Consider the following 54,049-nt stretch of genomic DNA (forward strand, 5'->3'; position numbering starts at 1 on the left):
CCTCCTACCTAATTTCTTTGCTCTCATTACGTTTTGAAGTGGGAGTACTTGACGCTTCGCTTCAGTAAGACAACTTACTGCCCGTTAATACGGGACAAAGTGAAACTTTAATCAGTGGGTTTTAGGGAAATTCCCTTCAGTCAAAAAAACGCTCCATGTCTATCAGCGAATCTCAAGCAGTTGAAATACTTACTTGGACTCACTAATAAGACTGGAGCGAGCTAATGATTTATTTTACAATTATATTCAAAATTTCAAAGTGACTTTAGCGTTCTTCCTCAACAGTAACTTCTTCATAAATGCTGTATTGGTCTTTACCAGCATTTTTCGATTGATATAATGCCTTATCTGCACGCTCAAATAAGCTTCTTTCTGACTCATTTGGATGACTGCAAATGGCACCGCCCATACTGACTGAAAGTACAGACCATGTATCATCAGAAATTGTATCCGCATACTTCAAGTGATGAATTTTCTCCAAAATAGAATGCGCTAATCTTTCCATATATTCATCTTTCGTATCATACAAAACAATTGCGAATTCATCTCCACCAAATCTAACAACAAAGCCATTTTTCCCTACTTCTTGTTTTAAAATTCTGGCTGTTTCAATCAGGATCTTGTCACCTTCAACATGTCCAAATCGATCATTTACTTGTTTGAAATTATCTAAATCTAACAGCAATAAACCAGGTTGATTCGTCTTCCTTTTTCTTAATAAATTGCCCATTTTTCTAATATAGGTAGCACGATTGTAAACATTTGTTAATGGATCGTATGTTGCGAGATGAATCGTTTTGGAAAGGAGTTTGTTGATGACTAATAGCATGATGAAAGAAGTTACTAAGGCAATACCCAGTAACAGTCTAAACTGCTTTGTATTTTTAGTTAGCGCTCTAATTTCAGTGAAATTACCGTATTTTACATATACAACTCTTTTAGAGGATGCTCCCCGAACCGTTTCTGCTTTATATGGTAAAAAACGGTACCTTTCAATATAGCCGTTTTTAAACTTCTTTTCATATTCCGTTGGCTTCATCGTTTCTTTTGCTAGCTCAAAATGCTCTTGAAATATTTCCGATTGATCTTTTACAGTTTTACGAGATTTAGAATCATCAAAGAAAATCCCTCCCGCACTTATCGTTTGTACTTCTAACAAATCAGCATATTTATCAATTAGATAGTCAGCAGTCTTTCCGAAGTTAAAAGTTTGGAATACAGGATCTTCAAGTAAGTCTATACCTACCTCGAACAAATATTTTTTGTCAGGTGTTGCTAAATAACCAAATTTTCGATATCCCCCAGTAGTTGTTGAAATATCTATACCATCAGCATAGTATTCCCCGCTTACTCGACGCTTGTCTAGTAAAGTAGAAAAACGTGTGCAGCATTGAGAAAAATTTAAACCTTTATCTTTTTCAAAAGTTGTATAAATGACGGTATTTGATTGATCGAGTATGTACACATCCATTCCATGCTCGTTTTTTATTTTCTGCAAATCCCACTTTGCTATATGTGGGTTTGCCTCATAATTTGTAATTAGTTTTCGTAGTACTGCTTCCATTTTCTCAGAGAGATTTTTATCAAAATAATAATGTGCATTATCTACTGTTTGCATATCTGTCAGAATGTGATTTTCAATTAATGTTCTATTCATGACTTCTTGTTTTTCGATATCTGCCGTAAGTATTTGCCTATTGAAATAAAAAATTACAGTAACAAGTATTAATGCAAAGGCAATTAAAGATATTAATAATTTAATTCTTAGGTTTTTCATTAACGTGACCTCTACTTATTTTCACCATCATTTTTTCGAAACATTTAGTGATTTTTAGTCCCATAGACTAAATAGCCTTTCACCAAAGTTTACATCAATTATACAGTTACTGGTATAAGTATGTATATAAAAAATACCTCGATACTAATCATCGTTAGCATCGAGGTATTCTTTAATCCCTATTTTGTAAGCAGGCTAGCTCTTCAGCCGTTAATTCTCGATATTCACCTAAATCTAGACTGTCATCTAACTTTAGATTGCCCATTGATAGACGTTTTAAATAGGTTACACGTTTTCCAACAGCCTCAAACATACGCTTCACCTGATGAAACTTGCCTTCTTGGATCGTTAACTCAATTTCTGATTGTTGAGCAGATTTTAATATGATGAGCTCTCCTGGTTTGGTTACATAACCATCATCTAGCTCAACACCTTGAGCAAATTTCTCACAATCTTCCTCAGTCACAATTCCTTCTATTTGTGCATAATAAACCTTCGGCACATGTTTTTTAGGAGACAATAAATTATGTGCTAACGTACCATCATTTGTTATTAGCAATAATCCCTCTGTATCTTTATCTAGGCGACCAACAGGGAAAGGCTGGAAATGCTGATGTAAAGGGTCTAACAAATCAATGACGGTTTCATCTCGTAAATCCTCCGTTGCAGAAATAACACCAGGAGGCTTATTCATCATAAAGTATACAAATTCTGTATAGTTCACACGTTCACCAAATACAGAAACCTCCTGCTTTTCAGGATCAACATGTAATGCTGCATCCTTCGCATATGCACCATCTACTGTCACTGCTTTTTGCTTTAGAAGCTGCTTAACTTCCTTGCGTGACCCGTAACCCATATTCGACAGTAATTTATCTAATCGCATTAGTACCTCCTATTTAAAACCCAGTTTGTTCGTTATTCTTGTCAATCGTTCACCGAGAAGCTTTTGTGCTAAGCCTAGGCGTAAAGACAAAAAGCCATATACTGCTACACCTACTCCAGCACAAATAACAGAATAAACTAATGCTGAGAATTTACCACTTACTGGTCCCATTAATAACTCTAAAAGTGTATGAACGATGAATACACTTGCCGCCATTGCAGCTGTCAAAAGAGAAATGAGCATGACACGACGAATAACCATTTCTGATCTGTAATTCAGTGTTTGTCGTAGCACAAGTATATTAATGATAATTGAAACACTATAGCCAATAGCTGTGGCAAGAAGTGCACCATCTGCCTCCATTAAACGAATTAAAGGAATGTTAATCGCTAGCTTGACTAAAATCCCAGATAATAAGCTGAGGACAATCCACTTTTGGAAATCAATGCCCTGTAAAAGAGCTGCTGTCACTTGGAATAATGCAAACAAAATAGCAATAGGAGCATAATGAGCTAAAATCATAGCCCCCATCTCACTTTCAGAATAGAGCATAAAATATATTTCATTCGATAACAATGATATCCCAACTACCGCTGGCAATGTAATAAAAATCAATATCTGATATGTCTTATCCATTGCATGTCGTAGCGATAAATACTCACCTTGCGTAAAATATTTTGTAATCGTCGGTACTAGCGCCATTGAAAAACCTGTAGCTAGCATTACTGGAATAATAACAACTTTATGTGTTGTAAAGTTTATCATTGATAAATACTTATCCGTCACTTCCGCTAAGCCTATAGATGCCATAGCTCCATTAAACGTGAGCATATCCACTAATTGGAACAACGGATTAGCAACACCTACAAACACCATCGGAATCGAATACGTAATGACTTCTTTATATATGTTAGACATTGGTAACTGTGTAGTTGTAACACTTTGACTGCGCAATAAATCAAATTCAGGTTGATATTTTTTCCAATAATAATAGAGTACTAGCAACCCGCCAATTGCTCCAATAAAGGCAGCAAACACCGCAAAGGAAACTGCTGTTTCTGGTTTCCCATTAAAAACTACCACAACTAAGAATGAACCACCCAATAACACAACAATTCGAACAATTTGCTCTACTAACTGAGAAACTGCTGTAGGTTCCATTTTGTCATAGCCTTGGAAAAATCCACGCCAAAGACTCATAAATGGCACAACAATTAACGCAAAGCTAACCCAGCGAATAACTGAGGCAATTTGCTCTACCGAAAATGCCTGTTCATCACTTTTAATAACAAGACCGGCTATTGGTGTAGCTAATATAAAGAGAACAATAAACGCCGCTAACCCAGTACACATCATAATAAGTATGCCTGATTTCATAAGCTTGCGGCCTGATTGATAATCACCTATTGCATTGTATTTAGATACAAATTTGGATACCGCAATTGGCGCACCCGAGATGGCTATTGCTAGCATAATCGAGTAGGGAATATATGCATATTGATAAAGGGCTACATTCTCCTCACCCACAATCGCATAAAAAGGAAAAATATAAATTAATCCGAGTATCTTCGATAAAAACATTCCCATCGTTAATATCGCAGTACCTTTCATTAAATTGGACATTGTACCCATCCATTCATCGTAAAATCAATATTTTCAATATCGTAACACTTAGAAAAAACTATAAAATATTTGCCGATCAATTATACCTCGGCATAATTGCTTCCGGAATCGGCTATGAGATGTTTCACAACAACTTGCAAACGCTACCAGATAAAAAAGCTTACTTTCACTGTTAAAACTACAGGACTACATTAACAAAATTCAGAAAACAACAAGAAAACATTTCCTGGAAAAATATAATATAAATAAACCAACTGTAATCTTAACATATTTACTAGGTAAAGAGACGCATAAATACATTAAAAAGTTCTAGCACTCCATAAAAAATAGCAGTTATGTCCTCCCCAAGGAAAGTAGAAGGTTCAAAATAATCGGTGGAGATTACGAAAACCCCCACCGATTAAAGCTACTTCTCTATTACATATCTACGAAAAATTGTTTATACCATACTAAGAACACATAGACTGTCCAAATATAACGCCCACGATTTGCTTTCCCTTCATAGTGCTCATCTAGATAGCCTACTAATTGTTTTGTATCAAAGAATTCATTGGCAAAGTCAGTTGTAAACATTTCTTTTACCAATTTATAATACTTTTCTTCACGTAGCCAGTGACGAATTGGCACCGGGAAGCCAAGCTTCGGACGTTTTGCCCATTCTTCAGGTAATTCCTGATGCGCCGCTTGACGAAGAACATATTTCGTATCAATGTCATTTACGCGATATTTTGATGGAATGTTTTTCGCTAATTCCATTACTTCTTTATCTAAAAATGGTACACGTAATTCAATTGAATGAGCCATACTCATTTTATCTGCTTTTAATAAAATATCGCCTGGCATCCAAAGATTTAAATCAAGATACTGCATTTTAGTAACATCATCATCGCCTGGAACTTCATCGTAAATACGTTTTGTAATCGATTTTACAGATGGACCATTTTTATAGTCTGGTTTCAAGACATTTAATGCATCTTCTTCATCCCACACGACCGCTTCCCCAATGAAACGCTCTTCTACTGTTTGACCACCTTTAACAAGGAAGTGCGTATATTGATTTTTAGGTAACGCCTCTGCCATACCACGTAACGCTTTACGAATACCAAATGGAACTTTCTCATATTTTTGCATTTTGCCAGAGTTTTGGTACCATGAGTAGCCACCGAAAATTTCATCCGCACCTTCACCTGAAAGTACTACTGTTACATCCTTCGATGCTAACTCTGAAAGGAAGTATAGCGGTACAGAAGATGGGTTTGATTGCGGCTCGTCCATATGCCACTGAATTTTTGGTAATGCTTCAAAGCACTCATCTGCCGAAATATATTTACGCTCATTTTGAATATCTAATGTATCCGATAAATCTTTTGCTAAATTTGTTTCATTAAACATATCCTCATAATCGGAGAAACCAACAGAGAAGGATTTATCAGGGCGTAATAATGAAGTAATATAACTTGAATCAATACCACCTGATAAGAAAGAACCAACCTTTACATCACTTATTTGATGCGCATCTACTGATTCTTTTACTGTCGTACGAATGTCTTCTACATATTTTTCAATTGGAGCTTCTTTTGCATGGAATTTTTTATCCCAATACTGCACAATTTTCTTTTGTCCATTTTCAATAAGCATATAGTGTGCCGGTTGTAATTTGTACACACCTTTAAAGAACGTTTCGTCCATTGAAGAATATTGGAACGTCAAATAAGGACGTAGCGCATTTTTATTTAACTCTTTAATAAATGATGGATGTGGTAAAAATGATTTAATTTCTGAACCGAAAATAAACGTACCATCTGTTGTGTTTTCTGTATAATACAGTGGCTTAATACCAAAGCCATCACGAGCGATGAATTGTAAATCATTCTTTTTATCCCAAATACAGAATGCGAACATTCCGCGTAACTTTTTGACAAAGTCTACACCATATTCCACATAACCATAAATAATAACTTCACTATCAGAGTGTGTTTTAAAGTTGTGACCTTTTTCAATCAAATCAGCTCGTAGCTCTTGGAAGTTAAAGATCTCTCCATTAAATACGAGAACGATATTACCATCCGCACTGTACAACGGCTGATTTGCCACGTCTGATAAGTCGATAATACTTAATCGACGGAATCCTAACGTTACTTTATCGTCACTGTGAATCCCACCGCTGTCTGGTCCACGGTGAATAATTGTATTCATCATATTTTCGATCGTTTGATGATGATCGATCACATTTGTTCCATTAATATAGCCTATAAATCCGCACATTCTATTTTTCACCTCATAATTTAGTGCATAACCTTTACCATAATAGCATGAAAAGACATTCATTTCATACAGACAATACTGATAAAGTAAAACTTTCATCAGGGAGATTATTCTACACCGAGTATTCGTTCAATCGACGAGTACTTTATCTCACTAAAAACACTTCAATTTTTACATCTTCTGCCCTTCACTGAAAGCTTTGGATGACATTATATTAAAACTTATGTCATGTGTATAAGTTGATTGTAGTGGAGACTGGGCGACTCCTTGGGGATTAGCGTCACAGATGAGACCCTGGAGCGAGCACATAGGGGAACAAAGGCTAAGAGCATCACATCCTGTGATAACGCCTTCGTGACCAACATCGTGTTGGCCCAAGCGGCTCATCGGACGCCCCCAGGAAAGCGCCCGGTCGGAACGGAAATCAACCACACGTTATGGCGAAGAGCCACGTGAAGTAGAAGATAAGAAATTATAAAATACTTTTGTCGTATTTTCAATGTGAAAGAAGCCCCTCTATATAGACTTCATGTATAATAGGAAAGATTCCTAATTTGAAAAGAAAGTGAGTTTTTAAATATATGTACGATGTTATCGTTATCGGTGGTGGCCCATCCGGTTTAATGGCTGCTATCGCTGCTGGAGAACGTAAAAAGAAAGTATTATTACTAGAAAAAGGAACAAAGCTCGGCAAAAAATTGGCCATTTCAGGCGGTGGTCGCTGTAATGTCACAAATCGTTTGTCTGTTGAAGAAATCGTCAAGCACATACCTGGAAATGGTCGTTTTCTTTACAGCCCATTCACGGTTTATAATAACGAAGATATAATTGCATTTTTCGAAGGACTTGGTGTGGCATTAAAAGAGGAGGATCATGGACGTATGTTTCCTGTATCTAACCGCGCGCAAGATGTTGTAGATGCACTTATTCGTCAGCTTCAGAGACTACACGTGGAAGTACGCTTAAACACACCCGTTAATAAGATGCTAATGGATGAGGAAAAAATTCTTGGGGTACGTCTTACAGATGGCACAGAAATTCGTAGTGAGGCCGTAATCGTTGCCGTTGGTGGGAAAGCTGTTCCACAAACAGGCTCAACAGGAGATGGTTATCCATGGGCAGAGCGTGCCGGCCATACCATTACAACGCTTTTCCCTACTGAGGTTCCTGTTCTATCAAAAGAGGATTTTATTCAAGCTCGTGAGCTACAAGGACTTGCGTTACGTGATGTCGCTGTCTCGGTTTTAAACAAAAAGGGCAAGGCGCTCGTAACACATCAAATGGACATGCTCTTTACTCATTTCGGGATAAGCGGTCCTGCCGTTTTACGCTGTAGTCAATTTATCGTGAAAGAATTAATGAAAACAGGTTACGAGCCTGTGACAATGCGTATCCAAACACTTGTTGATTATAATCAGGAAACGTGCCTGCAATATTTAAACAGACTCATTAAAGAAGATCCAAAAAAAGCGGTGAAAAATGTTTGGAAAGGTATTGCGCCCGAACGCTGGCTACTATTTTTATGTGAGCGTGCAGATATCGATGTACAACTGACAGGTACTGAATTATCACAGGAAAAAATCCGCAACTTAGCTAGATTACTCGTCAATTTCACAATGACAGTTAGTGGTACACAATCCCTTGAAAAAGCATTTGTCACTGGTGGTGGCGTCTCTGTTAAAGAGATTGAACCAAAGACAATGGCTTCAAAGAAAAAAGATGGTTTATTTTTCTGTGGAGAAATCCTTGATATTCATGGCTACACAGGTGGCTATAATATTACGTCTGCACTTGTTACAGGACGTATTGCAGGGATGAACGCAGGAATGTAGTTTACTCTGTATCTCGGACTTTTAGCGATTTTTATCACATGAAAAAAAAGATAAAGTATGACTCTTCAGCAAAGCGAGGGGTTGATTTCCGTTCCGACTGAGCGCTTTGTTTTTCCACATTAAAAAAGCGTGTCCTGAAAACGCGGACACGCTTTTTTAGCCTTCTTTTGACATATATACTTCCTCATATGGTTGAATGATGACAAACCCTTCACCAGAAAACGCCATTTGAATGGATTCACCACTACCTCGACCGATAAATGTTCGGAAGCTAATATCTGTTTTAAACTCGGGAGACAAATTACCTGACCATGCTACTGTGGCATGTGGATCAGTATAGACCGTTTCACCAGGCTTCACTAACAAGGTTAACGGTTCGAAATGAGTTGTAATAGCTACCTTCCCTCTTCCTTGTAAGGTTACATTAAACAACCCACCTGACATGACTCCTGCCATTTTACGCATCAAATGAATATCCCAATCAATACTAGGCTCAAATGCGAGTAAATCATTACCGTTTACACAAATACCTTCATCCTTTAGATCGAAGACCGTTATTTTTTTTCCTTGATCGGCTAAATAAAGTCGCCCCTTACCTTTCGCTTTCATAAGTTGTGTACCTTCACCAGTTAATGCCTTTTTAAACATTTTACCTAAGCCATGCTCCAACACACGCTCACGCTCAAACTTAATATCTCCTACGTAAGAAATCATCGCGCCCATCTTCGACCAAACCTCGCCATTTAGGTTGACCTCTAATACACGCTCAGTTTCTAACTCGAAATATTCATTTTCGTTGTCGTCCTGCTGTGTTTTATTAATAAACTCGTTTAAAGAAAATTTCCCCATATCACAATGCCTCCTTATTTATTTTATATACGTTCTAAGTTTTGAAAAGATTCAATCAAATTGATGAAGGGATAAAAATGAACGATTGAATGATCTGTTGAATCTTTTATTCATGTAACCGCAAAAAAATGAAATGGTAACCTATTTATACTTTTATTCTTTATCGTTTCGTTCAAGACGAAAATGCTTCAAAACATTAGTTTGTGGCCACCAACTTGCTAATTAGTTTATAAACCTCGCATTTGCTTTTCGTTACAAAATTTCTCTTTTAGTAGCGAAATCACTTCATTTCCCGTAATGATATTGACAGCAGACACCAACTGTTATACATTAAACAGAGATTAATCAAGTGTTATATAACAACAGCTACAAAAAAAGACCATACAAGCGTCATGTGCGAAATGACACTCATATGGCCATTACCTTCAAGTGCGAATTGAAAGTAAAATTATCGTGTAGCGGAGACGTCTCCAACCTTTTGAGAAGCTTCTTTTAATGCTGTTTGTTTACGTACATCTGCACGTAAAGTTAATGAAATAATTAATGAAGCTGCAATCAACCCTGTAAACACATAGAATACAGGAATATAGCTACCGTAAGAATTTTTAATAGTGCTCACTAAAAGTGGACCAAAAATACCACCTAAAGACCAAGTCGTTAATAAATAACCATGAATAACTCCAAGTTGTTTCGTACCGAATAAATCACTTGCAAATGCAGGTAGATTCGAGAAACCTCCTCCATAGCAACTAACTACTAAGAAAATAAGCGCTTGGAAAATAATAACGTTTGTAGTATGTGGTAAGACGATAAATGTAACTAGCTGTGCGATAAAGAAAATTACAAAGACGTTCGAACGACCAATATAGTCGGACACAGCAGCCCATATTAAACGACCACCACCATTAAATAATCCCATTATTCCTACCATTGCTGCGGCTCCCGCAACTGATAACCCTACAATTTCTTGAGCCATTGGAGATGCAACAGAAATCATCATAATACCTGCTGTTACGTTTACTAAATGCATCGACCAAAGCATCCAGAAATGCTTAGTTTTTACAGCTTCACGTGCTGACATGACAGCTAAATCTTTCTTCACTACTTCTTTACCATTATCTGCAGCAGCCTTCATATTCGCTGGCATATAACCAGGTTTAGGCGGTGCTATATATGAAGCCCCTAAAATCATTAACGTGAAATAACTTGCCCCTAAAATAAAGTACGTTGTAGAAATACCCACAGCCTCCATTAAGTTAGCTGCGACTGGCGCTGTAATAAGTGCTCCTGAACCAAATCCAAGTACAGCCATACCTGTTGCTAATCCGCGGCGATCCGGGAACCATTTTACTAATGTCGATACAGGCGCAATATAACCAATACCCATACCCAATCCACTTAGTAAACCATATGTTAACCAGTACAATGTTACGGAATCCATTGAAATCGCTACACCTGCACCAGCTTGTCCTGCCCCAAATAGAACAGCTGCTATCATAGCAGATTTACGAGGCCCCATTTTTTCTACTAAGTTACCAAATAATGCTGCTGAAAAACCAGCAAGCCCCATCATTATTGTGAAGGCAACTGTTACGTTTGTTTCACTCCATCCCATTTCTGTGACAATCGGTATCTTGTATACACTGTATGCATATGCTCCACCGATTGAAAGGTGAATAGCGATTGCGGATAATGCAATTAACCATCTATTTTTATTCATAATTTCTCTTTTCTCCCCTCTTTTGCTACCTGTGAAAGTTTTATGAACGTCTCTGTAAAACAATTTACCACTTAGAATTATTCAAATGCAAGATGTTTTTTAAAAAATATTATTTCTGCAAAAAGTATTTTATTTTTTACCCCTATAATTTTATAACGAAAACCCTACAGTCTCTAAGCAAATAGATGTTTATTAAACAAAAACCACAACATTTTTTAGCTATTATTATTTTTCTACTCTATTATCCAACTCCACATTAATTATATTAGTATAATTAATTTTGTGCATATCTTCACATGCAATCTATGTATATTCCACTTTTTCTAACGCTTATTATTTCTTCTTGTTTCTTTAATGGGTCATGAACAAATATCCGTTAAGTAGAAATATTAGGGATTAAAGAGAATTACATAACCAAAATAAACAAATATCTTTCACGCAAAAGAAAATTCAAAAATCATGTTAAATGATTCGATTAACTTTTAATGGATATTCAATTAAATAAATACAATACACATTGCGCATACTTCAAAACGAATAATCATTACCTATTCATTTTTATTATTCAAATATATATTTTTTCTTTTAAAAAGAATCCTACACATTCTTTTTAGCTATAGCTAGTTATGCTTTTTAAACTTAAAAGCAACTAAACCAATCAGTTATAACAAAAATATTTGCTATAGTGCACAAGTAAAAATAGCGCTTTTCAACCAAATATTGTTAATGTATGGAAACCCCAATTATGGATTGTTTTTATAAATACCAGCACACTCTTTATTTGATTTGATACCTCAATTATCACCTTGGTTCTCTTTACGGAGATATGCATTCGATTAAAGACAGTCATTTTTAGGCAATGTCATTACATATTCCGATATGAAGTTCTCCATTAATCTAGTCATGTATCAAAAAGAGATGCTCTGGAATAAACCGAGCATCTCTTTCCTTTTTATATAAAATAAATGATAAATACAATTATTAGTGGCACTAATACAATAAATGAACCTATCGTTACATAATGTCTTTTTTCTTTACGCCCATAATAATAGTCAATCACAATAGCACTCATCATGAAGACTACTAAAAATGCACAAATTGCGGCTGTATATAAAAACCAACCATAAATATTATATAAAATTAAAGTCGCCCCTTGTATAAACTTAGCAATATACGTTGTACGTTGATGACCTGTATTGATATATTTTGGCTCCTTTGGAATGCTAAACTTTTTTCGAATAGCTTTTTCGATAAGCCACACTAACAAGAAAGCAATTATAAAAAAAGCAAACATCTCGCCGAAACCAATATCTTTTTTATCTTTTACCATAAAGGCAATAAATGCTGACGCAATGTCGTCATCTTCCACCTTGTAAAAGATATTTGTATGACTATCACTAAAAGCTAACTGCTCATCGTTTCGGAATATTTTTAGCTGCACAACCTGCCCATTGTCAAACTCCACCCATATATCTCGAAATGCATAATAATCATTATCCTTCTTCGAAACAACTGCCTTTTGAAGCGTATTAGCAATCAGCTTTGTTTCCGAATCTTTTTTATAAACCTGTTGTCCTAAGATCCAGCCAGCTCTTCCAGCCTTAAAGGTATCTTCTTCCCAATTATAAGTACTCGTAAACTGTTTAACCTCATGTTGGGCTAGCTCAACAAACGTAGCATGCTTAGATGTATCTACTTGCTTCCACGGACCAATTACAATCAAAAAGAATAACGTCACGACTGTCCCAATGATAATCGCTGGATATTGCCATCTACGAGGTTGTTTATCTTGCTGAACTACATTGTGCAAAATACGCTCCTGCAATTGTTGTGAGAAACGTGGTGCCTCTCCAAGCTCTTTATCCAGTTTATCCTTAAAAGATGTCATCTTCTAGCACCTCCCAATGGCTTTTGTCCAGTTTTTCCTGCAACATTTGTCTAGCTCTACGTAGTCTTGTTTTCACTGTATTTTCTGTACATGCAAGAACCTCTGCTATCTCTCGAACCTTTAATTCTTGATAATAATAAAGAATGATAACTTCTCGATAGATAATTGGAAGCTCCAACAATGCTGCTGTTAAAATTCTCCGCTCATCCTTTTCGAGCAAATTTGTTTCAGGCGATCGTTTACTGACTCCAATGTGCAGTTTTTCAAATAAAATATGACGCTTATTTTTCCAGCTTCGTAAATAGTCATGACTTTTATGTACTGTTATTTTTACTAAATATGTTTTTAGTGAGGATCGTTGTTCAAAGCGCTCCTGCTGCTGATAATAGGCAAAAAATACATCCTGAACGATTTCTTCTGCAATAGCCCAGTCTTTAACATATAGATAAGCTACTCGAAGACAATATTCACCATGCTCATCCATAACCCTTGCTAAATGCTCACTCAAACAAACACCTCCTATTCACACTATAGTCGTATCGAAATCTCAGTTGGTTTCAGTATAAAAGAAAAAAGTGCCCAAATATTGGACACTTTTAACATTATTATTTAACGACGATATTTACAAGCTTGCCTGGGATGACAATTATTTTTACTAAGTTTTTGCCTGCCATATACTCTTGTACTTTGTCATCTGCAAGTGCTACTTTTTCGATTTCTTCTTTCGAAGCATCTTTTGCTACGATGATTTTTGCACGTACTTTACCGGCCACTTGTACTGCGACTTCCACTTCATCATCAACAAGTTTAGACTCATCATATGTTGGCCATTCCTTATATGAAAGTGTTTCATTATGGCCTAATATCTGCCATAACTCTTCAGCAACGTGTGGAACCATTGGAGCTAGCATTTTCACAAAGCCTTCAGCGTATGCTGTTGGAATTACTTCTGCTTTGTAGCAATCATTGATGAACACCATCATTTGCGAAATAGCTGTATTGAAGCGAATACCTTCGTAATCCTCAGTCACTTTTTTCACAGTTTGATGATATGATTTTTCAAGTGTTTTGTCATCGGAAGCTTGAACTTTCGCAGCGATTGTTCCATCTTCATTGACAAATAGACGCCAAATACGATCTAAGAAGCGACGTGCCCCGTCCAAGCCATTTGTTGACCATGCAACAGATGCTTCAAGTGGACCCATGAACATTTCATATAGACGTAAAGTGTCCGCACCATGCGAAGAAATGATTTCATCCGGGTTAACGACATTGCCTTTTGATTTAGACATTTTTTCATTACCTTCACCAAGAATCATTCCTTGGTTAAATAATTTGTGGAATGGCTCTTTCGTGTGTACAACACCTAAATCGTATAATACTTTGTGCCAGAAGCGAGCGTATAGTAAGTGTAATACTGCGTGCTCTGCCCCACCGATATAAATATCAACTGGTAACCAGCGTTTCAGTAATTCAGGGTCCGCAATGGCTTCTTTATTAGTTGGGTCAATATAACGAATGAAGTACCAGCTAGAACCTGCCCACTGTGGCATCGTATTCGTTTCGCGACGGCCTTTTTTGCCAGTCTCAGGATCAACAACATTTACCCATTCAGAAATGTTTGCTAATGGCGATTCACCTGTACCTGAAGGACGAATATTATCTGTTTTTGGTAGCACTAATGGTAATTCTGATTCCGGTACTGGCGTCGTTGTACCATCTTCCCAATGAATCATAGGGATTGGCTCACCCCAGTAACGTTGACGAGAGAATAACCAATCGCGCAGACGGTAAGAGATTTTCTTCTCCCCTACGCCTTTTTCTTCAAGCCATTGAATTGCCTTAGCAATACCATCCTCTTTGTTTAAACCATCAAGGAAGTCAGAGTTAATATGCTTACCATCCCCTGTGAATGCTTCTTTGCTAATGTCTCCACCTTCAAGAACAGGAATAATTTCTAAACCAAATTCTGTTGCGAATTCATAGTCACGTTCATCATGTGCTGGAACCGCCATAATAGCACCTGTACCATATGATACTAGTACATAGTCCGCAACCCAAATCGGCATTTTTTTACCGTTAATCGGATTAATTGCATAGGCACCGGTAAATACACCTGTTTTTTCTTTCGCTAAATCTGTGCGTTCTAAATCAGATTTCAATTTTACTTTATCTAAATAAGTTTCAACAGCTTGTCGTTGTTCAGCAGTTGTAATTTGCTCTACTAATTTATGCTCAGGTGCAATAACACAGTATGTAGCACCAAATAACGTATCAGGACGAGTTGTAAACACTGTGAAGTTTTCATCTGTTCCATCTATACTAAATGTTACTTCTGCACCTTCCGAACGACCAATCCAGTTACGTTGCATATCCTTAATAGACTCTGGCCAATCAACTTCCTCTAAGTCATCGATTAAACGATCAGCATAGGCAGTAATTTTAAGCATCCATTGCTTCATCGGACGACGTTCTACAGGGTGACCACCACGCTCTGACTTTCCATCAATAACTTCTTCATTTGCAAGTACTGTTCCAAGTGCTGGACACCAGTTTACAGCTACTTCATCTACATAAGCTAAACCTTTTTTATAAAGTTGGATAAAGATCCATTGTGTCCATTTATAGTATTCTGGATCCGTTGTGTTAATTTCACGATCCCAGTCATAGCTAAAACCTAACTCATGGATTTGACGCTTAAATGTTGCAATATTTTTCGCTGTAAATTCTGCCGGGTCATTTCCTGTATCAAGTGCATATTGCTCTGCAGGTAAACCGAATGCATCCCAGCCCATAGGATGTAGGACATTATAGCCTTGCATACGCTTGAAGCGTGAAAGGATATCTGTCGCTGTGTAGCCCTCTGGATGTCCTACATGAAGACCAGCACCAGATGGGTATGGGAACATGTCTAACGCATAAAATTTTGGTTTTTCTGTTTCATTTTCAGTTTTAAACGTTTTATGATCAGCCCAATATTGCTGCCACTTTTTTTCGATTTGTTGATGATTAAAACTCATTATTTTTCCTCCTATGAATGTGTCATGCTCTTCAACTTAAGAATTGACAAAATATTTAAAAAATAAAAAAACTCGTCCCTTTCTTTATTAGAAAGGGACGAGAGAATTCGTATCTCCCGCGGTACCACCCACATTAGTGATCACACTCAGCTTTAGCTTCCTTAACGCGGAAGGAACGGCACGAGCTATTTCACTCGGGCAGACTCAGAAGGCGAGTTCAATTTGCTTTCCTACTAGCTCCCACCAACCGCTAGCTCTCTAAAAAGAAACACAAATTTACTATTCCTCATCATTGTCTTACATGTATTGCATTTATTCTAATGGAAAGTACTGAAAAGCACAAGACTTAGTTTACATACTACCCATTTTTGAACAATTAAATACCTATGAAGGTAGCAATATCCGAAATAAGTTGTGTCCATAGGGCTCGCTTCGCATGACCTTTAGATAAATCTCTTAGAATCCAAACAATAGCGGAATAAGAAAAGCGCGCAAAAAGAGCATCACCATAACGTGTGGTTGATTTCCGTTCCAGCTGGGCGCTTTGTTGCTGACGCTTCGCTTTCGCGCAGAGCAGAGCTTCCTAGGGGCGTCAGGCCAACACGATGTTGGTCACGAAGGCGTTATCACAGGATGTGATGCTTTTAGCCTTCGTTCCCCTAATCACTATTCCCCAAGGAGTCACCCACCCTCCACTCCAATCAACTTATATACAAAGCATACGTCTTAACAAATGTCACCCACAACTTTTGATGATGAGCCAGACTTTATCTCTTTCGTATTTTCTTTTATGCGTCTACACAACATCCCGAAATACCAAACGGTCATTATTTTAAACTAAGTGAAAGCTCCGTAAAGATAACTCCTAGCGCATAAGCACCGGCATCCGGATAACCTAGGCTTCTTTCACCAACTGTTCCAGCGCGACCCATTCGAGCAACGATTTCTTTTGTATATTCTGCTCCTTTAACAGCAGCCTCTGCACCTTTCTCAAAAGCTGTTTTAAAATCCACACCAGTTGCGGCGCTTTCTGACCAGGAATTTACACAAGGTACAAGCGCATCTACAAGCGTTTTATCGCCTACCTCTGCCCCTCTTCCGAAAGAGCGCTCACCGACAGACTGTATACCTTTCAGCGTAGCTTGTAACATTTCCGCAAATTCTCTGACTGTTAATTCCATTTTCCCCTCTACTGCTTTACCAGCAGCTCGGAAAGCCCCGCCCCAAATTGGACCAGAAGCTCCTCCGCAATGTTCCATAATTATCATAGAACAAGCATCAAGGAAAGTCCCTATATCTAAATGTTCCTGATTTAGAATCGAGCTCCATCCTCGTTTTAATTCCTTAAATCCTTTAGAAACACTCATTCCGAAATCGCCGTCCCCTGCGTGGGTATCCAATTCGCAGAAAGGCACTTCGTTCTTGATAATAATCTCGCTCATTTTATCTATAAGATAAATCATATTATTTAATGTGATTACCCCATTCTTGATGATAGCGTGTTCTTCCTCTGTTTCCGTCTCAAAGAAAACTTGTTTCTCTTCTACGTAATCATTAATATCTACGTATTCTACACTTTCAACTGGACCATCTACCTTAAATGCAGGTGTATTACATTTTTTCGATAGTAGTGTTTTCAGTTCATCATCTAGTTTCATTACTGTTAGAGAGATTCCTGCCATATCAATACTCGTCATGTAATTGCCGACAAACGTTCTATTGATTCGTATATTTCTTTTGCTAAACTCTCTAGTAACTGCATTATTAAACAGATAAAGTTCTTGAAGAGGTGTACCGCCAAATCCATTTACTAGAACAGCAATTTCTGCATCTTCATCTAGTTCTAAATCTTTCATAAGGTCATTTGTCATACGTAAAGCTAATTCATCTGCAGCCATCATTTTTTCCCGTTTTCTGCCTGGCTCCCCGTGAATACCGACGCCATATTCCATCTCATCTTCACCCAATTTGAAAGTAGGTGATCCACTAGCCGGAACTGTACAGGAAGTTAGTGCTAGACCAATTGTTCGAACATTTGCCGCTGCTTTTTCCGCTACAGCTTTGACCTGCATCAAATCCATACCTTCTTCTGCGGCCGCTCCAGCAATTTTATGTACTAACACAACTCCCGCAACGCCGCGGCGTCCTACTGTATAAAGGCTATCTTCTACTGCAATATCATCATCTACGCGGACGTACTCTACTTGAATGCCATCCTCCGTAGCTAAGTTAGCGCCATTTTTAAAATTCATAATATCTCCGCTGTAATTTTTAATAATGAGCAGTGTACCTTTTTTGCTGGTTGTTGCTTTAATTGCTTGATATACCTGTATTTGTGAAGGAGAGGCAAACACGTCACCGCATACCGCAGCATCCAGCATCCCTTTTCCTACTAAACCCGCATGTGCCGGTTCATGTCCACTACCGCCACCGCTAATTAACGTTACCTTATTTTCATTCATTTCTTTTTTCTTAATTACTTTATATTTTTTTAACAACTCCAGTTCCGGATGAGCCATAACTATCCCATTGCACATTTCCATAACGAGTGTTTCAGGTTGATTCATAATTTTTTTCATCTTTTAATCCTCCCCTGTAAGTTTTGTCACATTCTTCACTGCCTATTCGTATCCATACTTCTATAAGTATTCATAGGAGTTTCCTGCTATGATACATACCCTTCGAAATATATTTGAAAACGCTTTCTATTTACTATGTAAAGTGAAAGCTCTTGTGCCAAAATAATGATTTGTCTAAAGATACTAACTTCATTTATGTATTAAAAGTTGCAGGGATAGTTATCTAACCTGTCAGGCAGTTCAACTCCCACCTAATTTATTCGCTTTCACTGAATTTTGAGGTGGGAGTCTTGTACCTGTCGCTTTGTTTTCTGTATAGCTAAATTACTGCCAGTTATTGCGGGATAAAGTGAAACTTTAATCGGTGGGGTGTTTTCTGCGCCCCACCGATTATTAGTCTTCACCAATCGGGCAATTAGGGGCAGTTATTTTTATTTACTGCCCCTTATTGCGGGATAAAGTGAAACTTTAATCGGTGGGGTGTGTTTCTGCACCCCACCGATTATTAGTCTTCACCAATCGGGCAATTAGGGGCAGTTATTTTTATTTACTGCCCCTTATTGCGGGATAACTCCTGACATTCACGGAAAGCAAAATGCTTACAGCCTATACATTTATTTGTGTCTAAATAACTTAAAGCTTTATTAATCGCTTCTCCTGTATGCACATAGAAATTATCTTCACCAATTTCATCATATAAGCCATTGTGCTGTAGTACCATCTTCAATTCATCTTGTACGCCTGTAACTAAAATAGTGCCACCCTGTTCTTTAAAATTCCGGATGACATTACCAAAATATGACTCACCTGTTGAGTCCATAAAGGGTACTTTACTCATGCGTAGGATCAAAACTTTTTGTTGATGCTGAATGGAGCTTACAATTGACTGCTCAAAAGTTTGGGCTGCTCCAAAGAAAAGTGGGCCTTCAATTGTATAAATACTAATTTGTGGACAGTCTCGTTTTTGATGAACAACATGTGATTGTACCTTTCCACCCTCTTTCGAATGATCCGGTAATACCTTTGTTACTACAAGCTTTTCGCTCATACGCTTTGCAAATAATACGACTGCTAACACGAGCCCAACCTCCACAGCTAATGTTAAGCTTGTAAAAACAGTAAGAAGAAACGTAATGATTAAAACGAGGGTATCTCCTGATTTTAATTTAACGATATGCGCAAAATGCTTTTGCTCACTCATATTCCAAGCCACAACCATTAAAACTGGCGCCATACTTGCTAATGGAATATGTGACGCAAAGGGAGCTAGTAATAATAAAGTGACTAATACAAATACACCATGGATAACACCTGATATCGGTGATACTGCACCTGTTTTAATATTTGTTGCAGTACGTGCAATAGCACCTGTTGCAGGGATCCCTCCAAAGAAAGGAGTGACGATATTAGCAATTCCTTGACCAACAAGTTCTCGATTACTATTATGTTTTGTATTTGTCATTCCATCTGCTACAACCGCAGATAGAAGTGATTCAATTCCACCTAGCATGGCAATCACAAAGGCTGGTCCAATAAGTAGCTGAATTCGCTCAAAAGTGATATCTGGAATTGCAAAATGCGGTAATGTATTTGGAATTTGACCATAGGCTGTTGCTATTGTGGCAACTTGACCAGAAAAAAAGAACGTTGCAATTAGTGTAGAAACAACAATGCCTGCTAATGCCCCTGGAACTTTGGGTAAAACTTTCGGTGTTATTAAAATAACGATAAGACTAATAATCGCGGTTAAAATACTATAAAAGTTTGTCGTACCAATATTCATAACAATTTCTTTTACATTGTCAGTAAAATACTCATGTCTTTTAATATTGGTCAAACCTAGGAAATTGGCAATTTGACCTGTAAAAATAATAACCGCAATTCCTGCTGTAAAACCTATCGTCACGGGACGAGGAATAAATTTTATTAATGAGCCAAGTTTAAACATCCCCATTAAACACAAAATAATCCCGGCCATTAATCCAGCGATAAGTAAGTTTTCATAGCCATACGAAATGACTATCCCTAACAAAATTGGCACAAACGCACCTGTAGGTCCCCCGATTTGAAACTTCGAACCACCAAAAAGAGAAATAAGTATTCCAGCAATAAAAGCTGTATATATTCCATACTCAGGTTTAACACCTGACGCAATGGCAAAGGACATTGCCAGTGGTATTGCTACAATACCGACAATAGTCCCTGAGATTAAATCTTTCTTCAAATGATGAACAGAATATCCTTCATATCGCCCTGTAAACAGCGCCTTCATCTATAAATCTTCCCTTCAAAATAATAAGCAAGGTAAATGTTTCATAAGAACCTAGTTTACAAATTTACATATCCTCTTCATTATTTTCGTTAATAGTCATTTCTTCTAATCTTGTAATTGTATTTATTAAGTGATTGTTGAAAATTTCTTTAGCGACGCCAAGTAACTCTCCAATCATCGGATCACTTAAAGAATAGTAAACTTTTTTCCCCTCTTTCGTTCCATACACAATATTTTTGCCTCGCAATACACTTAATTGCTGAGAAACAGCTGAGCCCTCTTTTTCTAAGCAGCTTTGAATTTCATTGACATTTTTCTTACCATCTACTAGTAATTCCAACATTCTAATTCGTAATGGATGTGCTAAAGCTTTAAAAAAATCTGCCTTAAACTGCTGCAAGCTCTCTTCCACATAAATCCCTCCACGGAACTTCATTTTCATATATTCAAATGTTTGAATATGTATGATTGATTGTACGCTACTATAGGCTAACTTTCAATATCAAACATTAAAAAACGAACAAAAAATGTGTTTCCCACACAGTTTTTGCTCGTTTTGAAAATATTTTTGTTAAATTTATCTATTAATCTGTCACTGTTTTATGCTTTCGTAAAGGATAATCATAGATAAGGCATGGAATAATCGCAAACAATACTATAATTACTAAGATTAATACGAGTACAATCATGCCAAACTGATCCACCATAATACCACCAAATAGAGGTCCAATCATACGACCAGTTGTTGCTGCACTATTAATAATCCCTTGATAAAAGCCCTGACGCCCTTTAGGCGCAAGTTGATTGGCGATAGTAGGTAAAGCAGGCGTATAAAACATTTCACCAAAAGTTAGCACTACCATTGCTACTCCAAACATTTTAAAATCACTTGCAAATGCAATGATGCCAAAGGATATTGCGATAAGGGTAACGCCAAATACTAATTGACGCTTCAATTTATTTTCCCAACGTTTCACTAGCGGCGCAATTAGCGGTTGCCCCAAAACGATAAGTAGGCCATTAATTGTCCAAAGTAAACTGTATTGTTTCAATCCTAATCCTAGATCTTGTGTATAGGAAGAAATAGTCGCACTCCATTGTGAATAAGCTAGCCAGCATAGCACAGAGGATGCACTTATAATTAATAACGCATAAAACGGTGCTTTATTAATTATTCGTTTACTTTCACTCACGACATTTTTCGGTGCAATGCTTCCCTCTTCTAATCGTTTAAACGTAAAAAATGCTATAAAAAAGAACAAAATATACATGGCTAAGTTGACCTTGAAGACGTAGTCAAATTGGTAATCCGCAACAACGCCGGCAAGCGCAGGACCAATTGCCACTCCTACATTTTGAGCTAAATAAATTGCATTAAAGGCTTTGCGTCCGCCCTCAGGCCAAGCAGTTCCAGCTAGCGCAAACATTCCTGGGAATACAATACCCCCACTAAAGCCAAGCACCGTTAAAATCCACACATAATGTGGCCAGCCATGCCAAATCGTTAAAGCTATTAATGAGGCAATCGTCAAAAGAATGCCAATCATTGTTGATTTATAGCCACCTATTCTATCAAATAAATAACCACCTAAGAGATTTCCTATAACGCCGGCAGCAGAGTTCAACATCAACACAAAGCCAGCCATCGCAAGTGACTTCCCTAAATAATCATGCATATATATGGTGGTTAAAGGCCATAAAAATGAGTTGCCCGTCGTGTTCACAAGCATTCCAATAATTAAAAACCAAACACTTTTCGGCATAGAATGACCTCCGTTATTTCGCTACTCTAAATAGTTAGTTTATGTTGAAACATACAAAAGCACAAGAAAAATAATTTTACTCTTTTTACATATGCTTTAGAATATTTTTTGTGTAGTTTTTTTGGTCCTCTTCATAATTTACTCCGGTCGAGATACTTTTCGCTTGCCTTCTCTCATCATTCGCTCAGCACATTCACATATTATTAAATTCTTCCCTCATGACGGAAACACCAGCACGTGATAAAATATAGTGTTAGAGGAGTGAAATAAATGACAGAAACAAACTTTCCTTTTCCTTCAGATGGAAAAAGGTATTATACATGGAATCGCTATTTACGTGAGCAATTTGGTCATAAAGTTTTTAAAGTAGCACTAGACGCAGGCTTTGACTGCCCAAATCGTGATGGTACAGTTGCTTTTGGCGGTTGTACATTCTGTAGTGCAGCAGGTTCAGGTGATTTTGCGGGCAACAAAGTTGATCCTATCGAGGTGCAATTTGCTGAAATACGTGACAAAATGCATCAAAAATGGAAGGATGGCAAATACATGGCTTACTTCCAAGCGTACACAAATACACATGCACCGCTACCAGTATTAAAAGAAAAATTTGAAGCTGCCTTAGCCCAAGAAGGTGTTGTTGGATTATCCATCGCAACGCGCCCAGATTGTCTGCCAGATGATGTAGTTGAATATTTAGCTGAATTAAATGAACGTACCTATTTATGGATTGAATTAGGACTTCAAACTGTGCATGAAAAAACAGCAAATCTTATCAACCGTGCCCACGATTATGCAACATATGTGGAAGGTGTTGAAAAGCTTCGAAAGCATGGTATTCGTGTATGCTCGCACATTATTAATGGTCTTCCTCTTGAAGACAATGACATGATGATGGAAACTGCTCGTGAAGTCGCAAAGCTTGATGTACAAGGTATTAAAATTCATTTACTGCATCTTTTAAAAGGGACACCAATGGTTAAGCAATACGAAAAAGGAATGTTAGAATTTTTAGATCAAGACGTATATACAAAGCTTGTAGCCGATCAACTTGAAATTCTACCACCAGATATGGTTATTCACCGTATCACAGGGGATGGACCAATTGATTTAATGATTGGACCAATGTGGAGTGTAAATAAATGGGAAGTATTAAATGGCATTGATGCTGAGCTCGAACGTCGCGGCAGCTGGCAAGGGAAATTTTATAAAGCCGAGGATTCCAAATGAAGCTACAACGTGTTATACAATATGCCCAGCAGCTAATAAAAGATACCGTTGAAGAGGGCGACACTGTAGTGGATGCCACAGCTGGAAATGGCCACGACACATTGTTTCTAGCACAGCTTGTCGGCGATGAAGGTCAAGTGTACGCCTTTGATGTTCAAAAGAGCGCTGTTGATGCCACTCTCCATCGCCTTTTAGATAATGGCTTAGAGCATCGTGCACTTGTTTTACATAGAGGGCACGAAGAAGTAGTCAACTATGTACACAAGCCAGTAGCTGTTGCAATTTTTAATCTTGGTTATTTACCTGGTAGTAATCACGACATCATTACACAGCCGAATACTACGATACAAGCAATTGATGATTTGCTAAAGATGCTAAAAATCGGTGGTCTTATTGTCCTTGTCATTTATCATGGTCATCCGGGTGGGAAGGAAGAACGAGATGCTGTGATAGAATATGTCAGTCAACTTCCCCAAAAATATGTACATGTATTAAAATACGAGTTTTTAAATCAACAAAATGATCCACCTTTTGTGATTGCTTTAGAAAAAATGAAAGATTATTCGTTATCTAATCCATATCTGCCCGAAATAAGATAAGTATTTCGGGCCTTTTTTTGAGGCTCATCACCATAACGTGGAGTTGATTTCCGTTCCGACTGGGCGCTTTCCTGGGGGCGTCCGATGAGCCGCTTCACTCGCGTTGCTCGCTCCAGGGTCTCGGGCCAACACGATGTTGGTCACGAAGGCGTTATCACAGGATGTGATGGTTTTAGCCTTCGTTCCTCTATTGCTAATCCCCAAGGAGTCGCCCAGTCTCCACTCCAATCAACTTATTCAGAACCACTAAGATTTTATTTTATAAAAAATAAAAAGCTACCTAATAGAATCTTTCATTCTATTAGATAGCTTTCCTCTATTATCTATTTATTTTTACGTTTTTCATTATAATCAACCCAGAAATCTGCACCTTTAATTCCTAGTTTACGAGGATCAAAAACAGGATCTTTTCCTTCTTTTTTCTGTTTCTCATAGTCCTTTAATGCGACTATAGCAGGCTTCATAATAATTAAAATCGCTATAACGTTTATCCAAACCATCAGGCCCAGTCCAACATCCCCCATAGCCCAAGCAAGGTCAGAAGTACGAATAGTACCGTAGAACGCAGAAATTAAAATAGCAAATTTAGCCAACCATATGACGACTTTTTCTGTAGTTCCTGAGAATAAATAAGCGACATTTGTTTCGGCAATGTAGTAGTATGCCATAATTGTCGTAAAAGCAAAGAAGAATAATGCAATTGCTACGAATGGTCCACCAAAACCTGGTAGTGAAGAGTCAACCGCATATTGTGTATATGCTGCACCTTCTTTAATACTTTTCGCAAATGTTATTTGCTCTTCTCCAGCTAATCCGCCTTTATTGAAATCACCAACATAAACATATGAATCAGCGCCGTCTGTAGCTTTTTCATCATGTACATTATACATACCAGTAAATAAAATCATAAATGCTGTAGCTGAACAAATTAATAGAGTATCAATATACACAGAAGCTGCTTGAACGATACCTTGTTTAGCAGGGTGTGATACTTCTGCTGCCGCTGCCGGATGCGCACCTGTACCTTGACCGGCTTCATTTGAATAAATTCCACGTTTAACACCCCATGCAATAGCAGAGCCAATAACACCGCCAAAGATTTCATGCGCACCAAATGCGCTAGAAAAAATTAATGAAAATACAGCTGGTACTTCTTTAATATTCATCGCAATAATGACGATGGCCATCAGAATATAGGCTAATGCCATAAACGGTACAATAATCTGTGCAGCATTGGCAATCCATTTAATACCACCAATAATAATAGTACCTAATAATACAACAATAATAAGTCCTGTAATCCAAGTCTTAACATCGAAAGCGTTTTCAACAGCTGTCGCAATTGCATTCGATTGAACACCCGGCATCAAGATTAACATAGCAGCTAATGCGGCAACAGCAAAAATAACCGCAAACCACTTTTGCCCCATTCCTTTTTCTATGTAAAAAGCTGGACCACCACGATATTCTGTATCTTTCTCTTCTTTATAAATTTGAGCCAACGTCGACTCAACGTAAGCAGTTGCTGCACCGATAAAGGCGATTGCCCACATCCAAAACACAGCACCAGGTCCCCCCATCCCGATTGCTGTAGCTGTACCGGCAATATTACCTGTACCTACTCGACCAGATAATGCAATAGACATTGCTTGGAAAGATGAAATCCCCTTTTCCGATTTTTCGCCTTTAAACATTAATACAAACATATCTTTAATATGTCTGACTTGTAGGAACCTCGTAATGATTGAAAAGAAGAGCCCAATTAGCAAAATACCATAAATAAACCACGGTCCCCATAAGATTTCATTAATTTTCCCAACGATTGTTTCCATTTTACCCCTCCAATTTGAAAAAATGTAACTTCAAGACATTATAGTATTACATTTTTCAGAAAATTACAACATTATATTCAAGTAACAAAAAGTTAGTAATTTTCTAGTTAATCGGAGAGGTCATTCACTACTTAATTATATAGCCAATGTTTCGAAGGGCATTATTAATAAAATCACGTATATAGACAAAAATCTCGTCTCGCTCTACTTCATGAAATAGATTATGATAACAGTTTACCCATTCTTTAAATTGAAACTCAGTAAAGTCCTGCTGATGAAGCCAATTACGAGCTTGTTTAGTTTCAGTAATATTATCTTTTCCAGCTGTCATAACTAACATAGGCATGTTTGGGAATTCAGCCGTAGGCAATAACACTAAATTGCGCATCATTTGCTGTAACTCTCGATACCATTTCACTGAAACAACTGACGAAAAAGGAACCTCATCCTTCATCTCATCTCTACCTTCTAAACTGCGCGTTAGTAATTCTAAAGTAATTTCATGGGTCAGCTTCACATTTGCAGTCAGGGCACTTAAACTAGTTAAAGCATTTGATAGTTTGCCTGGCAATAGCTTTAAATGAAGCCAAGGTGAGGTTAAAATAATTCCTGCGCATTCATATTTTCGTTTTTGCATGGTATGTAGTAATAGTGTCGCACCAAGCCCATGTCCTATTAAAAAGACAGGTAAATTATACGAAAATGCATTCTCGATTAAATGCCTTGTATATTTGTTGTATTCTTTAAAATCTTCATCGTGAACACTCGAATACCCTTTATTTACTCCATGATTAGGTAAATCCCCCATGACTATGTGGAAGCCTTCCAATCTTAATTTTTCTATAAGCCATGCATACCAGCGGTGATTTTCATATGCACCATGAAGAATAGCAACCACAGCCTTTGCTTGTCCATCAGCTTCCCATTTCCACATTTCACATAGTCCTCCTAAAAAAATAATTACACAATGATTATAACGGAATATCTAATTTAATATTTCCATCAAGTTGCGTATTTGTTACGATAATATTACATCATAGAAAGAAAAGAGGCGATTCTCATGATCTATCCATTTAAAGGTAAAACACCCAATATTGATCCATCTGTATTTATTGCCGATTATGCAACCGTAACTGGTGACGTTACAATAGGTGCTGAAACAACAATTTGGTTTAACACCGTTATTCGAGGGGATGTATCACCGACAGTTATCGGAAAAAGAGTTAGTATTCAAGACCTCTGTTGCTTACATCAAAGCCCTAAATATCCACTAATTATTGAAGATGAGGTAACAGTCGGACATCAAGTAACTTTACATAGCTGTACAATCCGAAAAAAAGCCTTAATTGGTATGGGCTCTATCGTATTAGACGGAGCGGAGATTGGAGAGGGTGCATTCATTGGTGCGGGTAGCCTTGTACCTCCAGGCAAAGTCATTCCTCCAAATAGCTTAGCATTGGGGCGTCCCGCAAAAGTTGTAAGAGAATTAAACGATGAAGATAAAGAAGATATGGAACGCATCATACGTGAATATGTAGAAAAAGGTCAATACTATAAATCTCTTCAACCAAAAAATAAATAGTTATTTCAACTAAATCAAAGCAGCTCCACGTTTGCTTGGACAACCGAGCCATACACGATTATGATAAGGAGCTTATTTTTTTCGTTAAAAACAACGAAAGGGGCCTTAACATGTTGAGCCCCTTTCTGTAATAGTATCTTAAAATATTTTTTCAGCTACTTTATTACTTTAGCTGAATAGTTTATAAACCTGCTTTTTCTTGTAATGCGTCAGCTTTGTCTGTTTGTTCCCAAGGTACATTTAAGTCTGTACGACCGAAGTGACCATATGCTGCAGTTTGCTTATAAATTGGGCGACGTAGGTCAAGCATTTTAATAATCCCCGCTGGGCGTAGGTCAAATAGCTCACGTACCCATTTTACAATTTCACTTTCCGTAACTTTTCCTGTCCCGAATGTATCAACAGCAATAGATACGGGTTGAGCAACACCAATCGCATAAGCTAGTTGTACTTCAGCGCGATCTGCTAAACCAGCTGCTACGATATTTTTCGCCACATAGCGTGCTGCATATGCCGCTGAACGGTCTACCTTAGTTGCATCCTTACCAGAGAAAGCACCTCCACCATGACGTGCATAGCCACCGTATGTATCAACGATGATTTTACGTCCAGTTAGACCAGCGTCTCCTTTTGGACCACCAATTACGAATCGGCCAGTTGGGTTGATGAAATATTTAGTCTCGGCATCTAATAATTCACTTGGAACAACTGGGGCAATAACGAATTCTTTTAAGTCTGCTTGAATTTGCTCAAGTGTAGCTTCTTCGTCATGCTGTGTAGAAATGACAATCGTATCAACACGCACTGGTACATTGTTTTCATCATACTCAATTGTTACTTGTGTTTTTCCGTCTGGACGTAAATATGCTAGTTCACCAGATTTGCGTACTTCCGTTAAACGACGAGCCAATTTATGCGCTAAACTAATTGGTAATGGCATAAGCTCTGGTGTTTCGTTACATGCATAACCGAACATTAAACCTTGGTCACCTGCGCCAATTGCTTCAATGTCAGCGTCTGTCATAGAGCCTTCACGCGCCTCTAATGCTTGGTCAACACCTTGAGCAATATCAGGTGATTGCTCACCAATAGCAACAAGTACTGCTAAGTTTTCAGCATCAAAGCCATATTTCCCACGTGTATAACCGATTTCTGCTACAGTATCACGAACGATACCTTTAATGTCTACATAAGTAGAAGTAGTAATTTCTCCTGCTACTAATACTAAGCCAGTAGTTACTGTTGTTTCACACGCTACACGTGCGTTTGGATCTTCTGTTAAAATAGCATCTAAAATGGCATCCGAGATTTGATCACAAATTTTGTCTGGATGTCCTTCTGTTACACTCTCTGATGTAAACAATCGACGGTTTGTCATTTGGTTTTCCTCCTATTACTTTTACAAATAATATTTGTGAATTAATACGGTACTCATTACCCATGTCAAGCCCGCTCCTATAGATTGAACTCTAAAGCCGTTGTTGTAGCTGTTGCTGTCGTTTCACTTTCGCACAAAAAACAACTGTTGCTGTCGTTTCACTTTCGCACAAAAAACAACTACTGCTTTTAACACGAGGTTTTCGAAAGATCCGTCATTATAATAAGGAAAGGACTATATACTTACCTTTACATTCGTTTTTAACAATAAAAAAATCCTTTTCTCACGCTTACTTAACATGAGGAAAGGAATAATGACTTCGTAACCTTTCACTCTTATCGTTCAAGGGGTTTCCCCTTGCATCAGATTGGCACCAGCGCATGTCGTGAAATAGTTCATGCAGGTTGCCGGGTTTCATAGGGCCTGACCCTCCACCAGCTCGGGATAAGAGTATCCGTTCAATATCTCATAATACGTAAAAGGTCGAACGTTGTCAAATATTTTTAACTTCTTTCAGCGAGTGCCCAAACACCCGCTAAAATAGAGGAACTCAGTCTAAGAACGCCACGCCCTGTGGCATTACCGAAATGACCGACATCGTGTCGGCCCTCGTGTTGTTGTTGTTGTTGTTGCTGTCGCTTCGCTTTCGCACAGATAAAACCGTGTTGCTGTCGCTTAGCTTTCGCACAAAAAAACATCCGCAGGCTTAAGAACAAAGCCGATTCCGGATCCAACTATGCCGAGGCACAATTGATTGTATTCATATAAGATATTATGGAATTATAATGAAACTTATTTGGATTATGCTGTAAATTTAAACAAAATAATCCCTACTCTCCACCTCACATCATGTGTTAACATATGTGTATCCCTTTACAGCACATTTTGTAGCGAAAGCAAAGCGTCAGCTACAGAACATGTGGTGGATGAATATGATTGTAGCCCCTATTCAATCGAAGACAAGCTCCAACGAATAAAAAACAAGCTAAAACTTCACATCCTGTGCGAACCTCATGTTAGCCAAAAGCTTCTAAACACAATTTTGCTGTGTCGAAAGTGATTGTCTGATCACTTATTATAAATAGGGTAAAAAGCATTATTAAAACGAATTAATTTACTTTTTGTCGTTTTCTTGAAAAGTAATAAAATCTGAAAAATAATTTCTTAATTAGTATAGATTATTAAACCAATTGTGTTATACTATTTTTGAAATTAAGAAAATCTCCCTCAGACTCAAGGGAATACTATAAAAAAGGATGGTATTTAATCGATGAATTCAGTAGAAATTGCAAACGAACTGAAGGAATTATTAAGCGGCAGTAACATTAATGTTCAACTTTCAGTACCACAATTAGCTGAAAAAGCTACTTCTCGTGGTGAAGCTATGTTAACAGTAGATGGCGCAGTTCGTGCAGAAACTGGCAAATACACTGGTCGTTCACCTAAAGATAAATATACGGTAGAAGAAGAGAGCACAAAAGATAAAATTGACTGGGGAAAAGTTAACCGACCAATTTCTTCTGAAGTGTTCGATAACTTATATGTAAAAGTAGTAAAATATTTAAAAGAACGTGACGAATTATTCGTATTCAAAGGCTTTGCTGGTGCTGACAAAGATTCTCAATTAAGCATCCAAGTAATCAATGAATATGCTTGGCACAATCTGTTCGCTCATCAATTATTTATCCGTCCAACTAAAGAAGAATTAGCTTCTCATGTTGCTGACTTCACAGTTATCTCAGCTCCTAATTTTAAAGCAGACCCTGCCGTTGATGGCACTGCTTCTGAAACATTCATCATTGTATCACTTGAAAAGAAAATTATCCTAATCGGTGGTACTGAATACGCTGGTGAAATCAAAAAGTCTATTTTCGGTATTATGAACTACTTATTACCACAACAAGGCATCCTTTCAATGCACTGCTCATCTAACGTTGGTGAAGCTGGTGATGTTGCATTATTCTTCGGTTTATCTGGTACTGGTAAAACTACTTTATCAGCGGATCCTGACCGTAAACTTATCGGTGACGATGAACACGGTTGGTCTGATAACGGTGTATTCAACATTGAGGGCGGTTGCTACGCAAAAACAATTAACCTTTCTGCTGAAAACGAACCAGAAATCTACAACGCAATCCGCTTCGGTTCTGTTTTAGAAAACGTAGCTGTTGATCCAGAAACTCGAGTTTGTGACTATGATGACGGTTCATTAACAGAAAATACACGTGTAGCTTACCCAATTCAATACATTGAAAATATTGTTGATCCATCTGTTGCAGGTCACCCAAAAACAATCATCTTCTTAACAGCTGATGCATTTGGTGTATTACCTCCAATCAGTAAATTAACAAAAGAGCAAGCAATGTACCACTTCCTAAGCGGTTTCACATCTAAACTTGCTGGTACAGAACGTGGTGTAACAGAGCCAGAACCAGTATTCTCAACTTGCTTCGGTTCTCCATTCCTTCCACTTCCAGCAACAGTTTATGCTGAAATGTTAGGTCAAAAAATTGACGAGCATGGTGCACAAGTATTCTTAGTGAACACTGGTTGGACTGGTGGCGAATATGGTACTGGTAGCCGTATGAAGCTTTCTTACACTCGTACAATGGTGCGCGCTGCAATTGATGGTAAATTAACTGATGTTGAAACAATTCAAGATTCAGTATTCGGTTTAAACATTCCAACTGCTATTGAGGGTGTACCAACTGAAGTGCTTAATCCTCGTGATGCATGGGCAGACAAAGCTGCTTATGATAAAAAAGCTACTGAACTTGCTGGTTTATTCAACGAAAACTTCAAGAAATTCTCAAATGTTTCTGAAGCTATCACTAAACTTGGTGGTCCATTAAAATAATTTACTAAGCAAAGGGAACGATTTCAGTCGTTCCCTTTTTTGTTGTTGAAGGACTATTATACTTTGGCAAAACGAGGGGTTGATTTCCGTTCCTACTGGGCGCTTTCCTGGGGGCGTCCGATGAGCCGCTTCACTCGCGTTGCTCGCTCCAGGGTCTCATCTGTGACGCTAATCCCCAAGGAGTCGCCCAGTCTCCACTCCAATCAACCACTTCACTTTGCATATATTTTCTTACACGTTTCTTCAATTAAATAAATGTTTTCTGTGCGAAAGCGAAGAGTTAGCCACAGATGTTTTTTGTGCTAAAGCAGAGTGTCAGCAACAACAGATGTACAATCTCTTTCTATGTTATAAGTCTATTCCGATCGATTATAGTGAGTAGCATAACTTTCACCTTTAACATTAATTTATATTTATAAAAGTTTTACGTTGTTGCTGATTGGAGTGGAAGGCTACTCGACTCCCGTGGGAAAGCGAGACAGGCGAGACCCTGCACGGAGCGAATGTTTTCCGTGCGAAAGCGTAGTGCTAACGCAGCGACAGCAACGCAGCGGAGGAAGCGGCTCGACGCTCGCCCACAGGAAGCTCTGCTCTGGGCGAAAGCGAAGCGTCAGCGACAAATGTTTTATCTGTGCGAAAGCGTAGCGACAGCAATTGTTTTATCTGTGCGAAAGCGTAGCGACAGCAACAACAAAGCGAGTAGCCTAGAACGGAAATCACCCACCTTTAAAATGCCACAACAATCACAAAGATTTACTTAACTATTTTTTTTCATCACTATAAAAGGAAACGATTCAAGTCGTTCCCTTTTTTATTTTCCCCTATTTTCAAAAAGTTCACTTTTCATATTGGTAACTTTGTGTATAATTCATAATAGTAGTTTTAGGGGGAAATATATGAAAAGAAAGTATAAAGTGATTATTATCATTATCAGTCTTCTATTAGTATTGTTTGTTGGAGCTGGATTTTTTGCAGGGAATTATTTTTATAATCTCGCCTTAAATCCTAATACAGATAAATCAGCCGTGCTTGATGCGCCGATCAATTCAATTGCAGTTAATCCTAAGGATGCGAAAGAAAAAGAAGAGAGTGAAAAGTGGTTTAAAGAGACTTATCAGGATTCTTATGTACAGTCTTTTGATGATTTGAAATTACATGCCTATACGCTTAAAAATACAAACGAAACAAATAAATGGGCAATTGTTTTCCATGGCTATTCATCTGATGGCTCACAAATGTCAAAGTATGCTAAGCATTTTTACGATGCCGGCTACAATGTTCTCATACCAGATGCAAGAGCTCATGGAAAAAGTGAGGGTGACTATATTGGGATGGGCTGGCATGATCGACTTGATGTAGTCTCTTGGATTAATAATGTGACCAATTCTGATAAAAACGCTGAAATTATTTTGTATGGTATTTCTATGGGAGGTGCTACAGTGATGATGGCCTCAGGAGAGGATCTACCTAACAATGTTAAGGCTATTATTGAGGATTGCGGTTATTCCTCAGTTTGGGATGAATTCTCCTACCAATTGCAAGAAATCTTTCATTTACCGGCATTTCCTATTATGCACTTCTCTTCTATTGTTACGAAAGTAAGAGCTGACTATACGCTTGGTGAAGCTAATACAGTCGAGCAAGTTGCTAAATCGAAAACGCCGATGCTATTCATTCATGGAAGTAATGATACATTTGTTCCGTCATATATGCTAAATGAAGTATATGAGGCTGCCAATGTACCGAAGGAGAAAATGATAGTTGAAGGTGCTGGACATGGCGGTGCAGAAAGCATTGCTGGTGATTCTTACTGGAAAACTATTAATAACTTTTTAGCAAAATACGTCGAGTAAGTATCCTTTTTTCAAACGTTCAGGTGCCTGTTAAATAGCACCTGAACGTTTTTTGGGGTCAACCCGAGCAATTCTTTAGTCTACCTGAGCACTTTTGCAAGAGGTAATCAAAATTAGAGTTAATTCTCTAAATATTATCAGAAATAAATACTTTGAAAACCTTGAAGTATTTGTAAATCAATGTTATCCGTTTTTGTCCTTTGAATTATAAAATCTAATCCTTTTTTTGTGTTATCTGCAAATTTAGGCAATGCCTCAAGAGTATCTGTTAAAGGTTTGTTGAAGTCGTCCCAATGTATTGGAATAATGAGTTTCGGATGTACTTTTTGAACAGTTTGCTCATAATACATGTTTTGAAAATCTTGATCCTGAGCACCTAATACTCCTATTCCTAAAAATAACACATCAGCTCGAATACCATCTAATGCCCCTTCTATATAGTTAGCACTTGGTTTTACAAAGAATGTTTTATGATGATGCGTAATCAAGAAATCGTATGAAGAATCTTCATGATAATCTAGGGCTTTTGCTGGTTGTTTAAGTGGCTCTTTTATTTTTTCTCCTTCGTCAAAGGTTGGTGAATGTTTTGATTGAAGGACAGTAACGGTAAAATCACCAAACTGCATAGCCTTATTTACTTCGTATACAGACATCTGTTTCGTGTTTATACCATTACCAAGTCCTATATTAATTGCTGATTCTGAACCATATACATGTGTACCCGTTTGTTTAGCGATATAAGCTAAATCTAACGCATGATCATAATGTGTATGAGCTATAAACAACCCCTGAAGTTTATTATTATCAATCCCTATTTTATTAAAGACTTTATTTGCAGTATTTGTATCTGTTTTTACATTGCTGAAAGGCAACATTTTCAATAAGGGCGGCCTAGAAATAAAACCGTCAATCATTAATTGTGTGTTGCCATCATCAAATAATAAAGATGATGTTCCTAAAAATGTGACCTTTACCTCACCTTGATTTAATGTTTTTTGCGTTGTATTTGAAGTATAGTATTCCTTGTATTGCTGAATATCTGCTGAAGGTGTTAAAAACTTATAATAAACAAAAGTGGAAGCGATTATCATCAATACTAATCCTACGATAATAATCTTAAGTCTTTTACTTATTTTGTATTTCAAAGAATACTCTCCCCTCTAAACATAAGATATTAATCTAAAAGAATTAAGCACACCTCTCCTTTGGGCCGGAAACATTAACTTCGTGAGTCCAACTGAGTTGGCACATTAGAATCGTTACATCCCTTGAAACTAATAGGAAGACAGACCTGAATATTTTATTGACGTTTCATCCATTCGCAAAGTGCATGTACTGTTTCTCTATTTTTGGCCGGTGGATACTGATGAGCGTAGCGATGATCATACCATGTCTCATATGTTTTATTGGCATCCTTTAAATAAAATTCTAACTGTCTTGCATGTTCAATATCTACATTTTCATCAAGATAGCCATGAATAATAAGGACAGGAGCTGTCAAATGCTCTACCTCAAAAAGTGGTGTTCGAGCATCATAAGCCTCTGGTACACGATTAGGCGTCCCTCCGATAACACGTTTCATCATCCGGCGCATATCTGTTCGCTCCCAATATGTAGCTGTTGCATCAGATACTCCTGCCCATGTCACAACAGATGTAATATCTCTACGTAAGATTGCAGTCCAAAGTGCCATAATACCGCCACGTGAAAAACCATAGACATGAATATGATCATTACAGAACTGTTTTAGCACGTCTACTGCGTATACAGCGTCATAACGATCAGCTCCTGCAAACTCATCTCGACCTTCTCCACCGCGATTGCCACGGTAATATGGGGCAAAAACGATAAAGCCTTGAGCTGCAAACTGAGTGACACGCGAAGGTCTAACCATACCAATGCTTTGCATGCCTCCTCGTAAATATAAAAAGCCATCATATGTACCTTCTGCCTTAGGTTCCGCTAATAATCCCTTCACACGTAGACCCTGTGACATATACGTGATTTCCGTCAAACGAATAGCTGGATTAGGTGAAGGATAAGGACGTTTTTCAACGATCTTACCATTGGTCATAATGTTTCAACTCCTCCAGCATTTTCTTCATTCCTTCATCCTTCATATGAAAACTTAAATTTGGATGATTAATAAATTCTTCATCTGTTAGCCAAGTCATCCCTGAAGTTTCTAAATCAAAATCAACGTCCTCCTGCCCCGCAAACTGTGCAGTAAAGACCGTTTTACAAAATAAAATGTCATCATGAACGGCATATTCAGCAAACCATCTAAGGTTTTTCACATGAACACCAGTCTCTTCGAATACTTCCCTAATCGCTGCCTGCTCCAATGTTTCCCCAGGTTCTTGCTTTCCACCTGGAACCTCTACACCACGGCGTTTATGAATCGTACATAACCACTTATTTTCATGCTTTAATAAAACAAGTACATGCTTAGGCTCAACGTCCAGTTCGCCTCTTATAAAACTTAAATCCACTCGTAAACCATTTAAATCTGTAAATGAGAACATACTCTTCTACTCCTTTTTTATATTGCTAAAGCCTTATTTCATAAACTGAGTTGAATCTATTACTAAAAAATAATGACATTCTTCGGCAGATAAATTAATAAATCTATGTTCTGTATCGGCCTCAAAAAAGAATGAATCCCCCTCGTGTAATTCTTCAATAAAAGTACCGTTGCCTAATTCAACTCGTAAAGCTCCCTGTTTAATAAAAACGAATTCCTTCACCCCTGATTTATGGGCAGGAAATACCCCAGATTCTTTATTTGCAGGGATTATATTCAAAATAAACTCAATCCCTCTAGAAGGGAACGATGGGGATAATAAATGACGCTGGAATCCCGATTTTTCGTCTATATAAACTGGTCGTTCATCTTTTCTTATGACAATAATATCTCTTTTCTCTTGCTGTTCTAATAACGCGGATAGAGTAGTATTTAAAGCCTCAGCAATTTGACAGGCAACTTGTATGGTTGGGTTTTTTTCTTCTCGTTCTATTTGAGATAGCATAGATGCACTTACCTTACTAACTGAGGAAAGGTCCTGCAATGTCATATTCCTTTTCTTTCTAATGATATTTACTTGCTTTCCAAATCCCACTTGCTCACGCTCCTTTTCATTATCCTATTGGATAAATTTTTATTTTGATTCATCACCAAAAGTTTGGGATGACTATTTGCAATGTTTATAAGTTGATCTCCGTTCCAACTGGATGCCCCAGGAAAGCACTTAGTCGGAACGGAAATCAATTCAACGTTATGATAACGAGCCTTTATTTTTACTATAGTGTAATTACGTAGCTACAATCAACAAATAAAATCCCTAGAATTCAACTCCTTCATTTACACTATAGAACAAATTATATATACTATAGTATAAAAAGTGTCATTAGGAGTGATTTTCATGTTAAAGGTCATATTTGCGCTTTTACCGCTAGTTAGTATTTTATTTATGCTTTTCATTCTGAAGAAATCCTCTATTTTCACAGGTTGTGTAGCAGTACTTATTACAACAGCTATTGCAATTTCTCCTCTTTTTCACACTAGTATAAAAATATTACCTACTCCGTTTGCTAAAAGCTTTCTTACCACATCACTTGTAGCCTATATTTTATTTTTTGGTATTCTTTTATTTCATTTAATGGAGAAAGCAGGCGCTATAGAGAAAATAGCCTCTTCCATTTCTACTTCAACTAATGATCGCATCTATCAAGTTTTGATTCTTGCTTTAGGACTATCTCCTTTAATAGAGTCTATTAGCGGTTTTGGTTTAGCTGTTATTGTAATAGCTCCAATTTTAATAGCATTAGGTTTTCATCCTATTCAGTCAGCTCTTATCGCACTAATAAGTCTTTGTATCATTCCATGGGGCACTTTAGCAATGGGAACAATTATCGGTTCAACATTAGCAGATATTCCTTTAACTTCTTTAGGAATCGCGAGCGCATCTATGTGTATCCCTATTTATATTTATTTCGCTTTTTTAGTTACTTTCATAGGTGCGGGCAAGGAAGCTGTAAAAGAAAAATTTTCAAGTGTTCTCTTCACTGGATTGCTATTAGGGGCTTCTGTCTGGTTCTGTAATTGGTTTATTAGTGTAGAACTTGCTGGTTTATTTGGATCATTAACAGTCATTGCTGTAACCTTTTTTATCATTAAATGGAAGAATAAAAAATCTTTTTCTAAAAGTCCAAAAGATTTATTTAAAAATCTTTCACCTTACTTACTACTTATTACATTGTTATTCACATCAAGAATGCTACTTCCACTAAAAAAATTTTTGTCAACTTGGACAATAACGATTGAAAAATATAATTTTCAATTCTCCCCACTCTATGCTCCAGGTTTTTTTCTAATGGTCGTTTGTATTTTTACCATTGTTGTTTTTAAATTAAATCGAATCAACATCTTAGAAAGTATTAAATTAACAATTAACAAATGCTACCCCATTATCATCACGACTTTTTTATACATTGTCGTTTCTGAAATAATGTCACAGTCACAAATGATACAAGTTTTATCATCAGTTGCTGCACAATCTTTTGGTCAATACTTTGTGCTGATTACGCCATTAATCGGTGCGATAGGGGGTTTTTTAACGGGAAGTAATACCGCATCCAATACGATGTTTATTCGATTGCAAACAGCAACAGCGCAACAAATTGGAATTTCCCCACTGCTAGCGGCTAGTGCTCAAAATGTGAGCTCATCTCTAATGACAATGGTCAATCCATCAAGAGTCGCACTTAGCTGCTCTGTTTGTCAAATCAGTGAATTAGAAAATAACGTTCAAAAGAAATTGACGCTCGTAGGTATCGGGACACTTTTAATTTTAATCATTGAAATTGCAATAATAGTAGTTTTCAATATTAGCTTTCAATATTAGCTTTCATTAACGGTATCCTCTCTTAACGAAAAAAGCGCTTCTAAGTAAAAGCTATCAAAGTAGGGTCACTGAAGTTTTCAGTGACCCTAACTTTTAGGCACGTTTATTGAAGTATGGAAGCTGTTCCACAAATGCCTTCGTATCTGCATCCCCATATTCATGGACAAGTGCATAGATTTTTTTTAATCGCAAATCAATTTCATCATTTTCTCTATCAAGATGATATTGTATATATGGTAATTGTGCACGCCATGCATTTGAAATTTCTAACATCTGCATTTGCTGAAAAATCTTTTCAAAGACATCTAATGCTTGGCGATCTATATTGAGTTCAAAGTTCCACGGTCCTGCATATGGATTAGTATAATACGTTCTATTGGCAAGTGAAAAATATACACGCTGACGCTCCATCCTAAAACACTCCTTTTTCCATAGTATGGAGGTAACCGTGTTGTTTTATTCGCTGGAATGTCAAACTTCCTTCACAACTAAGGTAGATGATCTAATTTATAATAGGAAGTAAGGAATAAGGAACGGAGTGAATGCCATGAGTTTAATCACACTCTTAATTGTAGCAGCAATCATCGTTATTTTAGTAACGGTCGCGACTATTATTAGTGTCAATCGTGCGTATGCTTTTAAACATACAGTTGACGATAAACCTCAGCAAAGCTTTCATCGAGATGATGACTAGTTCAATTTGTACATTTTTTTAAGAGATTCTTTTATAATAGTATTAACAAATAGAATTTGGAGTGAACGCAATGGGAGTACCATTACCAATAATCATTATGATCGCAATGATGATGCTTATGTTTGGCGTTTCTGTCATTGTCCTGTTGAAGAAAAAAAGCAATTTCTTTACACAAACTATCGATGCTAAACCTAAGCAAATCAACGCTCAACAAGAGGACAAAAAAATATGAAATATCCCTTTATATGGCTCATTAAGTTTTACAGAAAATTTATATCACCCATGACGCCGCCATCCTGTCGCTTCCATCCTACATGCTCTTCCTATGGACTTGAAGCTTTTCAAAAACACGGTGCCATTAAAGGATTCTATTTAACGATTAAACGTATATCAAAATGCCAACCATTCCATCCAGGTGGCTTTGATCCAGTACCTGAAAAATGGCCTTCGAAAAAGAATTAATTTTCGAGGGTCATTTTTTCTTGTGCTTTTTTCAGATGTGCGTTATTATAGAAAATGTTCAAAACAAATCGTAATGATTACTATTATAAAGAGGTATACTATCAGATGAAAAAAATATTTTTGTTATTTTTAGTTACAGTTCTTGCCCTATTCACTGCTGCCTGTGGGGATAAATCATCAACATCCAAACAGTCAGAGACAAAGGATAAATTGACTATTTACACAACTGTTTATCCATTAAGTTATTTTGCACAACGAATTGGTGGCGATTTTGTAGAGGTTTCTTCTATTTACCCCGCTGGCGCGAATGAACACACATTTGAGCCAACACAAAAAGATATGATGAACTTAGCAGATGCTGATATATTTTTCTATATCGGCTTAGGGCTAGAGGGCTTTGTTGAAAATGCCAAAAAGACTCTAGCTAATGAAGATGTAGCAATGGTGGCAACAGCAGATCAGGTTTCAGATGAAAAATTAGCGATGAGTACAGGTCACACACATGATGATGAAGAAGAAGCACATCACGGTCATGAAGACGGACACGGACATGATGATCATGATCACGGTAATGTAGATCCACATGTTTGGCTATCACCAACGATCAGTCAAGACTTAGCACTTTCTATTAAAAACACTTTAGTTGAAAAAATGCCAGAACAAAAAGCTACATTTACAGCTAACTACGAAGCATTGGTAAAAGAACTACAAGATTTAGACAACGAATTTAAAGCAATGGCTGATAAAGCGCAAGAAAAAACGTTCTTCGTATCACATGCAGCATTTGGCTATATCGCAGGACAATACGGCTTAAAGCAAGTGCCAATAGCTGGCTTAAACTCGCAAAATGAGCCTTCTCAAAAAGAACTTACGACGATTGTTGATAAAGCAAATGATTTGCATATTCACTACATTTTATTCGAGCAAAATGTCTCTTCTAAATTAGCCGAGGTTATCCAAAAAGAAGTTGGAGCAGAGTCTCTTGTCTTGCATAATTTAAGCGTTTTAACAACAGATGATGTGAAGAAAAATGAAACTTACTTCACCCTTATGAAGAGAAATATTAAAACTTTAAACACTGCTTTAAACGTTCACAAGTAAATGAGTAAGGAGGTGCCCCGAAAATCGTATGGGGCACCTCCTTTGTTATGACGTACTTTTCTTGTGGCATTCGTTTTTCCGCTCTATCAACACTTACTAGCGCTTTTTTCTTATGCTCAGTATTTTGTATTATTTTTCGGTGAGCCCTTACTTGGACTACATTACTTTCTAAAATGATTGGTTCCCATTCATTTAGATGTACCTGAACACTCTTTTCGCTTTTATTACCTTTCAAAAACAGTATAGGCTGTTCTATTAATGGCTTTACTATTTGTTTATTTTTACTTAAAACGGACAGCCCTTTTTCAAAGGTAAACTGACTATCCATCATTGGTTTTGTAAGAACTTTAATCTTTGTTTTTTCTTGTAAATCGATATAGGCTTCGCTTGTAGCAGCTGGGAAACTCGAATAGTCCCAAGAGTGGTCCTGTACTAATTGGCGATCAGAAACTAAAAAATAATTATAACGTACCTCACCCTTCAGATCAGGCAACGGATCATCCCAAGTAACATCGATATGATACCATGCATTATCAAGCTTTACTAAGACCCAGGCGTGTAGTTGTTCCCCTACTTTTCCTGGCACATATTGTACCTCAAAGCCTTGCATCTCTAGCATTCGATAAAGCACTAGAGCATATGCCTGACAAACTCCCTTCTTTTCTGTAAGCAATGTGTAGGGAGAATATGGACTTCCTTCGGTTTCCTTTGAATATTCAGCAGATAGGACGATAAAATCATGTGCAGCTTGTATTTTTTGCAATTCACTTAATCCATGCATAGGTGCAATAATATTCGTCAAAGTCTGTTCTACAAACGCTTCCTCTTGCTGTGAAATATGATAGGTAAACTCAAATCTAATGACGATATTATTGGCATATCCTTCATATTTCCATTTAAAACTAGAAATATTGGCGTAAATATATGGATCTTGAATAGCATGTTTAATAAGCTCTGATAGTTCATCTTTTATTTCCGTCGTATTACCAGTATAACGAATGTCAAATTCAGTAGTTAATTGCATGACTTGGTTTTGAATTTGATATTGTAGTGATTCTATTGAATTGGCTGTTGCAATGTTTTTTTGTTCATAGTTTGCGAATACTTGCACATGACTCATTTGTAGAACAAATAATATAATGACAACATTATATATATATTTTCTCATATGAGTCATTCTCCTTTAATAACTAGTTTATGCCTGTCATTTCTTATTATGTTAATGAATGATTAATTTAATCCTAAAAGTTTACTAAAAATGACTTATCAATTATGCCTCTGCATAATTGCGTCCGGAATCGGAAAGAAGTTAAAACGAATAAAAGAAGCCTTCTTATAAATGAAGGCTTCCCTTTATAGTGTTGAAAAAAACTATTATCTCAATGAAATTAAATTATGTATGGCTTTTTTGCAAAGCGAGAAGTTGATTTCCGTTCCGACTGGGCGCTTTCCTGGGGGCGTCCGATGAGCCGCTTCACTCGCTTTGCTCGCTGCAGGGTCTCATCTGTGACGCTGATCCCCGAGGAGTCGCCCTGTCTCCACTCCAATCAACCAATTCACATAGTATATCACTCTAATAGAGTCATAAAACGAAATTTCAGTAAGTGGTTTTTGTCTTTCAAAAGTGAAGCGCCACAGCCTTTATATAGATTCCCCTAATCATTTTGTTTTTCAAGACACATAAAAGAGCATCGATTCCGATGCTCTTTTAGTGTAAAAATTTATTAAATTCTTTTTGTTTCAGTAATTTTAGGCTCATCATATGAAATAATATCGATTGTATGGTTTAAACAAGGAATTTGATAGTGAACGAACTGCTTTTCAGGAAATATATCTTCAGCAATTGTTCCTGCTTTAATAAAATCCAAGTACTTAGATTTAGAGTAAATTCTAAAAAGATTGCCATCGGAAATTTCGTAATCGTCCATTACCGTAAAAGATTCATTAATAATGGAGTAAGCAACATACGTTTCAAAATCTAATTGTAGAATTGGTATATTATCATCAACATCAATTGAGGATGCTTCTATTTCAACCTCATCTGTAATTTTCACGAATTCCTTGGTATTGTTCACATTACACCTATCGATAAGTACCCTCAATGAATTATCTTCTGGTTCAAACAATTTGTTTAAATATATATACCCTTTAAATTTCATCAAATCTTGAAAATTCATTTCTTTACCCTCATGTTAAAAATCTATCAGAAATAAGTTAAATCTTTCTTGTCAAACACCTATAATGAAAACTTCTTTTAGTATTCGTTCATTAATTTTCTACGAAGTAGCTTATTGGCGCCGTTTCGTGGAAGCTCGTCCGTAACAATAATCTCTTTTGGTAGTTTATATTTCGCAAGCTTCTTTTGACAAAATGCTTGTATTTGCTCTACCTGAACATGTTCTTTTAATACAACAAAGGCGATTGGTACTTGTCCCCATTCATCATCCTCGATGCCGCATACTCCCGCTTCCTTTACAGCAGGATGTGTAAGTAGCACATTTTCGATTTCAGCAGGATAAATATTTTCGCCACCTGAAATAATTAAATCAGCCCGACGATCAATAACAAATAAATAACCATCTTCATCTATATAGCCAATATCCCCTGTATGGAGCCAGCCATCAATCGTTGCACCTTTTTGAGCAAAACGACCAATATACCCTGGTGTAACATGTGGACCACGTATACAAATCTCACCTTCACCATTGTCATTCGGCTCAGCAATGCGAATTTGATTAAAAAATAATGGTTTTCCCGCTGAACCAATTTTTTTCATCGCATCTTCATTCGCTAATGTTGCAGTTTGCGACGAAGTTTCAGTCATACCATATGTTTGAGCTACAGCTAAATGTAATGCATGCGCTCTCTTTAAATAATCCACCGGTACAGGTCCACCACCTGCTAGCATCATTTTAAATTTCGGTGAAGCTTGCGCATTTTTCTGTTCAAGGGTATGTAGAATCCTTTCCAACGTGACCGCGACTACTGACATATGTGTAACCTCGCCATCCATTATATTTTGGGAAATGGCTTCTGCATCAAATTGATCATATAAATGCACTTTATTACCGTATAACAGTGAACGCACTAAAATAGAAAAGCCGCTAATATGAAAAAGCGGTACAGCACATAACCAAGTATCATCCGCATGCAAGCCTATATTTAAAACTGAGGCCGTTGCACTTGCCTGGTGATTTCCTACTGTTTGACAAACGCCCTTCGGAAAACCAGTCGTACCAGATGTGTACATAATCGATGTTGTTTGGTTTAAAGACCATTCTTTCGTAATATCAATAGCCGTTTCTGTACTTTTTTCTATAGTAGAAAATAAATAATAAGTCGTATGTGATGGTAATTTTTCTATATCCTCATCTGCAATTAATACTGCCATAGCCTTAGAATCCTCTAGCTGATAGGCAATTTCATCCTGTGTTAGCCTACGATTTAACATGACCATTTCACATTGTAAATGCATACAAGCATACATCATAATGACAAGAGAAGGCTTACTCGGCCCCATTATTGCAATACGGTCTCCTTGCTTAATATCTAATGTTGTAAGTTGACGAGCACGTTTTAAAGATAAATCATTTAACTCTTGAAATGTCCAAGTCTGCTCATTATATGTTAAACCGTTTCGTAAAGGTGTTAAATACGCTCTCTGTAAAATCCAATTTAGATACAACTTGTTATTCCTCCAATCTGCCTTAATCTTACCGTTTCATCGGATTATCCATCAGTTGGACATGGAGTTCCGTCACTCTGACAAGTCTATCCGTCTTACCCGTTTAGATATACAAAAAGCTCGTATCTCATTAAGATACGAGCCGTTTATCGCTTCAGATCATCAAGGGAATCTTGGGAATTGACCGAAATCTGGTTGACGTTTTTCTTTAAATGCGTCACGACCTTCTTTAGCTTCATCTGTTGTGTAGTAAAGAAGAGTAGCGTCGCCAGCCATTTGTTGAAGACCTGCTAAACCGTCTGTATCTGCATTCATTGCTGCTTTTAAGAAGCGTAGAGCAGTTGGAGACATTTGTAGCATTTCTTCACACCATTGTACAGTTTCATCTTCTAATTGCTCATAAGGAACAACTGTGTTAACTAATCCCATATCAAGTGCTTGCTGTGCATCATATTGACGGCAAAGGAACCAAATTTCACGCGCCTTTTTATGACCGATAATACGTGCAAGATAGCCTGAGCCATACCCAGCATCGAATGAACCAACTTTTGGTCCAGTTTGTCCAAAGCGAGCGTTGTCAGCAGCAATTGTTAAGTCACAGACAACGTGTAATACGTGTCCTCCACCGATTGCATAGCCTGCAACCATCGCTACTACAGGTTTTGGAATAACACGGATTAAACGTTGTAAATCAAGAACGTTTAGACGTGGGATCTCATCTTCACCAACGTAGCCGCCATGACCGCGTACTTTTTGGTCTCCACCTGAACAGAAGGCATGCTCACCTTCACCAGTTAAAATGATAGCTCCAACATTTTTATCATCACGTGCACGTGAAAAAGCATCGATCATTTCCATTACCGTTTTTGGTCGGAATGCGTTGCGTACTTCTGGACGGTTAATCGTAATTTTTGCGATACCGTTATAGAACTCATACTTAATGTCTTCATAAGTATGTAAACTTGTCCATTGACGTGTCATTGAATTGCCTCCTAATAATTAAATTCGTCTCGTTCAAAATCGAGGCGATAACGTAAAAATAACATTACGATCAATTATGCCTCGGCATAATTGCGTCTGGAATCGGCTTTGTGCAAGCACAAAGAATTCCTTTCCGATTCCATGACATCCGCCGGAGGCTTTAACTTCTTTCATTGGTGTTGAAAGAAGTTAAATACTCCTCTACTATTGTAGCAAAATCAGCGGGATTTTCCACATGAATTGCATGTCCTGCGTCATTTACTGTCATATGCTTGGCATTTTTTAATAACGCTTTCATTTCCAGTGCTATTTTACAAAATTTCTCATCAAGTGAACCTGTAATTAAAAGCACAGGAAATTCAAGTTTCTCCAATGACATCCAATTCGGCGGTTGACTTCCAGTACCAATGCCTCGTAAGCTACCTGCCAAGCCTTCCTCCTTCTGAGAAAGTCGCTCGAACCTAATCGCTTCTTGCACATTGTCTGGTAAACGCTTTTGAGATTCAAACAAAGGAATGTTCCCCCATGCATTGACAAATGATAACAAACCATTACTAATTATTTTTTCAGCGAGAGCGTTGTCCCTCACACAACGTTCAGAACGTTCCTTTACAGTTCGTAAACCTGGCGAAGCACTTTCTAAAATTAGCTTTCTAATGCGTTCAGGGTAGGAGGTTGCATACGATAATGCAACTCTTCCTCCCATCGAATAGCCTAGCAGCGTAAATTTCTTAAGCTCTAACTGGCAAAAAACTTCCTCTAAATCTTGGATTTGCTCTTGCATAGAGAAACGACTAATTTGCTGAGGTATAGCCGTTTGACCATGTCCAATTAAATCAATGGCAATAACACGTACACTAGGTAGAGCTTTCGCTAAATTCCGCCATGTAGCCGTACTACCTGTAAAACCATGCAATGCAACGAGCGTTTGCTCCGCTTCTTCATTCCAGGTTTCCACGTTCGTTTCAAGCCCTCGAACCATTAGCTTTGCCATGCTTTTAACCCCGCATTAATGCGATTCCACAGTGCCCGATGCGCATATACATTTTCCTCTCGGTTCGTGAAAATTTCGATTAAGCGCATTGGTCGTTTTTTGACCGTTGTGAACTTTACTGATAGCTCTGAAATATCGTCTACGCGTATATAGTCCATATCATACATATTGGCAATATCACGGAATTTAAGGGCAGTTGGCGTGCCAAATAAATCTTCATAATGTGCCTCGACTGTAGATTGTGGTAAATAAGAGAAAATACCGCCGCCATCATTATTCATAACGATAATTGTCAGATTGCATTCCTGGTATCTTGAAGCAATTAGCCCGTTGACATCATGTAAAAAGGCTAAATCGCCAATAAGCAAGTAGGTTTCGCGGTTATTTCCTTGACTAAAGCCCATTGCAGTCGATACGACGCCATCAATACCATTCGTTCCACGATTCGCAACAATACGGAGATCCTTCGGTGTCGCCATTAAAAACGTATCAATATCACGCACTGGCATACTGCTACTAACAAAAATATCACTGCCATTAGGAATCATTTTTAGTAATCGACTTACCATTGCTCCCTCATCAATTGCACCATCAGAATAGTGTTCAATATACTCTAGTGCTATATCATTAGCATCTTGCCACTCAGCTAAATACGCTGCTTCTAGTGCTGTTTCAGAGATTTCTAATTGCGTGAGCCACTCACCAATACTTGCATGAACAAAATGAGTAGACACACCTGTAGCATCACGGAACATCGGATCTTCATCGACAACAATATAAGCATCCGGCTGAGACTTAGTAATAAATTGCATAATAAATTTAGAAACAGGCTGTGCTCCTAAACGAAGTACCGTATCTGGTTTAACTAATGCTTTAAAATCTTCGCTTTTCATAATTGCATCGTACGTTGTGACAATATATGGCAGGCAATCCTCTGGGACAGACGAGCGCATATTAGATAGACTCTCGACAATGACCGGCCATTTCAATTGGCGAACAAACTCCCACATAATTGATAAATCTGTACCAAGTGCTAGCTCACCAATAATAACGAAACCTCTTTTAGTTGCACGTAAAATCTCCGACAGCTCTTGTTGAGTCGCCATTGAAGGTATTAACTGACCCATACTACTGTGCTTAAATGTCGCTTCTGGAAGTTCCTCTCGAAAATCAATCAACAAAGGCTCTCTAAACGGTACATTTATATGCACTGGTCCAAATGGTGCGCTCATTGCAATCGCCACTGCACGGGCAATATGGCGCTCGATAAACGGCAATGTTGGTGCTGCATCATCTGCCAACGGGAAATCCACGCTCCATTTGACTTGCGTGCCATATAAATTCGGCTGATTGATAGCCTGTGGTGCACCTACCTCTCGCAATTCATGTGGACGATCAGCTGTGATGACAATTAACGGTACACGAGCATAGCTTGCCTCAACAATGGCAGGAAAATAGTTTGCCGCAGCTGTTCCCGATGTACATAAAAGAACAACTGGTTTTGCTGTCGCCTTTGCAATTCCTAACGCGAAAAAGGCAGCAGATCGCTCATCAACCTGACGATACATATGAAGCTGTTTCGTTGAAGCAAATGCATAAGCTAAAGGTGTAGAACGTGAGCCAGGGCTGACAACAACGTTTTCAACACCAGCTTGCACTAATGAAGCTACCATTTTATAAACATAATCCGTTAACATTTCTCGTTCACTCATGTAATTGTCCTCCTAGCGCACGAAGCATTGGACGGAATTTCACTAATGTTTCCTCATATTCAGATTGCGGCTCTGAATCTGCTACTATACCGCCACCAGCATATAAATAAGCTTTATCCTTAAGTAAAGCGGCCGAACGAATGGCCACTGCAAATTCCCCATTGCCTTCAGCATCTACCCAACCAATTGGAGCTGCGTAAAGTCCACGATTCATAGGCTCATACTTACGTATAGCTGCCATTGCCTCTTTCCTTGGCACACCACCTAAAGCTGGCGTTGGATGCAAAGACTTTGTCAGTTGTAAGATGGTTGCCTCATTATTCAACTGACCTTCAACAGGTGTATATAAATGTTGTATATCTCTAATCTTTAGTAAGCGAGGACTATCTGGTACGTTCATCTCCACACAATTTTTACGGAATGTTTCCGCAATCATATCGACAACATATTGATGCTCGCCACCGTTTTTCGAATCATTTAATAAGCTTTGTCCATAGGCTTCATCTTCCTCAGCCGTCTTACCACGTTTAATAGAACCTGCCACACAAGATGAAAAGGCGCGGCCCTTTTCTACTTTTACAAGACGTTCAGGGGACGCACCAAAGAACAATAATTCTTGACGCTCTAAACCAAATAAATAGCTCTCTGGCTGCTCATGAATAATTTGTGATAGTACTTGTGGTGAAGAAACTTCTTCTTTAAATTGCAATGCTAGTGAGCGTGCAATAACAACTTTATCTGCCTTCTTTTGCTTAATCAATGCTGTTACTTGGTCAATCGACGCTAAATATGGCTCCTTATATGGCTCAAAATAACTTGTGATTTCAGGCTTTGAATACGTTTTCACTTCTTTTACCTGAGCAGCATGAATTAAATGATCTCGCTCTTTACGTAACGCGTCAAACTGAGACTCTGCCTGCCCATTTTTTGAAATAAGATGGATACTTACAAACGCTTTGTCATCACGTATGACAAGCTGATATGTTGCGAGCGCAAAAAAAGCCTCCGGAAAGTCTGTCCACTCCCCAGCAACATTATTTTGTGGATCGAATGTAAATCCGCCAAACAAAATTGGCTGTAGCTCACTTTGTCCCTTAACACAGTTTTTCGTTAAACTTTTCCATTCAGCTTCTATTGCATCGTAGCGATCATTTTTGGCGTTATTTTGAATCGTATAGGCATGTCCTAGCCCTACTAATGTCATTGTTTTTTCTCTATTTTGCCAATAAAATCGTTCACCTTTATAATGCTCCTCGCCCGCCGCATAAAATGCGAGCGCCGATAAGCGACTTACCTCAATTGTTTCCATATAAAAATGAAGGCTTTGGCCCAAAGAGTCCACTTCTACCTCTGTGGCTTGGTACCACTTCTGTTGCATGAAAATTACCTCCGTTGTTGCAATGTACATAATGAATGACGCACGGTATGTTTTGTACTCGTTCTAACTTTCAATATAAATTTTAACTGCTTTGGCTTTTCTATAACACAAATTGACCAAACCTTTGCATAATAAAGTGAGCGTTAGTACTTTTACCACATCATTTTTCTTTTGTTAAAGTAGCCGTCATTTTTATTTACCAGCCTATTCTTTGTACTGTTGCTATTATCTTAATTATTGTTTTCAGTTCATAAATGCATGTTCTATTGTATCATTTTTTTTAACTTCTTTCAGCAAATGTCCTTTGTACCGAAAGCGTAGCGACAGGTACAGAAGTCTCCCTCCTCTATAGGTGGTGAGATGAATGCGGATTTAAGCTACTTTTCAGCGGGTGTCCAAACAGCCGCTGAAAGAAGTTAAAAGCCTCCGGCGGATGTCACGTAATCGGAAAGGAGTTCTTTGTGCAAGCACAAAGCCGATTCCGGACGCAATTATGCCAAGGCATAATTGATCTGAACTGTATATAATAAGCTGTGAACCTATCCATTTTCTCATTCTTCGTATAAAATAAGAATAGTCTACAACATTTGAAGGAGAGAAAGACCTTATGACCAAAGTCATTGAAGCTGATAGGGGTTTTAAAGTTTGGTGGCATTTAACACGTCCACATACTTTAACCGCTTCATTCGTTCCAGTATTTTTAGGAACAGCGATTGCCTTAGCAATTGAAAAACAAACAATCGATTATGGACTATTTTTTGCTATGCTCATTGCAAGTATGCTTATTCAAGCAGCAACAAATATGTTCAATGAATATTACGATTACAAATTAGGACTAGACAATGAAAATTCTGTCGGTATCGGTGGAACGATTGTACGTCACGGTGTTCAACCAAAAACTATTATGATGATTGCCTTAAGCTTTTATGCAATCGCTATGCTGCTTGGCATTTACATATGTGCCTCTACCTCTTGGTGGCTTGCCGCCGTCGGGCTTGTTTGTATGCTTGTCGGTTTTTTATATACTGGAGGACCTTATCCTATAGCCTATTCACCATTCGGAGAACTTGTATCTGGCGCTGTTATGGGAATGGGTATTGTCTTAATCGCCTTTTATATTCAAACACTTACAGTAACTTTTGATGCTGTTTTGCTTTCAGTACCTAGTATGATTTTAGTTGGGGCAATCATGCTGTCCAACAATATTCGTGATATCGTTGGCGATACAGAGGGTGGTCGAAAAACGCTTGCTATTTTAGTGGGCCGAGACAATGCCATTTCTGTCCTATCTGGCTTTTTTATCATTTCGTACTTATGGGTAATCGCTCTTGTAGCAATTGACGGTATTACCTTTTGGGCTCTAATCATTTTCTTAAGTGTTCCAAAGCCACTTCGTGCGATTCAAATTTTCCGCGATAAAAAAGAAGCTAAAGAAGTGATGCCTGCGATGAAATTTACAGCGCAAACAAATACATTCTTCGGCTTCCTCTTAGCAATCGGTTTATTAATTCAATATTTCTTTTATTAAGATGATCCATATTAAAGATGCAGCAACCTTAAAAGGTTGCTGCATCTTTTACATAGCGTCGAAAATTATTACTTGCAATACCGCAAACTTCTTCGATTGAAAAGTGTTCATGTAATGCCTCTAACAAATTTTGTGCCTCTCCTGCGTGCGCTAATCCTTTGACAGTAGCATCTATACCATCGAAGTCTGAACCTAGTCCAAGGTGCTCTACCCCTACTATATTCGCTAGATGCTTCACATGCGCTACTAAATCATCCATCATAGCTTTGTCATGGATAAAAGTCGGGTAGTAAACGACATGTATATGACCACCATGCTTAACAAGTGCTTTCGCCTGAGCATCCGTTAAATTTCTAGGATGATCACAAATTGCACGTGCATTACTATGACTCGCAATTAGATGCTTTGCTAGTGGCAAGACATCCCAAAAGCTCTGTTCATTTAAATGTGAGACATCGATAATGATATCTCTCTCATTTAGCAAGTTTATAACTTCTTTACCAAATGATTTTAAACCAAGGCTTGCATCCTGTTCAGCACCGTGGGCTACTGCATTTTCTTCATTCCACGTTAGGCCAACAAGCTTCACACCTGCGTCTAAAACAGCAGAAAGCTTTGCTAAATCTTCACCGATTGGACCACAGCCCTCTAAGCTTAAAATGGCACCAATTTCATGCGGAGCTAAAGTATCTAATTGAGACCAATCCGTAATATGCACCATGCCCTCAGTTTGTAATACATGTGTATGGAAGGCTTCAATTTGCCGCACCGCCTCTAAAAATTGCATGCTTTGCGGAATTTTAGGATTTATAAAAATAGCAAATACTTGTGCTTTAACTCGCCCTAAATGTAATCTCTCTCGATTAGCTTGCAGACGTACATCATCTTCAAATTTTGCCGCTTCTAAAGTTGTTAATTTCAATAGAGCATCGCAATGTAAATCAATTATGTCCATATCCTCACCCCATACAGCTATTATACTGCCTGTGAGTGAAAATGCTTACTAACTTTTATCTTGTGGTGTATCAGAAGAGCCAAATTCCTCAAGTTCTATGAAATCATCCGATTTTGGGGTAGAAGATAACACATCTTCCTCTACTGGCCTTAAATTATCTTCTTTGTGCTCCGCATGCTCAACACATGTCAGTGCTTTCGGCATAGCTTCTAAGCGACCAATCGGAATCTCTTCACCACATACAGCGCATTTACCATATGTACCATCCTCCATCGCTTGTAGTGCCGCCTTTATTTCCTCAGCTTCGTCACCGCGGTGCTCATCAATCGCCATTTCCGTTAGCTGATCCGTTAAATCACTTGCATTGTCAGCTGGATGATTATCATAATTAGATAGCTCTGTCGCTTGTGGACGCTCTGATTCCTCCAGTTGCTGTTCTATTTCCTGTAGTTCCTGCTCTAATTGCTTTTTTAATTTTTCCATTACTTGTGGGTTCAAAAAAATCTCCTCCTCATGCCTTCATTTTTTCCTAAATTAATATTTCTAAAACATTAAGCATGAGAAGGAGACACTTATTTTTTTTGTATAATTTATCAATCGAGTTGATTAACCATTTGTATCCATTCTAATTAATTTGAAGGCTCTGATTTCCGCAACAGGCTACTCGCTTTCCTGCGGGCGTCGAGTAGCCCTACGCTACAATCAGTTAAAATGGACATACATTAGCAAAATATCAACAAAAAATATACTTTTATCAGCCAATAATAAACCTATATTTCCCTATTCAACACGCCTGATAATTTATCTTTTATTCAGGCAATGTTTTCTGTAGCGGAAGCGAAACGTCAGCTATAATTACGCCATAGTGAAATTGAGGATGGCATCGTGTAAATATTGTGCTGCTCCTTTAGAAACACGTTCATCGTAATAAGCGGAAAAGCGTTCATCCGCTACATACATTTGTGCTATACCTGCATGTGCTTCCTTAGAATATTGTGACCATGAAAAGCTAAGCCAACGTTTATGAAGCTCCGCTACCTCCATTGCCACATCATTGTTTGTATCACCGATTGCCATCGCTTCTTTTAAACGAGCAAATAATTGCTGTTCTAGCTGCTGCATAGCCTCATACTGTTCCTCGGTCATATTCATTAGCGTCGCATTCGATGCATCAACCGTTTTGTCACCATATTTTGCACGGATTTCTTGACCATATTGCTTTTCATTTTCCTCGATTAGCTTCTCTTTAAATCCAATAAATTTCTCATCATTTGTCATTGGTTGTTCCTCCTCAATAGATTGAATGGTTTTTTCCACTGTTTGTAATATCTTTTCCAGCTGTTCTTTGCGTTTCAGTAAAGCCGTACGATGGGTTTTGAGTGCCTCTGTATGTTTGAAATCTGGCGATTGAATAATTTCCTTAATGGTTGCTAGCTTTATATCTAATGCTCTATAAAATAAAATTTGCTGGAGCATATCAACTTCAAACTGTCCGTAAAATCGATAGCCCACCTCATTGGTTCTTGCTGGCTTCAGTAATCCAATTTCATCGTAATAGCGTAGTGTTCTTGTGCTAACCCCGGATAATTGAGCAAGCTCTTGAATTGTAAATTCCACACTGTTCACCCCCTCTACAACTACTGTAAATCTTTACGCAACGTTAAGGTCAAGAAAAAAATCAAAAAAATTGGCTTGTTACCATAACGTGGGTTGATTTCCGTTCCGACTGGGCGCTTTGTTGCTGCCGCTACGTTAGCACTACGCTTTCGCACAGAGCAAAGCTTCCTGGGGGCGTCGGGGCAACAGGATGTTGGTCACGAAGGCGTTATCACAGGACGTGATGCTTTTAGCCT

The 54,049-nt window shown here is 37.8% G+C and carries 44 protein-coding genes, 1 riboswitch and 1 other annotated feature; of the genes, 12 read left to right on the forward strand and 32 right to left on the reverse strand.

Annotation, left to right across the window (positions count from 1 at the left end):
• Window positions 1-265: 265 nt before the first annotated feature.
• From ACQKN2_RS09135 to asnB, 4 genes are all read right to left on the reverse strand, one after another.
• A complete protein-coding gene (locus ACQKN2_RS09135) occupies window positions 266-1,777 on the reverse strand; it encodes a GGDEF domain-containing protein (RefSeq protein ID WP_427414693.1) in 1,512 nt (503 codons plus the stop codon).
• A 172-nt stretch (window positions 1,778-1,949) separates the two neighbouring features.
• The gene (locus tag ACQKN2_RS09140; RefSeq protein WP_427414694.1) at window positions 1,950-2,663 is read right to left on the reverse strand and encodes a pseudouridine synthase; all 714 of its coding nucleotides are present in this window, start codon (window positions 2,661-2,663) and stop codon (window positions 1,950-1,952) included.
• A gap of 9 nt (window positions 2,664-2,672) precedes the next feature.
• The gene (locus tag ACQKN2_RS09145; RefSeq protein WP_427414695.1) at window positions 2,673-4,286 is read right to left on the reverse strand and encodes a putative polysaccharide biosynthesis protein; all 1,614 of its coding nucleotides are present in this window, start codon (window positions 4,284-4,286) and stop codon (window positions 2,673-2,675) included.
• A 417-nt stretch (window positions 4,287-4,703) separates the two neighbouring features.
• Entirely contained in the window at window positions 4,704-6,551 is a 1,848-nt protein-coding gene (gene asnB, locus ACQKN2_RS09150) for an asparagine synthase (glutamine-hydrolyzing) (RefSeq protein ID WP_323651343.1), read from the reverse strand.
• A 581-nt stretch (window positions 6,552-7,132) separates the two neighbouring features.
• On the opposite strand from asnB, the gene ACQKN2_RS09155 reads away from it, so the two are divergent.
• Complete coding sequence (locus tag ACQKN2_RS09155; RefSeq protein WP_427414696.1) at window positions 7,133-8,383, forward strand: NAD(P)/FAD-dependent oxidoreductase; 1,251 nt, start codon at window positions 7,133-7,135, stop codon at window positions 8,381-8,383.
• 156 nt (window positions 8,384-8,539) lie between these two features.
• Here ACQKN2_RS09155 and ACQKN2_RS09160 read toward each other — a convergent pair whose 3' ends face one another.
• From ACQKN2_RS09160 to ACQKN2_RS09200, 9 genes are all read right to left on the reverse strand, one after another.
• Window positions 8,540-9,232, reverse strand: a complete 693-nt coding sequence (locus tag ACQKN2_RS09160; RefSeq protein ID WP_323651341.1) for an AIM24 family protein — start codon at window positions 9,230-9,232, stop codon at window positions 8,540-8,542.
• 448 nt (window positions 9,233-9,680) lie between these two features.
• Window positions 9,681-10,952 carry an L-lactate MFS transporter gene (locus tag ACQKN2_RS09165; RefSeq protein WP_323651340.1) on the reverse strand — a complete coding sequence of 424 codons (1,272 nt, stop codon included), beginning with the start codon at window positions 10,950-10,952 and terminating at the stop codon, window positions 9,681-9,683.
• 952 nt (window positions 10,953-11,904) lie between these two features.
• A complete protein-coding gene (locus ACQKN2_RS09170; protein WP_427414697.1) occupies window positions 11,905-12,840 on the reverse strand; it encodes a DUF4181 domain-containing protein in 936 nt (311 codons plus the stop codon).
• Window positions 12,827-13,348 carry a sigma-70 family RNA polymerase sigma factor gene (locus tag ACQKN2_RS09175; protein WP_427414698.1) on the reverse strand — a complete coding sequence of 174 codons (522 nt, stop codon included), beginning with the start codon at window positions 13,346-13,348 and terminating at the stop codon, window positions 12,827-12,829. Before ACQKN2_RS09175 ends, ACQKN2_RS09170 begins: the two co-directional genes overlap by 14 nt.
• A 97-nt stretch (window positions 13,349-13,445) precedes the next feature.
• Window positions 13,446-15,860 carry a leucine--tRNA ligase gene (gene leuS, locus ACQKN2_RS09180; protein ID WP_427414699.1) on the reverse strand — a complete coding sequence of 805 codons (2,415 nt, stop codon included), beginning with the start codon at window positions 15,858-15,860 and terminating at the stop codon, window positions 13,446-13,448.
• 90 nt (window positions 15,861-15,950) lie between these two features.
• Window positions 15,951-16,162, reverse strand: a binding site (T-box leader).
• Between the two features lie 525 nt (window positions 16,163-16,687).
• Window positions 16,688-18,439: a dihydroxyacetone kinase subunit DhaK gene (dhaK, locus tag ACQKN2_RS09185; protein WP_427414700.1), complete on the reverse strand. Its 1,752-nt coding sequence runs from the start codon at window positions 18,437-18,439 to the stop codon at window positions 16,688-16,690.
• Between the two features lie 547 nt (window positions 18,440-18,986).
• Complete coding sequence (locus tag ACQKN2_RS09190) at window positions 18,987-20,711, reverse strand: SulP family inorganic anion transporter (protein WP_427414701.1); 1,725 nt, start codon at window positions 20,709-20,711, stop codon at window positions 18,987-18,989.
• A gap of 64 nt (window positions 20,712-20,775) precedes the next feature.
• Complete coding sequence (locus ACQKN2_RS09195) at window positions 20,776-21,123, reverse strand: ArsR/SmtB family transcription factor (RefSeq protein WP_427414702.1); 348 nt, start codon at window positions 21,121-21,123, stop codon at window positions 20,776-20,778.
• 172 nt (window positions 21,124-21,295) lie between these two features.
• Entirely contained in the window at window positions 21,296-22,474 is a 1,179-nt protein-coding gene (locus ACQKN2_RS09200) for an MDR family MFS transporter (RefSeq protein ID WP_427414703.1), read from the reverse strand.
• Window positions 22,475-22,744: 270 nt separating this feature from the next.
• Here ACQKN2_RS09200 and ACQKN2_RS09205 point away from each other — a divergent pair, with 270 nt between their 5' ends.
• Both ACQKN2_RS09205 and ACQKN2_RS09210 read left to right on the forward strand, forming a co-directional pair.
• A complete protein-coding gene (locus ACQKN2_RS09205; protein WP_427414704.1) occupies window positions 22,745-23,701 on the forward strand; it encodes a TIGR01212 family radical SAM protein in 957 nt (318 codons plus the stop codon).
• Window positions 23,698-24,300, forward strand: a complete 603-nt coding sequence (locus ACQKN2_RS09210) for a class I SAM-dependent methyltransferase (protein ID WP_427414705.1) — start codon at window positions 23,698-23,700, stop codon at window positions 24,298-24,300. The genes ACQKN2_RS09205 and ACQKN2_RS09210 overlap by 4 nt, the downstream gene beginning before the upstream one ends.
• Before the next feature lie 323 nt (window positions 24,301-24,623).
• Here the strand turns inward: ACQKN2_RS09210 and ACQKN2_RS09215 are convergent, their stop codons facing one another.
• Window positions 24,624-26,132, reverse strand: a complete 1,509-nt coding sequence (locus tag ACQKN2_RS09215; RefSeq protein WP_427414706.1) for an alanine/glycine:cation symporter family protein — start codon at window positions 26,130-26,132, stop codon at window positions 24,624-24,626.
• Window positions 26,133-26,259: 127 nt separating this feature from the next.
• Window positions 26,260-27,066, reverse strand: coding sequence for an alpha/beta hydrolase (locus ACQKN2_RS09220; RefSeq protein WP_427414707.1), 807 nt, complete (start codon window positions 27,064-27,066; stop codon window positions 26,260-26,262).
• Window positions 27,067-27,192: 126 nt separating this feature from the next.
• On the opposite strand from ACQKN2_RS09220, the gene ACQKN2_RS09225 reads away from it, so the two are divergent.
• On the forward strand, window positions 27,193-27,714 hold the full coding sequence (locus tag ACQKN2_RS09225) for a gamma carbonic anhydrase family protein (RefSeq protein ID WP_323651328.1): 522 nt from the start codon (window positions 27,193-27,195) through the stop codon (window positions 27,712-27,714).
• A 181-nt stretch (window positions 27,715-27,895) separates the two neighbouring features.
• Here the strand turns inward: ACQKN2_RS09225 and metK are convergent, their stop codons facing one another.
• Both metK and ACQKN2_RS09235 read right to left on the reverse strand, forming a co-directional pair.
• Window positions 27,896-29,092: a methionine adenosyltransferase gene (gene metK / locus ACQKN2_RS09230; RefSeq protein ID WP_427414708.1), complete on the reverse strand. Its 1,197-nt coding sequence runs from the start codon at window positions 29,090-29,092 to the stop codon at window positions 27,896-27,898.
• A gap of 332 nt (window positions 29,093-29,424) precedes the next feature.
• Window positions 29,425-29,543: riboswitch (SAM riboswitch) on the reverse strand.
• Window positions 29,544-29,595: 52 nt separating this feature from the next.
• Entirely contained in the window at window positions 29,596-29,790 is a 195-nt protein-coding gene (locus ACQKN2_RS09235; protein ID WP_427414709.1) for a hypothetical protein, read from the reverse strand.
• A 572-nt stretch (window positions 29,791-30,362) separates the two neighbouring features.
• Between ACQKN2_RS09235 and pckA the strand changes: the two genes are divergently transcribed.
• Together pckA and ACQKN2_RS09245 are read left to right on the forward strand one after the other, a co-directional pair.
• Complete coding sequence (gene pckA / locus ACQKN2_RS09240; protein ID WP_427414710.1) at window positions 30,363-31,949, forward strand: phosphoenolpyruvate carboxykinase (ATP); 1,587 nt, start codon at window positions 30,363-30,365, stop codon at window positions 31,947-31,949.
• 896 nt (window positions 31,950-32,845) lie between these two features.
• Entirely contained in the window at window positions 32,846-33,802 is a 957-nt protein-coding gene (locus ACQKN2_RS09245) for an alpha/beta hydrolase (protein ID WP_427414711.1), read from the forward strand.
• A gap of 137 nt (window positions 33,803-33,939) precedes the next feature.
• Here the strand turns inward: ACQKN2_RS09245 and ACQKN2_RS09250 are convergent, their stop codons facing one another.
• The 4 genes from ACQKN2_RS09250 to ACQKN2_RS09265 form a co-directional block, all read right to left on the reverse strand.
• Window positions 33,940-34,893 carry an MBL fold metallo-hydrolase gene (locus ACQKN2_RS09250; RefSeq protein ID WP_427414729.1) on the reverse strand — a complete coding sequence of 318 codons (954 nt, stop codon included), beginning with the start codon at window positions 34,891-34,893 and terminating at the stop codon, window positions 33,940-33,942.
• A 209-nt stretch (window positions 34,894-35,102) separates the two neighbouring features.
• Window positions 35,103-35,879 (reverse strand): alpha/beta hydrolase family protein, encoded by a 777-nt coding sequence (locus ACQKN2_RS09255; RefSeq protein ID WP_427414730.1) that lies wholly within the window; start codon window positions 35,877-35,879, stop codon window positions 35,103-35,105.
• Window positions 35,863-36,327 (reverse strand): NUDIX domain-containing protein, encoded by a 465-nt coding sequence (locus tag ACQKN2_RS09260; protein WP_427414712.1) that lies wholly within the window; start codon window positions 36,325-36,327, stop codon window positions 35,863-35,865. The genes ACQKN2_RS09255 and ACQKN2_RS09260 overlap by 17 nt, the downstream gene beginning before the upstream one ends.
• 33 nt (window positions 36,328-36,360) lie before the next feature.
• The gene (locus ACQKN2_RS09265) at window positions 36,361-36,921 is read right to left on the reverse strand and encodes a helix-turn-helix domain-containing protein (RefSeq protein ID WP_427414713.1); all 561 of its coding nucleotides are present in this window, start codon (window positions 36,919-36,921) and stop codon (window positions 36,361-36,363) included.
• Window positions 36,922-37,224: 303 nt separating this feature from the next.
• On the opposite strand from ACQKN2_RS09265, the gene ACQKN2_RS09270 reads away from it, so the two are divergent.
• The gene (locus ACQKN2_RS09270) at window positions 37,225-38,706 is read left to right on the forward strand and encodes an L-lactate permease (RefSeq protein WP_427414714.1); all 1,482 of its coding nucleotides are present in this window, start codon (window positions 37,225-37,227) and stop codon (window positions 38,704-38,706) included.
• Between the two features lie 93 nt (window positions 38,707-38,799).
• Here ACQKN2_RS09270 and ACQKN2_RS09275 read toward each other — a convergent pair whose 3' ends face one another.
• Window positions 38,800-39,117, reverse strand: a complete 318-nt coding sequence (locus ACQKN2_RS09275; protein WP_427414715.1) for a transposase — start codon at window positions 39,115-39,117, stop codon at window positions 38,800-38,802.
• A gap of 136 nt (window positions 39,118-39,253) precedes the next feature.
• Here ACQKN2_RS09275 and ytzI point away from each other — a divergent pair, with 136 nt between their 5' ends.
• The 4 genes from ytzI to ACQKN2_RS09295 all read left to right on the forward strand — a co-directional run bounded on the left by ytzI (window position 39,254) and on the right by ACQKN2_RS09295 (window position 40,963).
• Window positions 39,254-39,400, forward strand: coding sequence for a YtzI protein (ytzI, locus tag ACQKN2_RS09280; RefSeq protein ID WP_323651320.1), 147 nt, complete (start codon window positions 39,254-39,256; stop codon window positions 39,398-39,400).
• A gap of 70 nt (window positions 39,401-39,470) precedes the next feature.
• Window positions 39,471-39,632, forward strand: a complete 162-nt coding sequence (locus tag ACQKN2_RS09285) for a hypothetical protein (RefSeq protein WP_427414716.1) — start codon at window positions 39,471-39,473, stop codon at window positions 39,630-39,632.
• Entirely contained in the window at window positions 39,629-39,862 is a 234-nt protein-coding gene (gene yidD, locus ACQKN2_RS09290; RefSeq protein WP_053485074.1) for a membrane protein insertion efficiency factor YidD, read from the forward strand. The genes ACQKN2_RS09285 and yidD overlap by 4 nt, the downstream gene beginning before the upstream one ends.
• 105 nt (window positions 39,863-39,967) lie before the next feature.
• Window positions 39,968-40,963 (forward strand): metal ABC transporter solute-binding protein, Zn/Mn family, encoded by a 996-nt coding sequence (locus ACQKN2_RS09295; RefSeq protein ID WP_427414717.1) that lies wholly within the window; start codon window positions 39,968-39,970, stop codon window positions 40,961-40,963.
• On the opposite strand, the gene ACQKN2_RS09300 is transcribed toward ACQKN2_RS09295, so the two are convergent.
• The 7 genes from ACQKN2_RS09300 to ACQKN2_RS09330 all read right to left on the reverse strand — a co-directional run bounded on the left by ACQKN2_RS09300 (window position 40,926) and on the right by ACQKN2_RS09330 (window position 49,713).
• Window positions 40,926-42,131 carry a transglutaminase domain-containing protein gene (locus tag ACQKN2_RS09300; RefSeq protein WP_427414718.1) on the reverse strand — a complete coding sequence of 402 codons (1,206 nt, stop codon included), beginning with the start codon at window positions 42,129-42,131 and terminating at the stop codon, window positions 40,926-40,928. The genes ACQKN2_RS09295 and ACQKN2_RS09300 overlap by 38 nt on opposite strands.
• A gap of 556 nt (window positions 42,132-42,687) precedes the next feature.
• Window positions 42,688-43,140 (reverse strand): hypothetical protein, encoded by a 453-nt coding sequence (locus ACQKN2_RS09305; RefSeq protein ID WP_427414719.1) that lies wholly within the window; start codon window positions 43,138-43,140, stop codon window positions 42,688-42,690.
• Window positions 43,141-43,217: 77 nt separating this feature from the next.
• Complete coding sequence (locus ACQKN2_RS09310) at window positions 43,218-44,648, reverse strand: o-succinylbenzoate--CoA ligase (protein ID WP_427414720.1); 1,431 nt, start codon at window positions 44,646-44,648, stop codon at window positions 43,218-43,220.
• Between the two features lie 162 nt (window positions 44,649-44,810).
• A complete protein-coding gene (menB, locus tag ACQKN2_RS09315; RefSeq protein WP_049667407.1) occupies window positions 44,811-45,629 on the reverse strand; it encodes a 1,4-dihydroxy-2-naphthoyl-CoA synthase in 819 nt (272 codons plus the stop codon).
• A gap of 160 nt (window positions 45,630-45,789) precedes the next feature.
• Window positions 45,790-46,623, reverse strand: a complete 834-nt coding sequence (gene menH, locus ACQKN2_RS09320; RefSeq protein ID WP_427414721.1) for a 2-succinyl-6-hydroxy-2,4-cyclohexadiene-1-carboxylate synthase — start codon at window positions 46,621-46,623, stop codon at window positions 45,790-45,792.
• On the reverse strand, window positions 46,611-48,335 hold the full coding sequence (gene menD / locus ACQKN2_RS09325; protein WP_427414722.1) for a 2-succinyl-5-enolpyruvyl-6-hydroxy-3-cyclohexene-1-carboxylic-acid synthase: 1,725 nt from the start codon (window positions 48,333-48,335) through the stop codon (window positions 46,611-46,613). The genes menH and menD overlap by 13 nt, the downstream gene beginning before the upstream one ends.
• Window positions 48,328-49,713: an isochorismate synthase gene (locus tag ACQKN2_RS09330; RefSeq protein WP_427414723.1), complete on the reverse strand. Its 1,386-nt coding sequence runs from the start codon at window positions 49,711-49,713 to the stop codon at window positions 48,328-48,330. Before ACQKN2_RS09330 ends, menD begins: the two co-directional genes overlap by 8 nt.
• Window positions 49,714-50,320: 607 nt before the next feature.
• Here ACQKN2_RS09330 and ACQKN2_RS09335 point away from each other — a divergent pair.
• On the forward strand, window positions 50,321-51,241 hold the full coding sequence (locus ACQKN2_RS09335) for a 1,4-dihydroxy-2-naphthoate polyprenyltransferase (protein ID WP_427414724.1): 921 nt from the start codon (window positions 50,321-50,323) through the stop codon (window positions 51,239-51,241).
• A gap of 28 nt (window positions 51,242-51,269) precedes the next feature.
• Here ACQKN2_RS09335 and ACQKN2_RS09340 read toward each other — a convergent pair whose 3' ends face one another.
• From ACQKN2_RS09340 to ACQKN2_RS09350, 3 genes are all read right to left on the reverse strand, one after another.
• Window positions 51,270-52,196 carry a dipeptidase gene (locus ACQKN2_RS09340; RefSeq protein ID WP_427414725.1) on the reverse strand — a complete coding sequence of 309 codons (927 nt, stop codon included), beginning with the start codon at window positions 52,194-52,196 and terminating at the stop codon, window positions 51,270-51,272.
• Window positions 52,197-52,244: 48 nt separating this feature from the next.
• Window positions 52,245-52,694, reverse strand: coding sequence for a TraR/DksA C4-type zinc finger protein (locus ACQKN2_RS09345; RefSeq protein WP_427414726.1), 450 nt, complete (start codon window positions 52,692-52,694; stop codon window positions 52,245-52,247).
• A 357-nt stretch (window positions 52,695-53,051) separates the two neighbouring features.
• Entirely contained in the window at window positions 53,052-53,813 is a 762-nt protein-coding gene (locus ACQKN2_RS09350; RefSeq protein ID WP_427414727.1) for a MerR family transcriptional regulator, read from the reverse strand.
• Window positions 53,814-54,049 lie beyond the last annotated feature (236 nt).

Origin of the sequence: Lysinibacillus sp. NPDC093688 (assembly GCF_050280145.1) — a bacterium.
Lineage (GTDB): Bacteria > Bacillota > Bacilli > Bacillales_A > Planococcaceae > Lysinibacillus > Lysinibacillus xylanilyticus_B.

Excerpts from the sequence above, each read along its gene's own strand:
- ACQKN2_RS09245 (WP_427414711.1), top strand. The coding sequence starts at position 32,846 with ATGAAAAGAAAGTATAAAGTGATTATTATCATTATCAGTCTTCTATTA.
- pckA (WP_427414710.1), top strand. The coding sequence starts at position 30,363 with ATGAATTCAGTAGAAATTGCAAACGAACTGAAGGAATTATTAAGCGGC.
- ACQKN2_RS09260 (WP_427414712.1), bottom strand. The coding sequence starts at position 36,327 with ATGTTCTCATTTACAGATTTAAATGGTTTACGAGTGGATTTAAGTTTT.
- ACQKN2_RS09275 (WP_427414715.1), bottom strand. The coding sequence starts at position 39,117 with ATGGAGCGTCAGCGTGTATATTTTTCACTTGCCAATAGAACGTATTAT.
- ACQKN2_RS09305 (WP_427414719.1), bottom strand. The coding sequence starts at position 43,140 with ATGAATTTTCAAGATTTGATGAAATTTAAAGGGTATATATATTTAAAC.
- ACQKN2_RS09335 (WP_427414724.1), top strand. The coding sequence starts at position 50,321 with ATGACCAAAGTCATTGAAGCTGATAGGGGTTTTAAAGTTTGGTGGCAT.
- asnB (WP_323651343.1), bottom strand. The coding sequence starts at position 6,551 with ATGTGCGGATTTATAGGCTATATTAATGGAACAAATGTGATCGATCAT.
- menH (WP_427414721.1), bottom strand. The coding sequence starts at position 46,623 with ATGGCAAAGCTAATGGTTCGAGGGCTTGAAACGAACGTGGAAACCTGG.
- ACQKN2_RS09155 (WP_427414696.1), top strand. The coding sequence starts at position 7,133 with ATGTACGATGTTATCGTTATCGGTGGTGGCCCATCCGGTTTAATGGCT.
- ACQKN2_RS09135 (WP_427414693.1), bottom strand. The coding sequence starts at position 1,777 with ATGAAAAACCTAAGAATTAAATTATTAATATCTTTAATTGCCTTTGCA.
- dhaK (WP_427414700.1), bottom strand. The coding sequence starts at position 18,439 with ATGAAAAAAATTATGAATCAACCTGAAACACTCGTTATGGAAATGTGC.
- ACQKN2_RS09190 (WP_427414701.1), bottom strand. The coding sequence starts at position 20,711 with ATGAAGGCGCTGTTTACAGGGCGATATGAAGGATATTCTGTTCATCAT.
- ACQKN2_RS09285 (WP_427414716.1), top strand. The coding sequence starts at position 39,471 with ATGGGAGTACCATTACCAATAATCATTATGATCGCAATGATGATGCTT.
- ACQKN2_RS09300 (WP_427414718.1), bottom strand. The coding sequence starts at position 42,131 with ATGAGAAAATATATATATAATGTTGTCATTATATTATTTGTTCTACAA.
- ACQKN2_RS09270 (WP_427414714.1), top strand. The coding sequence starts at position 37,225 with ATGTTAAAGGTCATATTTGCGCTTTTACCGCTAGTTAGTATTTTATTT.
- ACQKN2_RS09295 (WP_427414717.1), top strand. The coding sequence starts at position 39,968 with ATGAAAAAAATATTTTTGTTATTTTTAGTTACAGTTCTTGCCCTATTC.
- ACQKN2_RS09340 (WP_427414725.1), bottom strand. The coding sequence starts at position 52,196 with ATGGACATAATTGATTTACATTGCGATGCTCTATTGAAATTAACAACT.
- metK (WP_427414708.1), bottom strand. The coding sequence starts at position 29,092 with ATGACAAACCGTCGATTGTTTACATCAGAGAGTGTAACAGAAGGACAT.
- ACQKN2_RS09170 (WP_427414697.1), bottom strand. The coding sequence starts at position 12,840 with ATGACATCTTTTAAGGATAAACTGGATAAAGAGCTTGGAGAGGCACCA.
- leuS (WP_427414699.1), bottom strand. The coding sequence starts at position 15,860 with ATGAGTTTTAATCATCAACAAATCGAAAAAAAGTGGCAGCAATATTGG.
- ACQKN2_RS09215 (WP_427414706.1), bottom strand. The coding sequence starts at position 26,132 with ATGGAAACAATCGTTGGGAAAATTAATGAAATCTTATGGGGACCGTGG.
- ACQKN2_RS09165 (WP_323651340.1), bottom strand. The coding sequence starts at position 10,952 with ATGAATAAAAATAGATGGTTAATTGCATTATCCGCAATCGCTATTCAC.
- menB (WP_049667407.1), bottom strand. The coding sequence starts at position 45,629 with ATGACACGTCAATGGACAAGTTTACATACTTATGAAGACATTAAGTAT.
- ACQKN2_RS09220 (WP_427414707.1), bottom strand. The coding sequence starts at position 27,066 with ATGTGGAAATGGGAAGCTGATGGACAAGCAAAGGCTGTGGTTGCTATT.
- ACQKN2_RS09235 (WP_427414709.1), bottom strand. The coding sequence starts at position 29,790 with ATGTTTTTTTGTGCGAAAGCTAAGCGACAGCAACACGGTTTTATCTGT.
- menD (WP_427414722.1), bottom strand. The coding sequence starts at position 48,335 with ATGAGTGAACGAGAAATGTTAACGGATTATGTTTATAAAATGGTAGCT.
- ytzI (WP_323651320.1), top strand. The coding sequence starts at position 39,254 with ATGAGTTTAATCACACTCTTAATTGTAGCAGCAATCATCGTTATTTTA.
- ACQKN2_RS09210 (WP_427414705.1), top strand. The coding sequence starts at position 23,698 with ATGAAGCTACAACGTGTTATACAATATGCCCAGCAGCTAATAAAAGAT.
- ACQKN2_RS09250 (WP_427414729.1), bottom strand. The coding sequence starts at position 34,893 with ATGATAATCGCTTCCACTTTTGTTTATTATAAGTTTTTAACACCTTCA.
- ACQKN2_RS09330 (WP_427414723.1), bottom strand. The coding sequence starts at position 49,713 with ATGCAACAGAAGTGGTACCAAGCCACAGAGGTAGAAGTGGACTCTTTG.
- ACQKN2_RS09140 (WP_427414694.1), bottom strand. The coding sequence starts at position 2,663 with ATGCGATTAGATAAATTACTGTCGAATATGGGTTACGGGTCACGCAAG.
- ACQKN2_RS09200 (WP_427414703.1), bottom strand. The coding sequence starts at position 22,474 with ATGCCGAAAAGTGTTTGGTTTTTAATTATTGGAATGCTTGTGAACACG.
- ACQKN2_RS09225 (WP_323651328.1), top strand. The coding sequence starts at position 27,193 with ATGATCTATCCATTTAAAGGTAAAACACCCAATATTGATCCATCTGTA.
- ACQKN2_RS09160 (WP_323651341.1), bottom strand. The coding sequence starts at position 9,232 with ATGGGGAAATTTTCTTTAAACGAGTTTATTAATAAAACACAGCAGGAC.
- yidD (WP_053485074.1), top strand. The coding sequence starts at position 39,629 with ATGAAATATCCCTTTATATGGCTCATTAAGTTTTACAGAAAATTTATA.
- ACQKN2_RS09205 (WP_427414704.1), top strand. The coding sequence starts at position 22,745 with ATGACAGAAACAAACTTTCCTTTTCCTTCAGATGGAAAAAGGTATTAT.
- ACQKN2_RS09145 (WP_427414695.1), bottom strand. The coding sequence starts at position 4,286 with ATGTCCAATTTAATGAAAGGTACTGCGATATTAACGATGGGAATGTTT.